Raw genomic sequence first — 57,671 nt, 5'->3', positions numbered from 1 at the left:
GGGAGCGTGGGATGGCCGACTCATCGATGGCGCGGTTCTACCGGGACCGCGGTTACCTGCTGGTCAAAGGGCTGATCGACAAGGAGGAGGCGCGGGCGTTCCGCGAGGAGTGCCATGCGGTGCTGGCGCGCTCGCGCCCGTCCGACCCCACCTGGGACAGCGCCAGGCAGTTGACGGACAGCGTCACCGAGTTGCGGCACTGCCACGACGTCCAGTTCCACTCGGCCGCGTTCGCCCGCCTGATCGTCGACCCGCGTTTCACCGACGTGGCGGCGGCCGTGATGGGGTCGGAGAACGTCCAGCTCCACCACACCAAGATCTTCGTCAAGCCCGCGGAGCGGGGCTCGCCGTTCCCTCTGCACCAGGACGCCGCGCACTTCCCGCACACCCGCCACACCGTTGGCGCGGCCATCTTCCACTTCGACGACGCGCCCGAGGAGAAGGGCTGCGTGCGGGTCGTGCCGGGCAGCCACCAGCGGGGGCCGCTGCCGCACGTCGAGGAGGGCGGCTGGCACCTGCCGCTCTCGCAGTGGCCGCTGGAGCAGGCGGTGCCGGTCGAGGCGGAGGCCGGGGACGTGCTGTTCCTCAGCTATCTCACCGTGCACGGGTCCGGGGTCAACCGGGCGGGCGAGGCCCGTACGACGCTGCTCGTCCAGTTCCGCGACCCCGAGGACCGGCCGGCCGACGACGTGCACCGGTCCAGGGGGCAGGGGATGATGTTGCGCGGCGTCGACCCGCTGGGCGGCGCCTGAGCGTCACTTCCAGGCGACGTTGATCGTCGAGGCCGAGGAGCCGGTCGTGTAGGCGCGGTTGGCGCCGCTCTCCCACGTGACGTTCCCCGAGCCGTCCTTCTTGATGAACTTGTACTCGAACGAGGTGTTCGCCGGGAGACTCACGGTCGCGCTCCACACCGGGTACGCGGCCGAGGACAGGGGGATGGCCTCCGCGGTGTTCCAGTTCTTCAGCGCGGCGATCGAGCCGACGAGGTAGACGTTCGTGCCCCAGGTGGTGCTCGCGTTGACGTTGAAGGTGACCGGCGCCTGGGAGGACGTGGCGCCGGCGACGATCGCGATCGAACCCTTGGCGGGGACGCTCACGGCGGCCTGGCCGGAGGCGTTCACGGTGACCGTGCCGCCGCCGGTCACGTTCGTGTAGGTGCCCGCGGGCAGGCCCGTGGCGAACGTGCCCGCGTACGAGCCGGTGCCGTTGTTGATCGTGATCCAGCCCTTGGCGCCGCGGCTGAAGGCGATCACGTTCGCGTTCGGGGCGCTCCAGTTGGCGACCGCGCTGCCCTTGACCGCGTTGTGGAAGCCCACCATGCCGGTGATCGCCGCGTCACGGTGCAGGCACTCCCAGCCGCTTCCGCAGACCGCGTCGGTGACGAAGCCGCCCGAGTGGGGCGGTCCCGCCTCCCTGTCGCTCCAGGTGAAGCCGTCGTACACCTGCGGTGTGCCATAGTTCCAGGCGAGCTGGAAGAGGTTGGCCAGCCGGTAGGCGGCGCCGTCCTTGTAGCTCAGCGCGGTGGTGCCGCGCTCGGTGTCGTGGTTGGCGACGAAGGTGACCGACTTGCCGCCCGGCTGCATGCCGCCCCAGGTCTCGCCGAACGTGCGCAGGTCCGCGATGTTGCCGTAGAACTTCTCGCGCAGGTAGCGGCCGTACTGGAACTCCAGCACGTCGCCGATCCCGGTGTACTGGCCCGGCTGCACCGCCTCGCCGCCGCCGTAGATCACTTCCTGGTAGATGTACGGCGAGCCGCTCACCCGGCCGTAGATGTTGCCCAGGTCGCCCGGGTTCGTGTGCTTGGCCGCGTCGATCCTGAAGCCGTCCACGCCGAGCGCGACGAGCCTGTTCAGGTAGCCGGCGATGGCGCCGCGGACGTACTCCTCCTCGGTCTCCAGGTCGGACAGGCCCACCAGCTCGCAGTTCTGCACGTTGCGCGCGCTGCCGCCGTAGTCGCCGTCGTGGATGAGGTTGTCGGAGTTGCCGCAGTCCTCGGAGTAGTAGTGGAAGTCGTTGGCGGAGTAGAGGCCGGGGTAGTTGTACTTGCCGAAACTCCTGCCGCCGTAGCTGGTGCTGCCCTGGCCGGTCATGTGGTTGATGACCGCGTCCGCGTACACCTTGAGCCCGGCGTCGTGGCAGGTCCTGACCATGGCCGCGAACTGGCTCTCGTTGCCGAACTTGCTGGTCAGGGTGTAGTCGGCGGGCTGGTAGACGTCCCACCAGACGGCTCCGCCGCGGGTGAGGGAGTCCTGGGGCGGCGAGACCTGCACGCCGCCGTAGCCGGCCGGGCCGAGGTGGCCTGAGCACTCCCTGGCCACGGAGTTCCAGTTCCAGCTCCAGAGGTTGGCGATCACGTCCTTGTCGCCGGGAGGGGCGGCCTGCGCCGCGCTGACGTTCACGAGAACCGTCGCCACCGATAACAGGGCGACCAGACCTGCCTTGCAGCGCTTCATGGGGCACTCTCTTCGGGGGTTTCGAGGGCGTTGCCCGGAAGTTACCCACACACGTCAGGCTTTGCAATGACTTTGCAGAAAGTTTCTGCAAGCATTCAGGGCCCTGAGGATCGTGACGATTCCGTTATCAAGCCGTTCGTATCGCCGCCCCCGATCCGCTCTCGTAGGCCACAGAGGGAAGAACGGAGACGGTGCCATGACCATCGACTACATCCCCGAGCCACCGGCCAAGGGGGTTGAGAGCGAGAAATTCGGCCCGCCCTGGCGGGGCATCACCCTTTCCCGCGAGATCCTGGACCGGCACGGGGCCAAGCTCCTCGATCCGTGGGCCGTCGGACTGGACCCCGGCGAGACCCGGCCCGACTCCACGGTCTACCGGGCCGACGTGCTGCTGATCCCCGGGCAGGTGATGATCTCCCGGGACGCGACGAACTGGATCGACTCGGCGCTGTCCGGCGTCGGGCTGAAACTCTCACCCGAGAGCATCGAACGCGCCCGCCGCCGCGACTACGGCGAGGAGACCGTCTGGATGCCCGCGGTCCTGGAGGTCGGCGACGACCATCGGGACGTCAAAGCGGACGCCTGGCCCGCCCTGAGGGCCGTGCGCAGGGCATTGCTCGCGGAGTCCGACACCCTGGCGTTCAGGGACGGGATCGCCGACATCTCGCTCGACCACCTGTTCGTCGGCTCCGCCACCAGCGGGATCGGCTCGCTCACCTTCGGTGGCGAGCCCGCCACCAGCGGCCACGCCGTCATCGACGAGCCCGGCGTGCAGACCCGCCCCGGGTACGGCCGCATCCCCCTGACCGTCGTCGCCGGGCCGCCGCGCCGCCGTACGCTCGCCGAACTCGGCGGGCCCAGGATCACCGTCGTCACCCTGGACACCGGCGTGGCCACGCATCCCTGGTTCAAGCCGGTCACCGACCCCGACGCGTTCCTCACCGTCGATCCGGCCGGGCAGCAGCTCATCGAGGACACCCACCCCGCCTACGAAGGCCGCGACATCGCCAGGCTCGTCGGCTACGAGGACCTCGGCCAGATGCCCAACCCCCTGGTCGGCACGCTCAACTCGCACACCGGCCACGGCCTCATGCTGGCCGGTCTCATCGCGCAGATCGCCCCCGACGCCCGCGTCCTGATGTACAAGGTCATGCACAGCGACGGCGTCGTCCCCGGCGAGGCCGTGCACGCCGCGCTCGACCGCCTCCTCGCGCTGATGGACGCCGGCCGGCAGGTGGACGTGCTGTGCTGCTCCTTCGGCGGCTTCGCGGAGACCGGCGACCCGGCCATGAACGCGTTGTTCGGCAAGGTCAACCAGTTGCGGGCGCGCGGCGTCATCGTGGTCAACGCGGCCGGCAACTACGCCACGACCAGGCCGTTCTACCTCGCCGCCCTGTCCGAGACGGCCGTTCCAGGGCCGCCGCTGGCGCCCATGCTCGGCGTCGCCGCCAAGAACCCCGACGGCACGATCGCGATCTTCTCCAACGAACATCCCGCCGTACGGTGGCGCGCTCCCGGGGCCATGGTCGTCAGCACCTTCCCGCCCGAGTTCCGTGGCGCCCAGAACGCCATGCTCACCACCGGCGAGCGGGCCTCGCTGGACAGCGACGCCATGGGGCCGTTCTGCGGCTGGAGTGGCACCTCGTTCGCGGCGCCGATCATCGCGGGGGCCGTCGCGGCCGAACTGACCAAGACCATCGGGCAGGTGGGCGTCGATCCCGTCGTACGTGCCAGGACGGTCATCGACACGATGATCAACGACAAGGTGGCGCGGCCGGAAATCGTACAGATCTGATGACCGGCGACCCCGCACTCGAACGCGCCCCCACCCCCCGCGCCCAGCGCCGGGACCGGCTGGCCGGGCTGCTGCTGGAAGCCCGGCAGGGCAACAGCGACGCCCTCGACGCCATCGTCGCCGAGCTCACGCCCGTGCTCTGGCACACCGCCAGGAACCAGGGCCTGAGCCAGCAGGCCGCCGAGGACGTGATCCAGACGACCTGGCTCATCCTGCTGCGCCACCTGCACGCCATCTCCGCGCCCGGCGCGCTGATCGAATGGCTCGTCACCACCACCCGCCGCGAGGCGTGGCGGGTGAGCGCCGCCTCCCGCAAGGACGACCTGCCCGGGGACGACACGTTCGACGAGCTGCCCGACGGCCTGCTCACCCCCGACGAACTGCTCGTGGACGACGAGCGGCGCCGCGCCCTCTGGCACGCGGTCGAGAGCCTGCCCAAGAGATGCGCCGAGCTGCTCAGGATCATCGCCTTCGTGCCGCGCCCGCACTACGACGCGGTTGCTACCGCGCTGGACATGCCGATGGGCAGCATCGGGCCCACGCGCGGCCGATGCTTCGCGAAGCTCCGCCTCCTGCTCGCGAAGGATCCGGATTGGAGTTCCTGATGAACACGGCCCAGGGGAGCAGCGGTTCTCCCCATTTCACCCCCGAGGACCAGCTCCTCGCCGAGGAGATCGCGGACGTCTACCGCCTCATCGATCCCGTTCCCGCGACACTGGTCGAACGCCTGCAGTTCGCGCTGGCCCTGGAATCGCCGGAGTTCGCCGTCCTGCGGCCGTACGAGGACGCCGTGCTCCCCGCGGGCGTCCGTGGCGGCGAGGACAGCCGCACGATCACCTTCGACAGCGAGATCCTCACCATCATGATCAGCGTCAGCGCCCGCGACGACCACGCCGTACGCGTGGACGGCTGGCTCGCCCCGCCCGGCGACCATCTCGTGGAACTGCGCACCGGCCAGGGAGCCCACACCGTCAGGGCCGACGACCAGGGCAGATTCGTCCTGGACGTGGTGCCAAGGGGGCTGTCGCAACTCGTGGTGCGGCAGGGACTCGACGATCCGGGGGTTGATGATCCGGCGCAGGCGGCGATACTGGCGGTGACGCCCTCACTCATCCTCTGACCATCGCGAGGCGGTATTGCACGACAGCGGGCGTGCGGCGCCCCTCCGTGAGCAGGTCGAGCGACTGCACAAGCTCAGCGTCCAGGCGACCGACAACGGCCGCCCGGCGCTGGCCGTCCGCAGGCTGCGGCAGGGCCTCCACCTGCTCGGCTGGACCTCCGCGCCCACTCACCAGAGGTACGCCGATCGCGACGGCGAGGACGCCGGCCATCGCGAAGGCGGGTATGACGACCTCCTCGCCCGCCTGCTGACCAGCCTCGCGCACGCCGAGGCCGAGCAGAGCCACACCGGGCTCGGGATGGAACTGCTCGACGAGGCCGCCCGCCGCGCGCCCCGGGCCGAGATGGCGCTCGTGCACGCCCAGCGCGGCCTGCTGCACCTGCGCATGGGCTCCAGCGCCGAAGCCCTGCGCGAGCTCGACATCGCCGCCCCCATGCTCCTCGACGGCGACCGCGTCGAGCTGTCCAGGGTGCTGCTCAACCGGTCCGTCATCCACCTCATGACCGGGCGCATCCGGCAGGCCAGGGACGACGCCCGCAGGAGCGCGCAACTCGCGCAGGCCAACGGCCACGGGGTGCTCGCCGCCAAGGCCCTGCACAACGACGGCTACTGTGACCTGCTGCTGGGCGACGTACCGGCGTCGCTGAGCGTGTTCGCCCGGGTGGAGGAGCTCTACCAGGACCTCAACCCCGGCTTCCTGCCCGTGCTCGCCCTCGACCGGGCCCGCGCGCTGCTCGCCGTCGGCCTGACCGACGAGGCCGGCCGCACGCTCGACCGGGCCATCGACGGCTTCCGCAAGCAACGCCTCATGCAGGACTACGCCGAGGCCGAACTGGCCCGTGCCCAGTGCGCGCTCGACGCCGGCCGGCACGACGAGGCCCGCGCCTGGGCCAGACGCGCGGAGGCCCACTTCCGGCGCCGGGGCAGCACGTCCTGGGCGCTGCGCGCGGTCCTCATGCGGCTCCGCTCCGACCTGGCACAAGGCGCGGCGCCGGGGTCCGTGGCCCGGCGCGCCGGCGACCTGGCGGAGCGGTTCGCCGAGCTGGACATGCGCGACGACGGGGAGATGGCCCGCCTCGTCGCCACCCGCGCCCTGATAGCGGCAGGCCGCCTCACCGCCGCCACGACCACCGCGACCTCCATGCCACCGGTCGGCGCCCCGCCGGACACACTGCCGGGGATCTTGGGGGCCGCACGTGGGAAGTCGCGGGGTGCGCCGCTGGACGTGCGGTTGATGCGGCACCTGGCCGAGGCGGAGCTGGCGGGCGCGCACGGCCGGCGCGGGCTGGCGCTGCGCAAGGTGCGCTCCGGGCTGGCGCTCATCCACTCCCACCGGGGCCGCCTGGGCAGCCTCGACATGCTCACCGGCGTGGCCGCCCTGGGCGCCGACCTGGCCGCGCACGGTCTGCGGGCGGCACTGAGCGGAGGGTCCGCGCGGCAGGTGTTCGCCTGGTCGGAGCGGTGCAGGGCGCAGGCGTTCAGGTTCAGGCCGCCGCAGGCGCCCGAGGACGCCCAGACCGCCGAGGCGCTGGCGGAGCTGCGCCAGCTCGCCCAGCAGATGCACGCCGACGAGGCCGCCGGCCACCGCCGCCCCGCCCTGCGCAGGCGCTGCCTCGAACTGGAGCAGGTGATCAGGGAACGCGGCTGGCAACTCCCGGGGGTGGGCGAACGGCTGGCCCCCGCCTCGGCCGCGGCCGTGGAGGCGGCGCTGGCCGACGACGACGTGGCCCTGGTCAGCCTGCTGAACGTGGACGGCGGGCTGCTGGCGCTGGTGCTCGTGGGCGGAAGGTGCCGCCTGCACAGGCTGAGCGCGTACGAACCGGTGGCCGAGGCGGCCAGACGGCTGGCCGGGGACCTCAACGCCCAGGCGGGACGCATCCTGCGGCCCGCGCTGAAGGCGGTGATCGAGGCGTCCGTCCAGCGGCAGCTCGGCATCATCACCGACGCGCTGACGGCCCCCCTGAGGCAGGCGCTGAGCGGCGCCCGCGGCATCGTGCTCATCCCGACCATGGGCCTGTCCGCCGTGCCGTGGGGCCTGCTGCCCGACCTGCGCGGCCGGCCGCTGGTGGTGGCCCCGTCCGCGCTGGTGTGGCTGGGGGGCAGGCGGGCCGCGGAGCCGTACGTGAGCGACGGCAGCTCTTCGGTCCTGGTCGCGGGGCCGGACCTGGAGCACGCCGAGCGGGAGGTCGAGCGGCTCGGCGACGTGCATCCCAAGGCGCGCCGGCTCATGGGCGGCCAGGCCACCGTGTCGGCCACGCTGGACGCCCTCGACGGCGCTTCGTTCGCGCACTTCGCCGCCCACGGCCACCACGAGCGCGAGAACGTGCTCTTCTCCCGCCTCGACCTCGCCGACGGCCCTCTCATGGCCTACGACCTGCAGCGGCTGGGCAAGGCGCCGGGGCAGGTCGTGCTGTCGGCGTGCGACGTGGGCCAGGCGGTGGTCAGGTCGGGCGACGAACTGCTCGGTTTCACCGCCGCCCTGCTCTACCTCGGCACGTCCACGGTGATCTCCAGCCTCACCCGCGTACCGGACCAGGTGGCCGAGCGCGTCATGATGGCCTACCACCGGGGCGTGGCCGACGGCGCGCGTCCGGCCGACGCGCTCGCCGCGGCCTCCGAGGGGGAGCCGGCGTCGACGTTCGTCTGCTTCGGCAGCGGATGAGCGGTAACGGCCGGCTCCCGTGGGGCTATGAAGAGAGCGTGGGTTCCCGTCGTCTCAGGATGTGGAACGAGGCAGGATGAAGGAAACGGCGTCTGTCAGGTCCTCCGTCATGGCCGGGTTCGGGGTGCTGGCGCTGGTGTCCCTGGTGCTGGGGTTCGCGGGGATGCGTACGTATCTGGCGGGCGACCCCAGGTTCACCCTCCTCGACCTGGTCTACTACGACATCCAGCTCTTCGTGGTCGGCAGCACTCCGCTCGACGCGGGCGGCTCGCTGCCGTGGCCGCTGGAGATCGCCAGGTTCACCGCCCCCGCGGTGACGATCTACGCGCTGGTCGAGACCGTACGGCTGCTGGTCGGCAACGAGTTCCGCCGGCTCAGGGCGCGTGAGTCCAGCCGGCACGCCATCGTCTGCGGGACAGGACCGCTGGGACAGGCCGTCACCCAGCGGCTGCGGGAGGCCGGCCGCAGGGTCGTCGTCATCGGCGGCGGCGTCGGCGACCCGCTGCGCGCCCCCGGCGTCTTCCACGTCACCGGCGACGCCAGGAACCCGGCGGTGCTGCGCGCGGCCGGCGCCCAGAAGGCCCAGGTCGTCTACGCCTGCGAGGACGACGCCACCGTCAACGTGGCCATCGCCGCCACCGTGCACGGCCTGAGCCCGGCCTCGCCGGTGGCCGCGTACGCGCACGTCTCCGACCCCCGCCTGTGCTCCGCGCTGCGGGCCCGCAGGCTGGGCCTGAACGAGCGCAGGGAGCACCGGCTCGACTTCTTCAACCTGGAGGAGCTGGCCGTACGCGTGCTGCTGGCCGGCGACCCGGTCACCGAGGCGCGCCCGGTGCTGCTGCTGGGGCTCAAGCACTTCGGCGACGCCCTGCTCGTCGAGCTGGCCAGGCGCTGGCGCCTGCGTACCCCGCCGGCGGGCACCCGCCTGCCGGTACGCGTGATCGCCCCCGACGCGGAGGCCGAGGTCGCGGCCCTGTGCCGCACCTACCCCTTCGTGGCCGAAGCCTGCGACATCACCCCGGAGAACGCCGGCTTCGACGAGGTGCGCGCGCTCCTCGCCGACACCAAGGAGCCACCCCAGCGGGTCTACGTCTGCTACAACGACGAACGCCTGGCCCTGACCGCCACGCTGACCATGGCCCCCCTGTGGACCGGCGCTCCCGTGGTGGTCAGGGTGGGCCAGCGCGGGACGTTCGGCGACGCGTTCGGCGACGCCCGGCTGCTGGAGGACCTGGCCGGGACACTGCGGATCTTCGCCGTCACCGAGGAAGCGGGGAAACCGGACTTGATCGACGAGGACGTGATCGAGCGCCTGGCGCGGGCGATCCACGACAGGTACGTGTTCGAGTGCATCCTGCGCGGCGAGACCCCCGAGCAGAACGCCTCCATGGTCGCCTACGAGAGCCTCAGCGAGGTGAAGAAGGGCCAGAACCGCGACCAGGCCGCCCATCTCGGCGGCAAGCTCGGGGCGATGAGGTGCGTGCTGGCGCCCAGCACCGAGGCGCCGCACACGTTCTCGTTCACCTCCGACGAGGTGGACAGGCTGGCCAGGATGGAGCACAGGCGCTGGATGGAGTACCTCAGCGGGCGGGGATGGACGCAGGGTCCCGAGCGCGACGACGCGAAGAAGCAGCACCCCGACCTGTGCGACTGGGAGTATCTGTCCGACAAGGCCCGCGAGAAGGACCGCACGGCCGTCACGCAGTTGCCCGACATCCTGCAGGACGCGGGCTTCCGCATCGTCCGGCTCCCCGGGACGTGACCCTGCGACCGGCCTGATCCCGACGTGGGGTCTCAAGACGCGATCAGCGCGCCCACCAGCATGGTCCGCAACGTCGCGAAAGCCTCGTCCAGGTCGATCCGGTCCGGCGTGAGCCGCCACTGCTGGTGGATGCCGATCGTGGCCCCCAGCACCGTCACGGCCAGCCCGCGCGGCGTGACCCCCTCGGCCAGGGGCAGGCCCTCGGCCCAGGTCTGGATGCGCGCCCGCATGCCGTCCTGGATGGCGACGTAGCGGTCGTGGATCGGCGAGTCGGGCTCGACCGCCTCGATGAGCAGCGTGACGAACAACCTCGACAGCGGCAGCCTGAGGAACCTCTCCGCCTCCTCCAGCACCTGCTCCACCCCGTCCGCGTCGGCCCGCGGCAGCCCGCCGGGCGGCTGGAGCAGCTCCTGCACGGAGTGCTCCAGCACCGCGACCAGCAGGCCCTCCTTGCCGCCGAAGTGCCAGGGGATGGAGCCCCTGCTGATGCCCGACCGCTCGGCGACGTCGGCGAACGTCGTCTGCCGGTATCCCTTCTCGGCGAACAGCTCCGCCGCCGCCCGCAGGATCAGTTCCCGGCTCTGCCGGCTCGTCTGCTCTCGTCTCATGACCATCCCGGATCTCCTATGCCAATCAGCATCTTATATGTTGGCCAACACAGAGCTTTCTTTTGGAGGTGCTCATGCGCTGGGTAACTTATGTACCGGACCGGGTCGGGCTGCTGGAGGGCGGGCTGATCCACGGGCTGCCGCCCGGCACCCGCCTGGTGGACCTGCTCGGCGATCTGCCGCGGGCCGGCCGGCAGGCGCTCGACCGGCCGTACGAGGTCGTCCCCCTGGCCGAGGCCACCCTGATGGCCCCCATCCCCGATCCGCCGTCGATCCGCGACTGCCTGTGCTTCCTCGACCACAAGCGCAACACGGATCGGGCCGGAGGCGTGACGGGCGACCTGCCCGACGTCTGGTACGAGATCCCCGCCTTCTACTTCGCCGCCCCCTCGGCCATCGGCCCGTACGACGACGTGCCCATCTCCCCCGGCAGCGCCTGGTTCGACTTCGAGCTGGAGATCGCCGCCATCCTCGGCGAGGGCGGGCGCGACCTGAGCCCGGAGGAGGCGGACAAACGCATCGCCGGTTACACGATCTTCTGCGACTGGAGCGCCCGCGACCTGCAACTCCTGGAGGGGCAGCTCGAGATCGGGCAGGCCAAGGGCAAGGACGGCGCCAACACGCTCGGCCCCTGGCTGGTCACCCCCGACGAGCTGGACGGGCTCCGCAGGGACGGCAAGCTCGCGCTGCGCGTGGAGGCGAGGGTCAACGGGCGGCTGATCGGCGGGGGCCGTACCGACGACATGGACTGGTCGTTCGGCGAGGTCATCTCCTACGCCTCCCGCGGCGTCGACCTCCGCCCCGGCGACGTCTTCGGCTCGGGCACCGTGCCCGGCTGCTGCCTGATCGAACACCTCGACTTCTACGGCGACCCGGCGGCCTTCCCCGGCTGGCTCCAGGACGGCGACGTCGTCACCCTCACCGCGGAGGGGCTCGGGGAGGTGCGGCAGACCGTGCGCGCGAGCGCCCCCGCCATCCGGATCGCCCCACGGCCGGGGCGGCGGCCCGAGCCCGAGCGGGTCAACCCGGCCAAGAGCGTGCTGCCGTACACGAAGGGGCTGCACCAGGTCGCCGACGGTGTGTGGGCTTGGCTGCTGCCCGACGGCGGGTACGGCCTGAGCAACGCCGGCCTCATCGCCGGCGACGGCGCCTCGCTCCTCGTGGACACCCTCTACGACCTGCCCCTAACGGCCGAGATGCTGAGCGCGATGCGCGCCGCCACCGACCGGCACCCGCTCACGCACGCCGTGTTCACCCACTCCAACGGCGACCACACCCACGGCGGGACACTCCTGGACGACTCCGTGCAGATCATCGCGGCCGAGGGGACCGCGCACGAGATGCGGACCGAGATCCCGCCCGACCTGACCACCGCCTTCCAGGTGGCCGACCTCGGGCCGGTGCTGACCCCCTACCTGCGGCCTCGCTTCAAGGGGTTCGACTTCGCCGGGGCGCGGCTGCGGCACCCCGACCGGCTGTTCGACCGGCGGCTCGCGCTCGACGTGGGCGGGCGCGAGGTGCACGTGCTCAACCTGGGCCCGGCCCACACCGAGGCGGACGCCGTGGTGCACGTCCCCGACGTGGGAGTGTTGTTCGCGGGGGACCTGCTGTTCACGGGATGCACCCCCATCGTGTGGAAGGGACCGATCAGCAACTGGATCACCGCCTGCGACACCATGATCGGCCTGGATCCGGCGGTGGTCGTCCCGGGGCACGGGCCGGTGACGGACGTCGAGGGCATCAGGGACGTACGCGGCTATCTGCGCCACGTCACCGAGCAGGCCGACGCCGCGCACGCCGCCGGGCTGGGGTTCAAGGAGGCGGCGTTCGGGATCGACCTGGGGGAGTACGGCGAATGGCTGGACGCGGAACGGGTCGTGGTCAACGTCTACCGGCGTTATCAGGAGCTCGACCCTGACCTGCCGGAGGTGGACAGGATCCCGCTGTTCGCCGTCATGGCGGAGTGGCACGCCGCCCGCATGGGCTAACCGTCGAGCAGGCGGCGCTGCTCCTCCTCGATCACCTGCCGCGCCAGCGACTGCTCCGACACGTCCACCGCGTCACCCGTGGACTCGGCCAGGTCACTGCGCCGGGCGTAGGCGTCGAACAGCTTCGACTTGCGGCGCAGGATGTCCAGCATGCGCTGGTCGACCGAGTCCACGGTGAGCATCCGGTGCACCTGCACCCTGCGCACCTGCCCCATCCGATGTGCCCGCCCCACCGCCTGCGTCTCCATGCTGGGCTTGACCTGCGGCTCGCAGAGGATCACCACGGAGGCGGCCTGCAGGTTGAGCCCCACCCCGCCCGCCTGCACCTGGCTGAGCAGCACCGCGTGCCCGGCGGCGGCCGAGAACTCATCCACCATCCGCTGCCGCCGCGCCGCCTCCACCTCCCCGGACAGCGGCCCGTGCGCCCGCCCGCCCAGCGCCGCCCCCACCGTGGCCAGCACCGAGCGGAAGTAGGAGAACACCACCACCTTCAGCCCGTTGGCCTCGGCGTCCTCCACCAGCTCCAGCAGCCGCTTGAGCTTGGCCGAGGTGTCCGGCTCGGCGTAGGCGGCGCGGCGCATGGCCATGAAGTTGCCCCCGGCCACGGCGAGCCGGTATGCCTCGAAGTCCGCCCCGCTGAACTCCACCCACTCATCGGCCTCCATCCGCTCCGGCAGCTCCGCCAGCACGTCCTGCTGGTTGCGCCGCAGGTAGACGGGCGCGACCGCCCGGCGGAACGCCCGCGCCCCCGCCACCACGTCGCTGCTCCGCAACCCGGTGGCCAGCTCCGGCCGCAGGTAGGACACCAGTGCCCTGAACTCCTCCACCCGGTTCTCCATCGGCGTCCCGGTCAGGAACAACACCCGCCGCGCCCGCCCGCACCAGGCCGCCACCGCCCTGGACCGCTTGGTCTCCGGATTCTTGACGTAGTGGGCCTCGTCCACGACCAGCATGCCCACGTCGGGGCCCTCCACCCGGTGCAGCCCGTCCAGCGTGGCCACCGCGACGCCGCCCCGCCGCGCCCACTCCTGCTGGGCGGCGAGCCGGTCGGGCCCGTGCAGCGGGTAAGGGGTCAGCGTGCTGCGCGAGCCGATCTCGCGTACCCAGTTGATCAGCACGCTCGCCGGGCAGGCCACCAGGAAGTGTGTCTCCCCGCCCGCCCGCAGGTGCGCCAGCGCCGCGATCGCCTCGATCGACTTGCCCAGCCCCATCTCGTCACCGATGATCACGCGTTCCTGCACGAGCGCGAACCGCGCCCCGAACGCCTGGTATCCGCGCAGCGACACCCGCCGGTGGGTGTCGTCGAGCGGCTGCGCGGCGACCTTGGCCGCCAGGTCGTCGGGCAGCAGACCGTGGCCGCCGCCCATCGGCTCCCCGGCCAGCTCCGCCAGCAGCCCGAAGTATTCGGGGGAGCGGGATTCGAAGTCCGCCCATGCCTCGAAGTCGCGGGCCGCCGGGCGCAGCAGGTCGGTGGTGACCTGGGCGAGCAGCAGCCGCGTCCGCGCGGCGCCGTCGAGCAGCTCCTCGATCGAGGCCACCGCCTCGCGCGCCAGCCGGCGCCGGGCGGGCAGCGTGAGCATCATCCGCAACCGGCTGCGCGCCGGCCGCGCCTCGGCCAGCAGCGGCTCCAGCCGCCCGGCCACCTCCCCGGCCGCGTCGAGGGCCCGGGGCAGCTCGGGGCCGACGGCCACCAGGCGGTGCAGGGCGATCACCAGCTCGGTGGTGTGCGGGTCGGGCCGGTCCACGTCGAGGCGCAGGCTCGCGGCCTCGGCGGCGGCGTCCTCGATCTGCCGGGCGGCCGCCAGGAGCTGCCCCGCCGTGTGCGCGCCGATGCCGGGCAGCAACTGCAACTCGTACGGGGTGGCCTCCAGCACCTGCCGGACCGTGGTGTATCCGGCCTTCTCCAGTGTCCCGATGCGCAGCCGCCCGTCGGTCACGTCTCTCAGCCGCGAGACGGGCACCGCCTCCAGCCCGGCCCTGGCCACGTCGCGGCGCAGCGTGCCGAGAGCGTGCGCGGCCCGCGCCCGCACGGAGGCGTGCTCGTCGAGCAGGGCGCGCGCGTCGGCCAGCAACCGGTCGGCGTCACGGAACTCCACCGGACCTAGGATGCCCCAGCCACCGGGACAACGGCGAATATCAGCTCAAGTGCACCCCGATGAGGCAGGTGTCGTCGTCGGTGTCGGAGTCGCAGTGCGTGAGCAGAGCGTCCAGGCGGTGGTCGAGCGTGGCCGCCCCGCGCCTGGCGATGCTCAGCAGCCGGTCCTGGGCGTGGCGCAGGTTGTGATCCCGCCGCTCGATCAGGCCGTCGGTGTACATCAGCAGCGTGTCCCCTGCCCGCAACTGCAGCCGCCCCTCCTCGTACTGGGCGTCCGTGAACGCCCCCAGCAACGGCCCCTTGACCAGCGGCAACTCCGCCCCAGAACCTTCGCGCAGCAGGATCGGCGGCAGGTGCCCCGCCCTGCTCCAGCGCAGGACGCGGGTCAGCGGGTCGTACAGGGCGCAGACCGCGGTGCCGGTCAGGCGGTCGGCGAGGTGGTGGGCGACCTGGTTGAGCCAGAGCATGAGCTGCGCCGGCCCCGCGCCGGTGGCGGCCAGGCCGCGCAGCGCGTTGCGCAGGACCACCATGCCGGTGGCCGCCTCCACGCCGTGCCCCGCCACGTCGCCCACCGACAGCAGCACCCGCTGCGACGGGAGCGCGACGGCGTCGTACCAGTCGCCGCCGACCAGGTGCTCCTTCTGCGCGGGCCGGTAGCGGACGGCGATGTGCAGGCCGAAGGACTCCATCGTGCCGTGCGAGGGCGGCATGATGGCCCGCTGGAGCTGCAGGGCCAGGCGGTTGCGCGCGGCCGACTGCTCCTCGGTGTGGGCGAGCTGGTCACGGGTGACCGACAGCGCGACCTCCGTCCAGTGCTGCGAGGAGATGTCCTGGTAGGTTCCCCGCACCGCCATCAGCCGCCCATCCGGCCCGAACACCGGCTCCGCCACCACCCGCATGTGCCGGGCCACCCCGTCAGGACGCCTGAGCCGGAACGCCGTGGCCGCGAAGCGCCGATGATGCAGCACGGTGCGCAGGAAGCGGCCGATCGGGACCTCGTCGTCGGGATGGGCGTGGTCGCGCAGCCGCTCCAGCGGGATCGGCTGGTCGCCGGGCGCCAGGCCGTACAGGGAGTACAGCTGGGCGTTCCAGGTGATCCGGCCGGTCACCGCGTTCTCCTCGAAGCCCCCGATGCGGCCCAGCCGCTGCGCGTGCTCCAGCAACCCCGCCAGCCGGGCGTTCTCGTCATGGTCGCGCCACACCAGCAGCACGCTGCCGCCGTGCCTGGTCACGCTGACGTCCGCCACGCCCGTCGTGCTCAGCCCGAACGGCATCCGCTCGGCCCTGAACGGCTCCCCGGTCGCCTGCACGTTCTCCAGCCGCCCGAACAGTCCCGCCGCCGCCCTCGGGAACGCCTCCAGCAACAACCTGCCCTCCGCCAGCGGGTACGCCTCCAGCACCCCGCCCCTGATCCTCTCGTTCACGTGCAGGACACGGAAGTCGGCCAGCCCGCCGCCGACGTCCATGTGGGCACGCAACACCAGCGCTGGGTCGGGCAGCGCGTCGGCCAGATCCACGATCTCCGACAGGACCGGTGAGGTGGGGGCCTGCGGGGTGTACGGGGAGTCCAGGGTGTGGGCGCACAGCTCGGCCATGGCGTCGAGCTGCCGCTCCATGCGCTGGGCGTGCGGGGGCAGAGTACGCGGCCAGCAGATCTCCAGCACCCCCTGCACCCGTCCGCCCGCCATCATGGGCACGGTGATCCGCCCGCCGCCGGTGACCCCGGGGGTGAGGCGGCCGATGGCCGGCAGGCCCGCGTCGGTGTGCCAGATCGTGCGGCGTTCGGTCAGTGCGCGCCCGGCCGGCGTGACGACGCCCGGCGGGACGTGCCGCCACCGCCTGGCCTCCTCGGCCGTGAACCCGGCGTACCCGGCCAGGGCGAGGGCGGCGCCAGGCTCGGCCGCCCACACCGCCACCGCCGTCGCGCCCAGGGGGGTCAGCGCGTGTTCCAGCAGCGAGGTGGCCACCGCCTGGGTGTCGCCGGTGCCCAGTGCGGCGCTCTCGGCCACGCGCAGCCGTACGGAGGCCTCGGGGCCGGCCTCGCCGATGCGATCGCGCACCACCTCGTTGACGACGTCGGCCGCCACCTCCAGCCGGGACACCCCTGCCTTGGCCGCGAGCGTGGAGAGCTGCTCGGCCGCCTGCGCGGGCCCGCAGTGCAGCCGTTCGACCAGCACCCCCTTGGCCAGCTCCACCACCGCGCGGTCGTCGGCGGTGCGCCGCTCCCGCTCCACCTCCCGCCGCAACCGCTCGACGGTCGCCACCAGCCTGACCAGCTCGGGCTCCCCGTCGGGGGATCTGTTCACGCCGCCCATCTCGTCGAGCTCCTCGCCCACTCCACCGGAGGGCGCGGCGGAGCCGTTGGGAGGGGGCGTGGGGTCGTTGGTGGGAGGATGCACGTGGCCGCTCCTAGCGAACGTCAGGACAGGTCCATCCAGTGCTGGATGCGTTCGATGAGATGGTCGGCGTCCACCGGCTTGGTCACGTAGTCGGTGGCCCCCGCCGCCAGGCTCTTCTCCTGGTCGCCTGGCATCGCCTTGGCCGTGACGGCGATGATCGGCAGGGAGGCGTACTGCGGCATGGCCCTGATCGTCTCGGTCGCGGTGTAACCATCCATCTCGGGCATCATGACGTCCATCAGGATCAGGTCGGTCTCGGTGTGGGCGGTGAGCGTGTCGATGCCCTTGCGGCCGTTCTCGGCGTGCAGCACGTTGATGCCGTGGAGCTCCAGCATGCTGGTGAGCGCGTACAGGTTGCGGGCGTCGTCGTCCACCACCAGGACCGTGCGACCGGCCAGCGTGTTGTCGATCTCCCGCGCCTGCGCCGCCCCCATGGTCTCGGCCCGGACCAGGGGCAGCACGTCGCCCGGCTGGTCGGCGGTGAGGTGCAGGGCGATGCGCTCGCGTAGCTCGTCGAGGCTGGTCAGCAGCTCCAGCGGCTGGTGGGCCAGGTGCACCTCCCGCTGCGGATGGGAGCGCCAGTTGTTGTACGCCAGCACGGGCACCCCGTTGAGGCGCGCGTCGCCGTCCATGGACTCCAGCAGCCGATATGCCGACATATCGGGCATGTCGAGGTCCAGGACCACGCAGTGGCACGGCCCCACCGCCAGCAGGCCGGTGGCCTCCTCGGCGCCCGCCGCCGTGACGACCTCCATGGACCCGCGCAGATCGCGCGCCCCGGTCAGATCGCCCACCACGCTCTCGGACACCAGCGACAGCAGCCCGTGCCGCCGCTCCTCGATCACCAGCAGCCGCCGCGCCTCCATCAGGGCGACGAGGCCGGGTTCCCCGTTCTCGTCCACGCCGGCGCTGTCGCCCGGCTCGAACCCGGGCCGCGCCACCGGCAGGTAGAGCGTGAACACGCTGCCCTGCCCCGGCGTGCTCTGCACGGTGATGGCGCCGCCCAGCAGGTAGGCGATCTCGCGGCAGATCGACAGGCCCAGCCCGGTGCCGCCGTACTTGCGGCTCGTGGTGCCGTCGGCCTGCTGGAACGCGCCGAAGATCACCTCAAGCTGCTGGTCGGGGATGCCGACCCCGGTGTCCACGACGCGCAGCGCGATCGCGGGGCCGTTGGGGCGTACGGAGGCGGGCGGCTCGTTCGGCGCGGCCGGTTCGATGCGCAGCTCGACGCTGCCCGTCTCGGTGAACTTGACCGCGTTCGACAGCAGGTTGCGCAGCACCTGGCGCAGCCGCGAGTCGTCGGTGAGCAGCTCGGCGGGCACCCCCGGCGCGGTGGTGACGCGGAAGTCGAGGCTCTTCTGCCCGGTCAGCGGCCGGAACGTGGCCTCCACGTAGTCCAGCAGCCGCCGCAGCCGTACCCATTCGGGGTTGATGTCCATCTTGCCCGCTTCGACCTTGGACAGGTCGAGGATGTCGTTGATGAGCTGCAGCAGGTCGGAGCCGGCCGAGTGGATGATCCCGGCGTACTCGACCTGCTTGGCCGTCAGGTTGCGCGTGTGGTTCTGGGCCAGGAGCTGCGCGAGGATGAGCAGGGAGTTGAGCGGGGTGCGCAGCTCGTGGCTCATGTTGGCCAGGAACTCGCTCTTGTAGGAGGAGGCCAGCGAGAGCTGGTGCGCCCGGTCCTCCAGCTCCTGCCTGGCCTGCTCGATCTCCAGGTTCTTGGTCTCGATGTCCTGGTTCTGCCGGACCAGCAGCGTGGCCTTCTCCTCCAGCTCGGCGTTGGAGCGCTGCAACTCCTCCTGCTGCTGCTGGAGCTCCTCCGAGCGGGCCTGCAGCTCCACGGCCAGCCGCTGCGACTCCTTGAGCAACTCATCGGTACGCGCGTTGGCCACGATCGTGTTCAGGTTGACCCCGATCGTCTCCATGAGCTGGTCGAGGAAGGCCCGGTGCACCGGCGTGAACATCTGCACCGAGGCCAGCTCGATCACCCCGAGCACCTGCTCCTCCACCACGATCGGCAGCACGATCACCGACGTCGGGTCGGTGCGGCCGAGCCCGGAGGAGATCGTGATGTAGCCGGCCGGCAGGTCGGTCATGGCGATGGTCCTGCGGCTGCGCGCCGCCTGCCCGATCAGCGCCTCGCCCAGCCTGAACCGGGCCGGCCGCTCCGGGTCCACCGGGTAGCCGTAGGCGCTGATGAGCTGCAGCTCGCTCTCCTCGGCCAGGAAGAAGGCGCCGTACTGGGCGGCGACCAGCGGCGCCAGCTCGTTCATGACCAGCTCGGCCACGGTGGCCAGGTCGCGGTGGCCCTGCATGAGGCCGGACATGCGGGCCAGGTTGGACTTGAGCCAGTCCTGCTGCTCGTTGGCGCTGGTCGTCTCGCGCAACGACTTCACCATCGAGTTGATGTTGTCCTTGAGGTCGGCCAGCTCGCCCTCGGCGTCCACGGTGATGGATCGGGTCAGGTCACCGGAGGTGACGGCGCTGGTCACCTCGGCGATGGCGCGGACCTGGCGGGTGAGGTTGCCGGCCAGCTCGTTGACGTTCTCGGTCAGCTGCTTCCAGGTGCCGGACACGCCCTCGACGTCGGCCTGGCCGCCCAGCACCCCGTCGGTGCCGACCTCCCGTGCCACCCGGGTCACCTCGGAGGTGAACAGGGACAACTGGTCCACCATGCCGTTGAAGACCGAGGCGATCTCCCCGAGCAGCCCGTCGGCGTCGTAGGGGAGCCTGGTGCGGAAGTCGCCGTCCCTGACCGCCGTCAGCCCGGCCAGCAGCCGCCGCAGCTCCGGCTCCTCATCCGGAGCCGACGGGGCTCGGGTGCGCTTGCCACGCGCGGACGAACGGGACGTGCCGACGGTGGGGTCGCTCATGACCTGTCCTCCGTACTCGCCCTGTCTTTGCTCAGGTAGCGCAGAGATTATCCGGGCACGCCCACCGCGCGCGCTAGCCGCAAGTTGTCATCTATCTATCACGCCACGTACACGGCGTTGTGAGAGAAAGTTTCATGTATTGCGCATGAGGCTGGAGCGCCCTCTGGGAACGGAGTGGCGCGAGGCGCCGTTGTTTCGGATCCTCCGCCGCTGGATGGAGCGTTCCTAGGAGTTGAGCGCGGCGGAGACGGCGGCATCGACCGTGTCGTACACCGGCAGGTGCGCCACCACGCCCGTCACCTCGAAGAGGCGGGCGGGCAGGGGCTGCACGGCCGCCAGGTGGACGGCGCCGCCGTTCCTCAGGCAGTCGGTGGCGCACATCAGCAGGACGTGCAGACCCGAGCTGTCCATGAACGGCACCCTCGAAAGGTCGAACACCAGACCTTCCGAGGGATGAGTGCGGGCACGGCGGAGATAACTCTCGAGTTGGCCTCGATTGGTGGCGTCCATCTCGCCGGTCACGGCGATCACGCTCACCCCGGGCAGGCGCTGGTGCGCCAGCGTCAATTGCGGCATCTACGGCTTCACCGCTTTCGCCGGCGGAACTTGACCATCAATGAAGAATAGACCGCCAGAGTCGTCGGCGATATCCCGCTTTTCGCGTTCCCGGCCGAGCTGTCTCAGTCCCCCGCGCCCGCCACGTCAGTGGCCGTGGCCGTGACCGACGAACGTCCCCGCCGGCTTGCCCGGCGGCACCAGCCCCAGCGCGACCACCCCCGCGACCGCCGCCACCACGGCACACAACGTGAACCCGGACACGAACCCACCGGCGTCCGCCCCGGGCACGAGACTCGCCGCCGCCACGGTGGACACGACGGCTACACCGATGGAGCCGCCCAGTTCATGGAAGGTGTTGATGACCCCGGAGGCGACCCCGTTCTCACCTGGAGGAATGTTCGCCATGGTCGTCGTGGTGGCCGTCACGAAGGCGGGGCCGATGCCCAGCGAGGCGAGCACGAAGCCGGGCAGCAGCGTGGTGTAGGCGCTGGCGTCGGGCGAGATCCGCGTCATCAGCCCCGCCCCCGCCGCCGTCACCACGAACGCCGCCACCGCCACCGGTCGCCCGCCGAGCCTGCCGATGAGGTGCCCGCCGGCCTGCGCGCCGATCGTGATGGCCACCGCCGCGGGCAGGAAGAGCAGCCCGGTCTCCAGAGCGCTGAACCTGAGCACGTGCTGCAGGTAGAGCGAGCTGAGGAAGAACAGGCCCAGCATCAGCCCGGTGGCCACCAGCATGACGAACGTCCCGGAGATCACCGGCCGCCGGGCGAGCGTCTCGGCACGCATGAGCGGCGAGCGTGCCGAGCGTTCGATCACCACGAAGAGCACGTACAGGAGCACCGCTCCGAGCAGCGGCAGCACCGTCCCAGAAGCCGTCCAGCCGCCGTCGCCCGCCGTCACCAGGCCGTAGATCAGCAGCGCCGTCGCCAGCGTGACGACCAGGGCGCCGGGCACGTCGAGCCGCTCCCGCCGTCCGGCCGCACTCCGCACCCCGGCCGGCACCACACTCGGCACGGCGGCCAGCACCGCCAGCCCGATCGGCACGTTGACGAAGAACACCCAGGCCCACCCGGGCCCGGCGGTCAGCACGCCGCCGAGGAGTACGCCGAGCGCCGCACCCGTACCGCCGATGGCGGCCCACACGCCGAGCGCCCGCCCGCGCCGTTCGCCGTGGAAGACGGTGGTGATGACGGACAGCGCCGCGGGTGAGAGCAGTGCCGCGCCGACCCCCTGCAGCGCCCGTCCCGCGATGAGCACGCCCCCGCTCCCGGCCAGCCCGCACACCAGCGAGGCCGCCGTGAACAGCCCGAGCCCGGCCAGCAGCGTCCGGCGGGCGCCGAGCGCGTCGGCCAGCCGGCCGCCGAGCACCATCAGCCCGCCGAAACAGAGCGTGTACGTGGTCACCACCCAGGTCAGCGACTCCCGGTCGAGCGCCAGGTCGGTGCCGATGGTGGGCAGCGCGACCTGGACGACGGTGATGTCGACGATCAGCATGAACTGCGCCAGGCAGAGCAGCACCAGCACTGTCCATCCGCCGGTGCGCGCCTCGGTATGAGTCATCCGAAAGCTCCTTAACTCGAACATTGCTGTTCAAGTTAACACGCATGAACGGTACCGGGGTACGGTTTTTAAGGAGGCCGGCTTGTCGGCCTACGGCATGCGGTTCCGGATCGGGCGCCGCCCTCTTAGGCGCCGCGGTTCGCCGGAGGCGGCGTGGACGGGCCTCCGTCGGGCGACAGGAGCGACAACATCGTCCTGACCAGCACCTGCTCGACCTGCTCCGGCGCCAGCCGGCCCGCCTCCCGCTCCTGCGCCGCACTGTGGATGATCGAGAAGAACGTGGTCACCAGCCACGGCAGCGGCAGATCCCTCCGGAAGTCGCCCTCCCGCTGCCCCCGCGCGATCAGCCGCTCCACCCGCCGCAACGGCCGCTCGTGGTGCTCTCTGATCCGCTCCGTGGCCAGCACCCGGTCGGCGGCCAGGAACAGGCGGCGGTGCCGATCGAGCACCTCCCAGGCGGACCGCAACAGCCCGGCCATGGCCTCGGGCGCGGGCGCCGTGTCGATCGAGTCGTCCTCCAGCACGGCGTCCGCGATGTCCACCGCGTGATCGAGCACCGCGTCGACCAGCGCCTCCCGCGACGGGAAGTGCCCGTAAAGAGTGACGCGGCCCACCCCGGCGGCCTTCGCGATGTCCGCCACGCTCGCGGCGGGATCGGCGCTGAGCAGCCTGGTCCCGGCCTCCAGGATCGAGGCGATGTTGCGCTCGGCGTCCGCACGCCGCGCGGGTACGGGCTGACGTGCCACGGCCTTCACCATATGACCACCCTACGACGCCTGCCCGCCACTGCCCTCGTCAGGCGGTGACGACGTGTTCGGCCTGGTCGCGGCTGGTGTGCAGGTCCCAGTAGATCCGGGCGAGGTCGTCCGGGGCCGCGTACGGGACGCCCGCGGGCGGGTTCGTGCCGATGAAGACGTTGGGGTATCTTGTTGCTCAACCCGCCCCGAGGGTCGGCCGAGTTCATGATCGGCGGCCTCGGTGTCAATCTCGCCGGGTTTCTCCTTTATCTCTGCCCTTCGGGCATCTTCCTGCGCTCGGGCGTTCGTGGCGTACCGCCCAGGTGATCACGACCCGACGGATCAGTCGCGTGTGATGCGGCGGGGCCTCCATGTTCCACGACCACGATCGTTCCTGCGTTCGATCAGAAAGGCGACCAGACGACGATGAAGCGCTACATCCTCACCGGCACTCCTGGATCCGGCAAGACCACGATCCTGCGAAGCCTGGCGGCCCTCGGATACGCGACGGTCGAGGAGGCCGCCACGGCGGTGATCGCCGACGAGCAGGCTCGCGGCGTAGCCGAGCCCTGGGCGCGGCCTTCCTTCATCGACAAGATCGTCACCTTGCAACGACAGCGTCAGATGCGGCCCGTCACCACTGCGCCGCCACACGTACAGTTCTTCGACCGATCGCCCGTTTGCACCCACGCGCTCAGCGTCTATGTCGGACACCCGATTCCCACCGCTCTGTCCGCCGAGATCGAACGGATCGCCCGAGAACAGGTCTATGACCAGCACGTGTTCTTCGTACGCAATCTCGGCTTCTGCGAACCGACCGAAGCACGCCGGATCAGTTTCGAGGACTCGCTGACGTTCGAACGCCTCCACGAGGAGACCTACCGGACATTCGGCTTCCACCTCATCGACATCCCCGCCGGACCACTGCCAGAACGAGTGACCGTGATCCGAAGGGCGATCTCTGAGCTCGCGGACGTCTGAGTACATCCTGTCAGCGGCCGAGAAGGAAGCGGGGTGCGGGCGTCAGAGCTGGAGGGCGTGGTCGAGCAGGGACTGGAGCGTGACGGCGCCGATCAGGCGGCCCTCGTCCACCACCGCCACCAGCGGGCTCCGCGTACGGGCCATCAGCGCCGCCAGTTCCAGCACCGTCGCCTTCTGGTCGGTCACCGGCAGTTCGCGCGGCTGCTCCGGCAGGCACTCCCGTACGGTCTTGCCGCCGAGCCGGTGCAGAAACTGGTCCGCGTGGGCCTCGTCCACCACCCGGGCCAGCGCCGGATCATCCTGGCAGTATGCGGGCACGGCCAGCCGCAAGACCTGCGTGCCGGGCAGGATGCTGAGCGGACGCCCGCTCCCGTCGACCAGGATGAGCCCCGGCAGATCCCCTTCGGCCAGCAGCCTGGCCGCCTCCAGCGCCGGGGTGTCCAGGGTGACCGTCGGGAACTCGACGGCGAGATCGCGTGCGCGCATCAATGGCCTCCGCGCCCAAGCCTAGCCAACTCCCATCCCGGCTGACGCACTCGCCGAGCGTGGCCCGGAGAGGGGGTCAATGCTGGGGATTGCTCCGTCCAAATGCTGGCATTCCCGCTATGGTGCTGAAGATCCATATTTTGCCGTCACGGGAGAGTCATGCCGCAGGCCGAACCGCTCCGGGAGGGCGACCCCTCCGCCGTGGGGCCCTACCGGCTGCTCGGCCGCCTTGGCGCGGGTGGTCAAGGCGTCGTCTACCTGGGGCAACGATCTGACTTCGGGCCGGTCGCGGTCAAGGTCTTCCGTGATGGGCGGGCCGACGAGCGGTTCGCCAAGGAGATCGAGGCGGCGCGGCGGGTGGAGCCGTTCTGTATCGCGCAGGTGCTCGACGCCTCGGTGAGCGGCCGGCCGTACATCGTGACCGAGTACGTCGAAGGGCCCTCGCTGCAGCAGGCGGGCCGCCACGCCGGGGCCGACCTGCAGCGGCTGGCGGTCGCGACGGCGACGGCGCTGGCGGCCATCCACCAGGCGGGCATCGTGCACCGCGACTTCAAGCCCGCGAACGTGCTGCTCGGGCAGGGCGGGCCGCGGGTCATCGACTTCGGCATCGCACGCTCGGCCGACGCGGGGCCTTCAGGGGCCAGCGGGATCATGGGGACACCTGCGTACATGGCGCCGGAGCAACTCGCCGGAGCGCCGGTCGGGCCGGCGGTGGACGTGTTCGCGTGGGGCTCGGTGATGGCGTTCGCGGCGACCGGGAGCCCGCCGTTCGGTGAGGACACCCTGCCGGCCGTGATCAACCGGATCCTGCACAACGAGCCGCAGCTCGGCGACCTGCCACAGCCGTTGCGCACGGTCGTCCTGCACTGCCTGGCCAAGGAGCCGGCGAACCGCCCGAGCATGCAGGACGTACTGCTGCGCCTGCTCGGCGGCCCGCAGCAGGCCGGCCACCCGGCATCCGGGTACGGCGGCCCGCAACAGAGCGGCCACCCGGCAGCTGCGCACGGCGGCCAGGACTTCGGCCAAGCGCCCCATGCCTCCCACTCGGAACCGTCAGGTTACGGCGGTCAGCCCTCTCCCTCGGCTGCGTCCGGCTACGGTGGTCAGCCTCCTCCCTTGGGGCCGTCCAGCTATGGCGGACAAGCGCCCCATTCCTCTCACCCGGGGCCGTCCGGTTACGGGGGTCAGCGCTCTCACTCGGGGGCGCCCGGTTACGGTGGCGGTGCTGGGTCCTGGCATGGGCACGATGGGCCGCCCACGGCTCCCCGGCACGGTGCGGGGCGTGGTGGTGCGGGACGGACCTGGCTGGTCGCGGGTGTCGCCAGCGCTGTGACGCTGGTGGTCGCGAGCGGTGTCGCCTGGGGCGTCTCGAACGTCTGGGGCAGCCAGGCCCCGGCCCCGTCCTCGCAGTCCCTCGTCGTCACCACGACGAAGGAGCCCAGCCCGACGCCCACGCGCAAGCGCGCGAAACGTACCCGCACACCGTCCCCCACCCCGAGCAGGAAGCAGACCACGCGACCGCCCGAGGAACCGACGGCCTCGCCGAAGAAGGAGCCCACCACCGCCGCCCCCAAGCGGACGGTGAAGCCCACCAGGACCGCCTCCTCGGGCGGCGGTACGCTCCGGATCGTCTCGCTACGGGCCCAGGGTGCGCGGAAGGCCAACACCGAGGACTGCCAGATCGGCATGTCCAACATCTTCGGGCTGGTCGAGGGCACCAAGCTGCGCACCACGTTCAACTACGAGTGGATCCTGGACGGCAAGGTCGTCGAGCGTTCGCAGTCCGTCATCGCCGAGAGCCACACCCAGCAGGTCGTCGGCCCGCTGGTCAAGCCGAACGGCTCCCACCGGGTCACGCTCCGCCTGACCTCGCCCAGCACGGTCTCGCGGACGCTGGCCTTCAGGATCTGCCCGGTCGGGACCGAGTGATGGACCCGCTCCAGCCCGAGGATCCGCCCGCCGTCGGCCCGTACCGGCTGCTCGGGCGGCTGGGCGAGGGCGGCCAGGGCGTGGTGTATCTGGGGGAGGCGCCCGGCGGGCAGCAGGTGGCCGTCAAGGTGCTGCTGGACGGCTACACCGGTGATCACCGTTTCGCCAAGGAGGTCGAGGCGGCGCGGCGGGTGGAGCCGTTCTGTATCGCGCAGGTGCTCGACGCCTCGCTGGGCGGACGGCCGTACATCGTGACCGAGTACGTCGAGGGGCCCGCGCTCAACCAGGCGGGCCGCCACGCCGGAGCCGACCTGCAGCGGCTGGCGGTCGCGACGGCGACGGCGCTGGCCGCGATCCACCGGGCCGGGGTGGTGCACCGCGACTTCAAACCGGCCAACGTGCTGTTGGGCCGCGACGGCCCGCGCGTCATCGACTTCGGCATCGCCCGCGCGATGGGGCACTCGCTGACCGTGACGAGCAGCATCGTCGGCACGCCTTCGTACATGGCTCCTGAGCAGCTCGCGGGCGAGCCGGTGGGCTCGGCCACCGACGTCTTCGCCTGGGCCGCGGTGATGGTGTTCGCCGCGACCGGTACGCCGCCGTTCGGCAACGACTCACTGCCCGCCGTGATCCGCCGCATCCTGCACGACGAGCCGTACCTCGGCGACCTGCCCGGCGCGCTCTGCCCGATCGTGCTGGCCTGCCTGGCCAAGAACCCGGCGGCCCGCCCCAGCATGCAGGACGTCCTGCTCTGGCTGATCGGCGCCCGCCCGGCCCCACCGCCCCCGCCGCCCAGCCCGCCCCCGCAGTCCGGTCCGTTCCCGCAGTCAGGTCCGCCTCCGCAGTCTGGCCCGTTCCCGCAGTCAGGTCCGCCTCTGCAGTCGGGTCCGTTCCCACAGTCCGGCCCGGCCATGCCGTCCGCGCAGCCCATGGCGTCCTCGCCGTTCCCGCAGTCTGGTCCCGCTCCGTCGCCTGTCGCGACGCGTCCACCGCGCCGCGGGAAGGGGACAGCGGCGCTGATGGGAGTCGGGGCGCTGGCGGTGTCAGGTGCTCTGGTCGCGGGCGCGATCACGCTGATGCCGCAGACCACCACCAGCGCGGCCCCGCCCCCCGTCCGGACGCCGGAACCCACCACCCCGGGGACGGCCGGGAAGAAGCCGTCGTCCACCGCGACCAGCCACCCCAAGAAGACCACGACCCCGCGCAGGCAGCCCACCCCGAAGGCCACCACCCCGAAGCAGACCCCGACGCAGACCGCCGCGCCGACGACCGCCGCGCCGAAGGCGACGAAGACCTCGGGCGGCGCGAACGTGCGCCTGGTGTCGGTGACGCTCGACGGGATGAAGACGGGGGATTGCTATCAGCCCAGCACCTTCCCCGTAGCCCGGCTGGCCGGCTCCTCCGGCAAGCAGATCGAGTACGGCTACCGCTGGATCGTGGACGGCCAGGACGAGGGCTGGCTGACCGGCTTCCTGACCAACGGATCGGACCTGTTGCGGCGCAACCCGATGGGCGCGTTCCCTGCGGGCAAGCACACGATCGTTTTCCGCCTGCTGACGCACGCCAAGGCCACCAGGACCCTGTCGTTCACGATCTGCGAGCTGTGATCACTCGCCCGTCATGCCAGTGATCCGCCTCCGCATTCGTCATGGCGTCGCGCGCTCGGTCGAACCTTCACCGGGCTTCTGCAGTCGATCCAGGCCGATATGTCTCGCCGGGGGCGGGGTGCCGTCGGTGGCGAGCTCCCCGTCGCTCGCCGTACCCTCCGGCCGCAGCCAGGACGATTCCGCCAGGATCCGCGGGCGGTGGTGAAGCAGGCTTGGAACCGTTCGGCGGCGGGGCGGCCGGCGCTCGTCGCGACGCGCGGGCGAAGCCGTATCAGCCTTCCTTCGTCAGCGGGACGGGCGCGGAGAGGGCGCGCAGGTCGTCGAAGGCTCGGGAGAGATGTGCGTCCAAACTCTGTGAGGGGTCGTCGATCCAGGCTTGGGCCGCTTGGTGGAAGGCGGCCCAGCCGGCCTGAGCAGCCAGGCCGGCCAGCCGGTCGGGGACACCGCGCTGCTCTAGCGCCTCGGCTGCGGCGTCGGTGAGTGACGCGGCCTTGGCCAGCTCGCGTTCGCGCAGCGCCGGCGTCACGGCGATGACCGCGAGTCGTGGCTCGGAGAACGGGCGGTTGTCCTCAAGGATCCGCCCGGCTTTCCTGAAGGCGCGGAGCAGCATGTCGAGCGGCTGCAGACCATCGGGCGCTTCGGCCACCGCCTGTACCAGGGCGGCGCGCAGGGCGGCTTCGCCATCGAAGAGCACCTCGCGCTTGTCGGGGAAGTGCCGGAAGAACGTGCGCTCGTTGACGCCGGCCCTGGCGGCGATCTCGGCCGTGGTGGTCTGGTCGAACCCGCGTTCCCGGTACAGCTCCAGGGCCGCCTGCTGAAGGCGGCGGCGCGCTTCTGCTCCGCTCCGTGGCACCCCACGAGGCTACCGCACGCGCCAGTCGCTGGCCTTACGGTAGCGTCAGTTACTGGCGCTAAGTAGCACCAGTAACTGACGTTGAATGAGAGACCGTCAGCATGTCTTCGTTGCCGGTGGTTCCGGCCTGACCGGCCCAGACATCGTCGCGGCCGATCACACCGTCATCGGTCTGGCATGCGCCGATCACACCGTCATCGGTCTGGCATGCGCCGACCACACCGTCAGTGGTCTCGCGTGCGCGGACAGCGCCGTCATCGGTCTGGCACGCGCGGACAGCGCCGTCACCGGTCTGGCGTGCGCGGACAGGCGCCGGCACACCCGGGCAAGCCGTTCGTCAGCACCTCCGGCACGCTGGTCATGCTCGTCACGTCGGCGAGGGCGGCAATCGGTGGCCCGCGGTGCGACTGCTCGCCGCGCCGACCTTCTGACCACCTCGCGCCGGCGCCAGCAGGACGCCGATCCGGCCGGCCTATGGGAGTTCGGCGAAGCGTTCGACTTGTTCGGTGCGGCCCGAGACCAGGACGATGTCGCCGTAGGAGAGTTCCGTCTCCGCCGTGGCGTACGTGAACTCCTCGCCCGGCGGCTTGACGGCCACGATGGTGACGCCGTACTTGCGGCGCAGGTTGGAGCGGCCGAGAGGGACGCCCACGTAGTCCTTGGGCGGGCTGGTCTTGGCGAGGGCGAAGTTCTCGTCCACCTGCATGTAGTCGAGCATGCGGCCGCTCACCAGGTGGGCCACGCGCTCGCCCATGTCGTGCTCGGGGAAGACGACGTGGTGGGCGCCGATGCGGCTCAGGATGCGGCCGTGCTGGATGCTGATGGCCTTGGCCCAGATGTCGTTGATCTCCAGCTCGGCCAGCAGGGACGTGGCCAGGATGCTGGCCTCGATGTCGCCGCCGACGGCCACCACGGCCTGGTAGAAGTCGGGTACGCCGAGTTGGCGCAGCGCCTCCATGTCCGTGGCGTCGGCGGTCGCGATCTGGGTGATGCGGCCCGCCAGGCTCTGGGTGATCTTGGCCCGGTGGTCGATGGCCAGCACCTCGGTGCCGCGCCGGGTGAGTTCCAGGGCCAGCGACGTGCCGAACCGGCCCATGCCGATGACGACCACCGGGTCGCGCTTGTACTCAACCAACGATGACTCGCTCCTCGGGTAGCTCATAGTGCCGGGTACGCCTGTTGAGGGCCAGGGCGGAACCCAGGGTGAGGGGGCCGATCCGGCCGATGAACATGAGCACGACCAGCAGGAGGTGTCCGGCCGTGCCGAGGTTCGCGGTGATGCCGGTGCTCAGGCCGGCCGTGCCGAACGCCGCGACGACCTCGAACAGCACCTGGTCGAGACTGTACGGCGTGAGGGCGAGCAACGCGTAGGTGGCCAGGCCCACGATCGCGACCCCCAGAGCCGTGATCGTGACCGCCTGCCGCTGCGCGGTGTCCGGCAGACTGCGGTGACCGATGTGCACCCGGCTCTCGCCGCGCAGCTCGGCCCACACGACGAAGGCCAGCAGCCCGACCGTGGTCACCTTGATGCCGCCGGCCGTGCCCGCGCTCCCGCCGCCGATGAACATCAGCAGGTCGGTCGTGAGCCAGCTCGACGGATACATCTGGGAGATGTCGACGGTGTTGAACCCGGCCGAGCGCGGCATGACCGCGGCGAAGAAGGCGGCCAGCAGCTTGCCGGAATCGTCGAGCGGCCCGAACGTCCTGGGGTTGCGCCACTCGATCGTCAGGAAGGCCAGGGTGCCGAGCAGCAGCAGGGTCGCCGTCACACCCACGGTGATCTTCGTCAGTATCGTCCACCTGCGCGGGTGCCGCCAGGAGCGGGCCAGCTCGAACACCACGGGGAAGCCGAGCCCGCTCAGGATGCTGGCGAGGGCGACGGTCACGCAGATCCAGCCGTCGGACACGAACCGCATGAGGCTGTCCGGCCAGAGCGCGAACCCGGCGTCGTTGAAGGCGCTGATCGCGTGGAAGACGCCCAGGTAGAGGGCGCCGGCGAACGACTCGCCGTACCCGATCATGAAGCGGGCGGTGAGGACGGTGGCGGCGACCGCCTCGCAGAACAGGCTGAACAGGACGACCTTGCGGATGACCTGGCGTACGTCGCTCATGCTCAGCGTCTTGGTCTCCGCCTGCACCACGATCCTGGCGCGCAGGCCTAACCGGCGCGAGACGAGCAGCGTGAACACGGTCGCCATCGTCATGATCCCCAGGCCGCCCACCTGGACCAGCCCGGCGATCACCATCTCGCCGAACATCGACCAGTGCGACTCGGTGTCCACGATCGCCAGCCCCGTCACGCACACGGCGGACGTCGAGGTGAACAGCGCGGCCGCCCAGCCGGCGGACTCGCCTGTGGCGGTGGAGATCGGCAGGGCGAGCAGCGCCGTGCCGACGGCGACGGCCAGGCTGAATCCGGCCACCACGACCTGGGCGGGATGCTGGAAGCGGGCCGAGAGCGACGACAGGACGCCCATCACCGCACCTCGCGACAGGGGCCCCCGGCCGGGGCCCCAGAAAGACTGTCACAACGGTGACAGCAACGGCCACACACTGTGAACGCCTCCCCCGAGCAGCCAACCAGCAGTCCTCATGCCGACCAGACTTCCCGGCGCACCGCGCACTACCGTAACAGGCCCCGTGGGCGCCAGCGCACCTACGCCTCCTTGACGCGAAAAGCACGCTTTCCTGACGGCCGGGGGAGTGCGGGCTCATTTGAGCGGGTCGTGGCCCCAGTTCATGAGCGAGTAGCGCCACCGGCTCTCCGTCACGTCGCCGGAGGGGCGTTGTGCCAGGTGGCGGTGGATGTAGCCGATCACCTTGGCCATGTGGGCGTAGTCGCCGTCCGACCGGTCCGCCTTCCCGCCGCGCAGCAGCGCGATGATCTTCCGGCCGGACTCGTGGCCCACCGACTCGCCGCCGTCGCTCTTCTGGCCGACGGACTTCGACTCGTCGGTGGCCAGCCAGTGCTCCAGTTCCTTCGCGGTCATGTTCACGGCCTTGCCGAACTCGTCCGCGACCGTCTTCCTGTCCTCGCTCACTTGCCGCCCCTTCGCAGCGCCGACGCCTTGTGCACGGCCTTCTTCCCGCTGCGGCCACGTGCGGCCACGTGCGGCCACGTGCGGCCACGTGCGGCCACGGCGCGTCCGGCCTCCCGCCGCAGCTACCCGCAGCCAGGAACGGTCAGCCCCAGGCGCCGCAAGCGTTTCTTTACCGGAGCGGACGCCGCCGGCCCCGACCCGAGGTGCCGGTGCCGGTGCGGGTGCGGGTGCTGGGCGAGGTCTCCGGGAGGGCGTCCGGGAATGTGGCACGGTAGGGGACATGTCGGATGAGCTTCCCCTGCCCATGACCGTCGACGAGGCCATCGCCGCCGAGCAGGCCGGCCGGCGCCTGAAGTACCTGTTCTTCTGGGGTCACCAGCCCGCCCGCGACGGCGGCCCGGGATCGGGTTGCCTGAGCCAGTGGTGGCCGGTGACCTTCACCGAGGACGGGCACACCTACGCCTCGGCCGAGCACTACATGATGGCGCACAAGGCGTGGTCGTTCGGGGACGACGAGCGCGCGGCCAAGATCCTCGCGGCGTCGCACCCGGGGGAGGCCAAGAAGCTCGGCCGCACCGTACGCGGCTTCGACGAGGCCACCTGGGGCGCCCACCGCTTCGACATCGTGGTACGCGGCAACGCCGCCAAGTTCGGGCAGACCCCGCAACTCGCCGACTACCTGCTCGGCACCGCGGGCCGGGTCCTGGTGGAGGCGAGCCCGCAGGACCGGGTGTGGGGCATCGGCCTGACCGCCCACAACGAGCGCGCCGCCTCCCCGGCGACCTGGAAGGGTCTCAACCTGCTCGGTTTCGCCCTGATGGCCGCCCGCGCCCGCCTCGCCCGCCGATAACCTCTGGGCGCCGGAACGTATCTGCTACGTTACGTTCGGTAGCCAAGTCCAAGGAGGTGTGACGATGGGAATACTGCCGCCCCTGCTTGACGCGGCCAAGTCGGAGACGCTCGACCTGCCCAAGCAGACGCTGACCGAAGCCGAGCAGCAGCAGCTCGACCAGCTGCCTTCCGACGGTGACACCACGTGAGCCGTCCCCAACAGGCTTTCCGATCGCCGAGGGGGTGGGAGCAAGCCGGCCCCCACACCCTCGACGGCGGTGAGCGCACCGTCCCCCTCGCCGAAGCCGAGCGCCGCGCATACCAGGCGCTGACCCATCTGGGGCTGTCGGCGCACCTGACCGATCTGGGCGCCGGGGGCGATCCGACCGCCTGGATGTGCGAGCTGCGCCATACCGGCGGCCACCCGGCCGCGCCGGCCGCCCGCGTCGGCGGCAAGGGCGACGGCGAGGCCGCCCGGGGCTGCGGCAAGGGTGACGGTACGGCCGCCCGGGGCTGCGGCAAGGGCGACGGCGAGGCCGCCCGCGTCGGCGCGCTGTACGAAGCCCTGGAACACCACCTGACCGGCCCGGCCCGCTTCGACCCCGCCCACGTCCACCTGATCAGGGCCGCCGACCTGCTGGCCGGGCCGGTGGCCGGCGAGGCCGCCGCCACCGTGCTCGCCGGCCTGGGCGACACACCCGTCGCCTGCCACGCCTACCGGCCACTGCGCCCGGCACCGGGCGGGGCCGAGACCCTGATGGTGCCGCTGGCCCTGTCGGCCCCGCACTACGTCGACGACCCAGCGCTGCGCCACGCCGCCGGCGACGGCTGCGACTACGCGGGCCTGGCCCGCTACAGCTGCAACAGCGGCTCCGCGATCGGTGTCGGCAGGGCCGAGGCGCTGGTCCACGCGCTGAACGAGAGCATCGAACGCGACGCCTTCTCACTGCTGCTGGCCCGCGCCTTCCTGGCCCCGCCCCGCCGCCACCGCCTGGCCGTCGTCGATCCCGCCACCCTGCCCGCCTCGCTGGCCGCCGCCCACGCCCGCGCCGAGGAGGTGCTGGCCGCACGGGTCCACCTGCTGGACATCACCACCGACCTGGGCGTGCCCGCGTACCTGGCCTACAGCCCGCCCACCGCCGAGCGCGATCACCGGCGCGGCGCGGGCGCGTCCCTGTTCGCCCCGTACGCCGCCTGGCGGGCCCTGGCCGAACTGGTGCAGTCAGCCCTGGCCACGGCCGCCCACGCCGGCCCTGTGCCAAGGGTGGACCTGCGCGGGCTGGCCCCGCATCCGGCCCTGTACGCCTGCGGCCACTTCGACCTCACCCCGCACCTGGCCCACGCCCGCCAGGCCCCGCCGCTCCCCGCGGAAGGCCCGGCCCCCGACGGCCCGGCCACCCACCTTGACCACCTGACCAGGCTGCTGACCGCCACCGGCCATCGGCCCTACCACCGGATAGCGGCCGAACTACCAGGTGACATCGTGGCCGTGCACACCTATGTGCCGGGCCTGGAGCGCTTCATGCTCATCACCCAGGGCAACCTCATCCTGCCCGGCGCCCGTGCCCGCGCCGCCGCGGCCTGCGGATCCCCTCAGGACGGGTAGCGCAGATAGCCGGGCGGCACGTGATCCACCAGCCAGACGCCGTTGTCGCTGCGCAGGAACGTGTGCCCGTCGGCATGCATCACCCCGGCCGCCACCACCAGCACCACGGGCACGCCCCGCCGCGCCCCCACCCGCGTGGCCGTCTGCCGGTCGGGCGACAGGTGCACGTGGTGCCGGCTCATCGGCCGCAGCCCCTCCTGCCTGATCGCCGCCATGAACCGCCCCACCGTGCCGTGATAGAGCATCTCGGGCGGCTCCACCACGGCCAGGCCGAGGTCCACCGGCACCGAATGCCCCTGACTGGCCCGGATGCGGCCGTCGTCGATCGTGTAGCGCCGCTTGTCGTTGGCCGCCACGACCTCCCGCAGCTCCTCCGCGGTGATCGCGAACCCGTGCTCGCCCGCGGCCCGCAACAACTCCTCCACCCGCACCCAGCCACCGGGGTCGAGGGTGAGACCGATGCGCTGCGGATCGTGCCGCAGGTGCCGGGCGAGGTATTTCGAAATGCGCGTCATGCGCCGCTCATCCATCACGACCCATGGTGCCGTGCCGGGCCCGCGCCGCCAACCGGATCAGGGACGGGGCTTGGTGTGTCGTTGGGGCTCGGGCGGAACGGGGCGGGTAAGGGCCGGGCATGGAGAGCCTGGTCAGAGCGCCCGAAGCCACCCAGCCCCCGCGGCGGGAGGTCGACGTCGAAGCGTTGCGCGTGCTGCTGGAAGAGGCAGTGGACGGTGAGGTGCGGTTCGACGCGGGCAGCCGGGCCGCCTACGCCACCGATGCCTCCAACTACCGGCAGGTGCCGATCGGCGTGGTGGTGCCGCGGAGCCTCGACGCGGGGGTGGCGGCGGTCGCGGTGTGCCGGGGGAGGGACGTGCCGGTTCTGTCGCGGGGTGGCGGGACCAGCCTGGCGGGGCAGTGTTGCAACGCGGCGGTGGTGATCGACTGGTCGAAGCACTGCGGGCGGGTCGAGGCCGTGGAGGTGGCGCGGCGGCGGATCACCGTGCAGGCCGGGGCCGTGCTGGACGCGGTGAACCATGTGCTGGCGCCGGACGGGCTCATGGTCGGGCCCAGGCCGTCCAGCCATCCGACGTGCACGATCGGCGGCATGATCGGCAACGACTCGTGCGGGGCGTCGGCGCAGGCGTACGGGAAGATGGCGGACTCCGTACTGAGGCTGGAGATCCTCACCTACGACGGCGTGCGCGCGTGGGTGGGGCCGACCAGCGAGGAGGAGTTCGCGCGTATCCAGGCCGGGGGCGGGCGGCTCGCCGAGATCTACCGGCAGGTGCGCGACCTGCGCGACGACACCCTGGAGCTGGTACGCACCCGCTTCCCCCGGCTGGAACGGCGGGTCTCCGGCTACAACCTGGACCAGCTCCTGCCCGAGAACGGGTTCAACCTGGCCCGCGCCCTCGTCGGCAGCGAGGGCACCCTGGTGACCGTGCTCCGCGCCGAACTGGCCGTGGTGCCGGCACCGGCCACGCGGTCGCTGGCCGTGCTCGGCTTCCTCGACATCTTCACCGCCGCCGACGCCGTGCCCGCCGTGGCCGCGCACCGGCCGCTGGCGCTGGAGGCCATGGACGAGACGATGTACCGGCTCGCCCGCGCGGAACACCCGGACGACCCCGCGCTGCGCGACCTGCCCGCGGGGGCCGGGTGGCTGCTGGTGCAGTTCGGAGGGGACACGGCCGAGGAGGCGCGGGAGAAGGCCGAGACGATGATGCGCGACGTGTGCAGGAGCGACGGCAGGCCCGCGCCGACGCACGCGTTCCTGGGCGACCCGGCCAGGGAGGACCAGCTGTGGCGGCTGCGGGAGTCGGGGCTGGGCGTGGAGGCGTACCCGCCGACGGGGCGGCAGACGTACGAGGGCTGGTCGGACGCGGCCGTCCCGCCCGAGCGGCTCGGCGCGTACCTGCGGGACTACGACCGGCTGCGGCGCCGCCACGGCTACCGCGACTCCGCCCTGTACGGCCACTTCGGGCAGGGCTGCGTGCACGGCAGGCTGCCCCTCGACCTGCACACCGACGACGGGATCGCCACGTACCGGCGCTTCGCCGAGGAGGCCGCCGACCTGGTCGCCTCCTACGGCGGGTCGTTGTCCGGGGAGCACGGCGACGGGCAGGCGCTGGCCGAACTGCTGCCACGCATGTTCGGCTCGGCCGTGGTCGAGGCGTTCGGCCGCTTCAAGGCCATCTTCGACCCCCGCGACCGGATGAACCCCGGCAAGCTCGTCCACCCCCACCGCCTGGACCAGAACCTGACCCAGCGGCACTTCTACCCCCTCGAACCCCGGCACACGTTCTTCGACTACCCGGACGACCACGGCCGTTTCGGGCACGCCGCCACTCGCTGCGTGGGGATCGGCAAGTGCCGGAAGCAGACGTTCGAGGGCGGGGTGATGTGCCCGAGCTACCGGGTGACGCGGGAGGAGGAGCACTCCACGCGCGGGCGGGCGCGGTTGCTGGAGGAGATGGCACGCGGTGAGGTGATCACCGACGGCTGGCGGTCCAAGGCCGTCCGGGACGCGCTCGACCTGTGCCTGGCGTGCAAGGGCTGCCGGGCCGAGTGCCCGGTGAACGTGGACATGGCCACCTACAAGGCGGAGTTCCTTGCCCACCACTACCGGCGCCGGCTCAGGCCCGCCGCGCACTACTCGATGGGCTGGCTGCCTCTGTGGGCGGCGCTCGCCTCTGGCGCGCCCGAGGCGGTGAACGCCGTCACCCACCTGCCGGTGCTGTCGCGGCTGATCAAGGCCGCCGCCGGGGTCGCCGCGCGGCGGGAGCTGCCGAGGTTCGCGGAGGAGCGGTTCACCGACTGGTTCAAACGGCGCGGGCCTTCCCCGTCCGGCACACGGGGGCACGTGGTGGTGTGGGCGGACACCTTCACCAACAACTTCGACCCGCGCGTGGGGCGGGCGGCGGTGAGCGTGCTGGAGGCGGCCGGGTTCGAGGTGCACGTCCCGCCGGTGGCCCTGTGCTGCGGGCTGACGTGGATCTCGACGGGGCAGCTCGGGGTCGCGCGGCGGGTGCTGGGGCGCAGCGTGCGGGCTCTGACGCCGTGGGCCGAGGCGGGGGTGCCGGTGGTGGCTCTCGAACCGAGCTGCGCCGCCGTCTTCCGGTCCGACGGGCCCGAACTGCTCAACACCCCGCAGACGCAGCTCCTGTCCTCACGCACGCTCACGCTGGCCGAGCTCCTGGAGCGACGCGCGCCCGACTGGCGGCCCCCGTCGACCGGCGGATCGGCGGTGGCGCAGGTGCACTGCCACCAGAGCGCCATCATGGGGTACGACGCCGACCGGGCCGTGCTGGAGCGCTTCGGGATCCGCACGAAGGTGCTCGATTCCGGGTGTTGCGGGCAGGCCGGGAATTTCGGGTTCGAGCGGGAGCACTACGACGTGTCCGTGGCCTGCGCCGAGGAAGGGCTGTGGCCTGCGGTACGGACCGCGAGGGAGGAGGACGCTCTCCTGGCGGACGGCTTCTCCTGCCGCACCCAGATCGCCGCCTCCGGCACCGGCCGCCGGGGCCGCCACCTCGCCGAACTCCTGGCCACCGCCATCTCCCGCCCAGGCGCCACCGCATAACCGCACCGCCTCATGAGATCGGCGTCTCCGGAAGAGGACGCTCAGCGAGGAAAGCGGCGCGGTCAGGCGTCGAGGCTGAGGGACAGTCGTCTGGCCAGCCCCGTGTTGCGGCGGTGGCCGAGCCGGTGGACCGCCAGCTCCAGCGCCTCGCGCTGCCCCACCAGCACCACCCACGCCTTCGCCCGGGTCACCAGCGTGTACAACAACTTCCGCCGCAACATGATCCCCCCGGACTCGGCCACGACGGGCGCCACCACGAAGGGATATTCGCTGCCCTGCGACCGATGCACGCTGATCGCGTAGGAGTGCGTGAGATCGTCCAGCTCGTCGAACCCGTATCGCACGCTCTCCCCGTCATCGGTCCTGATCTCGACCATCCGCTCCTCCCGCACCACCGCCGTCACCGTCCCCGTCTCCCCGTTGAAGACCCCTTTGTCGTAGTTGTTGCGGATCGGCATCACCCGGTCGCCCACCCGGAACACCGTGGCCCCCGACCAGTGCTCGGCCTTGTCGTCGGCGGCCGGGTTGAGCTGGTCCTGGATGAGCCGCCCGAGCGCCGTGGCGCCGGTGTCGCCCTTGCGCATCGGGCAGAGCACCTGCACCTGCCCGGGCTCGACGTTCTGCTTGCGCGGGATCGCCACCATCGCCAGGTGCGCCACCCGCCGCGCCACCTGCTCGGGATCGTCGAGCTCCTCGAACCAGAACCCGCCCCCGCCCGGCGTGGCCGGGATGCGGCCGGCCCGGATGCGGTGGGCGGCGTCGATGATGCCGCCGCCGCCACCCGCCTGGCGGAAGACATGGGTGAGCTGGACCCGTGGGATCGCGGTGGCGCGCAGCAGGTCGGCCAGGACGTCGCCGGCGCCGATGCTGGGGAGCTGGTCGCTGTCGCCGATGAGGAGCAGGTGGCTGCCGGGCTGGACCGCCGCGGTGAGCCGGGTGGCCAGGTGCAGGTCGAGCATGGACGCCTCGTCCACCACGATCAGGTCGGCCTGCGAGGGCCGCTCGTCGAACAACGTCTCCGGGTCGGGGTCGGGCTGCTGGGCGAGCATGCGGTGCACGGTCATCGCGGGCAGCCCGGTCAGCTCCGACAGCCGCTTGGCGGCCTTGCCGGTGGGGGCGGTGAGCGTCACCGAGCCGCCCGCCGCCCGGACCGTGGTGGCGATGGACCTGACCGTGTGACTCTTGCCGCACCCGGGACCGCCGGTGATGATCGAGAGAGTGCTGGTCAGGGCCATGGTGACGGCGGCGCGCTGGTCGTCGTGCAGGTCCGGGTCCTCGCGGAAGGCACGCAGCGGCAACGTCGAGCGGGCCTCCATGAGCCGCGTGAGCTGGGCGGTGAGCGCCACCTCGCGGCTGTGCACGTGCTTGAGGAAGGCCACGGTCTGTCCACCTGGCTGCCCACTCGGCTGCCCTCCCGGCTGCTCCGGCGCCGCCTCCACGACCACCCGCCGCTCGGCCGCCAGCGCGTCGACCATCGGCCGCACCAGCTCCTGCTCCTGCTCGATCAGCTCGGCCGCCTCCCTGACCAGGGTGGACACCGGCACGAAGCAGTGCCCGTCACGGCTGCCGGCCGCCTCCAGCCGGTCGAGCAGCGCCGCCTTGACCCGCTGCGGGCTGCGCTCCGGCACCCCGGACTGCAGCGCGATCTTGTCGGCGATCCGGAACGCGATGCCCCTGACCTGCCCGATGAGCCGGTAGGGGTCGGTGGCCAGCACCTCGTCGGCGTCCCGCCCGAACACCTGGTAGATCTTGGCGGCCAGCAGCGGGCTGACCCCGAGCCCCTGCAACGTCACCATCAGCGCGGCGATCGCCTTCTGCTCCAGCCACGCCTGGACGATCTGCCCCTGCCGTTGCGGCCCGATGTTGACGACCTCGGTGAGCCGCTCGGGCTCGCCGTCGATGACCTTGAGCGTGGCCTCGCCGAAGTGCTCCACGATCGCCTGCGCCAGCCGCGGCCCGATCCCCCTGATCAGCCCCGACCCCAGATAGACGCGGATCGCCCGCACCGACGACGGCGCCACCCGCTCGCACGCGGTGACCGCGAACCGGCGCCCGTAACGCGCGTGCCGCCCCCAGTCGCCGAACAGCCGCAGCGTCTCGCCCGGCTGCACCGCGGCCAGCGCCCGCCCGGTGGCCACGAAATCGGGCTCGCCGTCGGCGCTCATGCGCGCGACGGTGTATTCGTCCTCCCGGACGTAGACGAGCTGCTCGACGGACGCCTCCACAGGAGAGATCCAACCATCCGTCACCGACAAACGGTTCACATGGCCGTCGGATACGTCTCCGGTTCCGTGTCGCCCCAGGGCTCGCCGTGCAGGGGATGTACGGCCCTGGTCTCGTCCAGCCAGAGGAAGGCGTCGTAGCGGCGGCCCACGACCGTGGGCACGTAGTTGCCCCAGCGTTCCTGCTCCGGGTGGTACACGACGCCGATCGCCCGGTGCCCCATCGGCTCGTCGTACCAGTCGGCCCGCAGGCCGGGCGGCGGCACCAGGAACAACGCGTCCTGCTCTGGCAGGGCCTCGTGCAGGAACGCCTCCAGCGAGGCCGGCCGCGCGGGCGGCACCCGCATGACGTGGTGCTGCCCGCCCCACCGGTCGCCGGCCACCACCGTGCCCCGGTGGCTGCCGAACCCCACCAGCACCACGTCCTCGTGGTGCCGCTCGCGGGCGAGCTGCCCGAGGCTGGTCATCCCGGCGGCGGCCATGTCGGTGGCGCGGGCGTCGCCGATGTGCGTGTTGTGGGCCCACACCACGCCCTTGGCCTCGTGGTGGTCGGCCAGCCGGTCGAGGGTGTCGGCCATGTGGACGTCCCTGATGTTCCAGGAGTCGGGGCCGCCGCGCACCATGGCCCGGTAGTAGCGCTCGGCCCCGGCCACGACCTCGGCGTTCTGCCGCACACCGAAGCCGCCCGTGCCGGACACCGCGGCCAGCAGGCTCACCACCTCCTCCTCGCAGCTCTCGGGGACCAGGCGGGCGGCCAGGCCGTACTGGCGCGGGTCGTGGCCGTGGGACTCGAAGCAGTACAGGGCCTCCATCACGGCCTCCATCCGCTCCGGCAGGTGGGCGGCGGCGTAGTGGCGGACGGCGCGCAGGGAGTCCCAGAGGCTGTAGACGTCCAGGCCGTGGAAGCCGCAGCGTTCGCCGGGCGGGCGTTCGGCGTTCCAGTCGCGCAGCCAGCGGCAGAAGTCCACGACCTCCTCGTTGGCCCACATGAACGTGGGCCAGCGCTGGAAGGAGTACAGGGCGTCGAAGGGGTCGGTGCCGGCGGTGACGGACTGGTTGACCCGCTCGCAGTCGGGCCAGTCGCCTTCGACGCCGACGAAGCCGAAGCCCTTCTCGGCGATCAGGCGGCGGGTCAGCTCGGCCCGCCAGGCGTAGAAGTCGTGCGTGCCGTGGCTGGCCTCGCCGATCAGCACGAACCTGGCCTCACCGACGCGTTCGAGCAGCGGGCCCAGGTCGCCGGGGCCGGTGAGCGGCAGCGCCGCGCGGCGCACCTCGTCGGCGTTGGTCATGAGTCCTCCTCGGCGAGGGTGCTCAGGCATTCGCGGGCGAGCTGGAGCTCCTCGCGTACCTGGACCACCAGGACGGGTACGGCGGCGTCGTTCGCGCTCACATGCCCGTCGTCGTGCCGGTTCCCCAGGACCGGCGGCCGGACGCCGAGCAGGCCGAGGCGGCGGCAGACGGCCTCGCGCACCTCGGGCTGGTCCCAGCCGATCTCCCCGGTGAACACCAGCGCGTCGATCCGCCGCAAGGAGGTGGCCGCGGCGGCGATCTCGCGGCTCACCCGGTGGGCGAACACGCGCAGCGCCAGCCCGGCAGCCTCGTCGCCGTTCCGCTCGGCCGCCACCAGCTCCCGCGTGTCCCCGGAGCGGCCCTGCGACAGGCCCAGCAGCCCGGAGCGGCGTTCGAGCCCCTCGCCCAGCTCCTCGACCGACAGATGGCCCTGCGACAGCAGCCACAAGAGCATCCCCGGATCCACGCTGCCCGAGCGCTTGCTCATGGGCAGCCCGTCCAGCGGCGTGAACCCCATCGAGGTGTCCAGGCTGCGGCCGCCCGACACCGCGCACACCGAGCAGCCGCCGCCCAGGTGCGTCAGCACGAGGTCCAGCTCGGTCAGCGGCCGGCCGAGCAGATCGGCCACCCGGTCGGCGGCCCAGGCGTAGGACAGGCCGTGGAAGCCGTAGCGGCGCAGGCCGTACCGCTCGCGCCACTCGTGCGGCAGGGCGTAGACGGCGGAGGTGTCCGGCAGATCGGCGTGGAAGGCCGTGTCGGGGCAGAGCACGTGCGGCACGGCGGGCAACTCCTCGCGGGCCGCCTCCAGCAGTGCCAGCGCGGGGGGCAGGTGCAGCGGCGCCAGGCTGGTGAGGCCGCGCAGCGCCGCGACGGTCTCGTCGTCGGCCACCGTGGGCGCGCGCACCACGTCGCCGCCGTGCACCAGCCGGTGCGCCACCGCCCTGACGTCGCGGTCGAAGTGCCCGCCGAGGAAGGCCGACAGCTCCTCCCCGGCCGAGCCGGGGTCGATCGCACGTTCGGAGCGCACGCTGTCCAGCACGCTGCCCCCCTGTACGAGGTCCAGGCGCAGGCTCGAAGACCCGGCGTTGACGGTGAGTATCGCCGCCTGCTCCGCCGTCTGCTCGTCCATGGCCCGGCCCATGCCCGCCCGGCTACCCCCCAAGATGCCCACAAAACAGACACCGCAAAACGGACGCCACGGCACGAACGTCTCGGCCCTTTACCGCGCTCAGAGGTTGTCTCTCCTGCACGTCGGGTAGTCGAGCGAAATGGAAATCACCCTGCAGGTGAACGGCGTGCCGCGCACGGTGGACGTGGATCCGCGGATGTCGCTGCTCGACCTGCTCCGCGAACGACTAGGCCTCATCGGTGCCAAGAAGGGCTGCGACCACGGCCAGTGCGGCGCGTGCACGGTGCTGATCGACGGGCGGCGGGCCAACTCCTGCCTGGCGCTGGCGGTGGCGGTGGACGGCTCGGAGGTCACCAGCGTCGAAGGGCTGGCGGACGGGGAGGACCTGCATCCGCTGCAGGCCGCGTTCATCGAGCACGACGCCTTCCAGTGCGGCTACTGCACGCCGGGCCAGCTCTGCGCGGCGGCCGGGATGCTGGGGGAGCCGGGCCCGAGCGCCGTCACCGAGGACATCCTCGTCGACCCCGACCTGACACCCGAGGAGATCAGCGAGCGCATGAGCGGCAACCTGTGCCGATGCGGCGCCTACGTCAACATCGTCAGCGCGATCGGCGAGGTGGCGCCGTGAAACCCTTCGAGTACGCCCGCGCGGCCAGCTCCTCCGAGGCCGTGCGCGGCTTCGGCCCCGGCACCATGTACCTGGGCGGCGGCACGAACCTGGTGGACCTCATGCGGCTGGGCGTGGCCGAGCCCGAACGCCTGGTGGACGTCAGCCGCCTGCCGCTCGACGCGATCGAGTCCGTGGGCGACCGCGTCCGCGTCGGCGCCACCGTGCGCAACAGCGACCTGGCCGCCGACCCCCTCATCCGCTCCCGCTACCCCATGCTGGCCAGGGCGGTGCTGACCGGCGCCTCCGGCCAGGTGCGCAACGTCGCCACGGTCGGCGGCAACCTGCTCCAGCGCACCCGCTGCACCTACTTCCAGGACGTCACCAGGCCCTGCAACAAACGCCGCCCGGGCTCCGGCTGCCCCGCCATCGCCGGCGACCACGCCAACCTGGCCATCCTCGGCGCCTCCGACGCCTGCGTGGCCACCCACCCCTCCGACATGGCCGTCGCCCTGGCCGCCCTGGAGGCCGAGGTGCACGTCACCGGCCCAGGCGGCGACCGCATCATCCCACTGCCCGGCCTGCACCGCCTGCCGGGCGAGGAGCCGGAGCGCGACACCGTGCTGCGGCCCGGCGACCTGATCACCTCCGTGGAGCTGCCGCCACCGCCCGCGGGCGCCACGCTCTACCGGAAGGTACGCGAGCGGGCGTCGTTCGCGTTCGCGCTGGTGTCCATCGCCGCCGTGCTCGACGTGGGCCCAGACGAGGGCGGTGGCGGCGTCGTCGCCGGCTGCCGCATCGCGCTCGGCGGCGTGGCCCACGTGCCGTGGCGGGCAGAGCGCGCGGAGCAGGCCCTGATCGGCGGGCCCGCGACCGGGGAGGCGTTCCTGGCGGCGGCCGAGGCCGAGCTCGAACAGGCCCGCCCGCTGCCGCGCAACGCCTTCAAGGTGCCGCTGGCCCGCAACCTGATCGTCGCCACGCTGGAGGAGCTCGCACCGTGAACCGCATCGAAGGCCGCGTCAAGGTCACGGGGCTGGCCACGTACGCGGCCGAATACCCGGCAGAGGGCCTCACCTACGCCTACGCCGTGCAGTCGCACATCGCCAAGGGCCGCGTCAAGCGCGTGGACGGCGGTCCCGCGCTCGAGATGCCCGGCGTGCTGGCCGTGTTGTCCTGCGAGGACCCGCCCCGGCTGGGCGAGAACGCCGAGGGCGAGCTGGCCCTGTTCCAGAGCCGCGAGGTCGCCTACCGCGGCCAGTTCGTCGCCGCCGTCGTCGCCGACACCTACGAGAACGCCCGCGCCGCCGCCGCGGCCGTCCGCGTCGACTACGACCCCGACGACCACGACGTCGGCCTGCGCGCCGACCACCCCGGCCTCTACCGGCCCGAGGTCGTCAACCCGAACTTCCCCTCCGACACGGGGAAGGGCGACATCGAGGCGGGCCTGGCGCTGGCCGCGACCACCATCGACGTCACCTACGAGACGCCCGTCCTGCACAACAACCCGATGGAGCCGCACGCGGCGCTGGCCTACTGGGATGAGGAGGGCAGGCTGCTGGTGTACGACACCGCGCAGGGCACCTCCCCGTCCCGCGACCTGATCGCCAGGACTCTGGGCCTGCCGCGGGAAGCGGTGCGGGTGGTGTCCAGGCACGTGGGCGGCGGCTTCGGCTGCAAGGGCAGCACCAGGCCGCAGGCGATCCTGGCCGCGCTGGCCGCCAGGGCCGTCGGCCGCCCGGTCAAGATCGCGCTGACCCGGCAGCAGATGTTCGACGTCACCGGCTACCGCACGCCCACGATCCAGCGGCTGCGGCTCGGCGCCGACTCCGACGGGCGGCTCACGGCGCTGGAGCACGTGGCGTACGAGCAGAGCTCCACGCTGGTCGAGTTCGCCGAGCAGACCACGACCCCGACCCGCATCATGTACGCCAGCCCCGCCCTGAGCACCGCCCACCGGCTCGTCCGGCTGGACGTGGCCACCCCGTCCTGGATGCGCGCCCCGGGCGAGTGCCCCGGCATGTACGCGCTGGAGTCCGCGATGGACGAGCTGGCCTACGCCGCCGGCCTGGACCCCGTCGAGCTGCGCGTGGTCAACGACCCGCGGACCGAGCCGGACAGCGGCCTGCCGTTCAGCTCCCGCAACCTGGTGGGCTGCCTGCGCGAGGGCGCCCACCGCTTCGGCTGGCAGCACCGCGACCCGGCGCCGGGGATCAGGCGCGACGGGGAGTGGCTGATCGGCACCGGCGTGGCGGCCTCCACCTACCCGGCCAGGCGGCGGCCGTCGAAGGCCGTGGCCACCGTGCGGGACGGCGACTTCCTGGTCCAGGTGGCCGCCGCCGACATCGGCACCGGCGCGCGTACCGTGCTGACCAGGATCGCGGCGAGCACGCTCGGCGTCGCGCCGGAGCGCGTGCACGTGGAGCTGGGCGACAGCGACCTGCCCGACGCGCCCGTCGCGGGCGGCTCCATGGGGACGGCCTCGTGGGGCACGGCGGTCGTGCGCGCCTGCGAGGAGCTCCAGCGCGACGGCAAGGAGGGCCGCGCCGACACCGCCGAGGAGATCGACGGCGACGCCGAGCTGTCCAGGCACGCCTTCGGCGCCCAGTTCGCCGAGGTGCGCGTCAGCTCCGTGACCGGCGAGGTCCGCGTCTCGCGGCTGCTGGGCGTCTTCGCCGCCGGGCACATCATGGACGCCAAGCTCGCCAGGTCGCAGTTTCTCGGCGGCATGACGATGGGCCTGGGCATGGCGCTGATGGAGGAGACGCTCACCGACGAGGAGTTCGGCGGCTTCCTCCACCGCGACCTGGCCCAGTACCACGTGCCCGCCAGCGCCGACGCGCAGGGCGTGGAGGCGGTCTGGCTGGACGAGCAGGACGGCGAGCTCAACCCGATGGGCAGCAAGGGCATCGGCGAGATCGGCATCGTCGGCACGGCCGCCGCGATCGGCAACGCCGTCTACCACGCCACCGGCCACCGCGTGCGTGAACTGCCCATCACCCCGGCGAAGATCCTCATGCCGAGGTTTTAACGCCCCTTGGCAAGGAAGAGGAGTTTCTCGTCAATGGCGGGAGGCCGCGTGAGGAACGAGTCGGACCAGGAACGCGCGGATCGCAACTTCATCGAGTTGCTGCAGGGCGCGCGCGTGGCGGTCACCGGGGTGCAGGTGTTGTTCGCGTTCCTGCTCACCGTGCCCTTCTCCTCCGGGTTCGCCCGGCTGGACTCGGGCGACCGCTGGTTGTACTACACGGCGCTGGTCAGCGCCGCCGTCGCGTCGATCTGCTACATCGCGCCGACCGCGCAGCACCGCGTGTTGTTCCGGCAGGGCCGCAAGGAGACCCTGGTACGCCGCTCCAACCTCTACGGCATCCTCGGCGCGCTCGCCCTGGCGGCGTCGATGACCACGGCCACCATGTTCGTGATCGACTACCTGTTCGACGCGACGCTGGCCCTGGTCACCGCGGGCCTGCTGGCCGCGCTGGCCCTGTGGACCTGGTTCGGCCAGCTGGCGCTCAACCGCTCGGATCAGTCCCCGGAGGAGGAGTCCTCTGACGGCAGCCCCGTGTCGTCGTCGGAGGAGCGGCGCCCGTAGGCGGCCCGCGCCACCATGTACGCCGCCACCGACACCGTGACCACCTGCGAGATGCCCACCAGCAGCAACGGCCCCGCGTTCGACCAGGTGGGCCGGTGCAGCCACATCGCCAGCAGCACCAGCAGCACCCCCAGCACCTGTGGTTTCGTGCCCGCGTGCATGCGGTCCAGCGTGGTACGGAAGCGCACCAGCCCCGCCCCAGCCGACAACCCCAGCAGCGCCCCCGTCAGCAGGCAGACCGCCCCCGCCACGTCCAGCACGCTCACCGCGGCCCCTCTCCCGTCTGGCCGGAGAAGAACCGGGCCAGCGACACCGACCCGACGAACCCCAGCAGTGACAGCACCAGCAGGATCGGCAGGTCCGAATAGTCGTCCCTGGCCACGGCGAACGCCCCGACCCCGCACATCGACAACGACGTGAACACATCCAGCGCCACCGCCCGGTCCAGCATCGACGGCCCCCGCCCCGCCCGGTAGAGCGAGGCCGCCGCCCCGCAGCCCAGCAGGGCGAGCGTCACCAGGTACACCACGCTCACGGCAACTCCTCCCGATCCCGGCGGGTGCCGAAGGCCGCCACGATGCGCGACTCCAGCCCCGCCACGTCCGCCCGCGTCGCCTCGGAGACGTCGCCGGACAGACCCAGCACGTGCAGCAGCAGCTCCCCCGGATAGCGCTCCACGACCAGGCTGCCCGGCATGGTGGACAGCGTGATCATGATCATCACGGTCATGGCCTCGGAGGACGTGCGCAGCGGCACCCGTACGAGCTGGGCCGGCGGCTGTCCAGGATGCGCCACCCAGAACACCACCCGCACGGTCGAGATCACCATGTCCCACCCGAAGCACAGCAGGAACCTGACCAGCGCGGCCGGATGCACGCGGACGCCCGGGTCGAGGGCGGGCAGCGGCAGCAGCCACGTCACCACCAGCCCGGTCGCCAGGCCGCCCAGCACGTTGCCCACAGACAGGTCGCCCCACAACGTCACCCACACCAGCGCCAGCCAGGCCACCAGCGGCAGCGGTACGGGCCGCCCGAGCAGCCGCGGCGCCAGCATCCTCACGGGTGCCTCCCCAGGACGGCCGACACGTACGGCTCGCGCGCCAGCAGCTCAGCGGCTGCCCGCTCGGCCAGCGCCGACAGCGGCCCGGCCAGCACCGTGAACGCCAGCCCGAGCGCCACCAGCGCCGACACCGACACCGCCAGCGCCACCGGCAGCGCGGTCGTGGTCACGGTCGGGTCCTCGCCGGTGTACTCCTCGCTCTCCACGACCCGGCCCACCCGATCGGCCCGCGGTCCCCGCCAGAACGCCTTGCCCCAGGTCTTCGCGATCGCGTACAACGTGAGCAGACTCGTCACCAGCCCCCCGGCCACCAGCGTCACCGGCAGCCACCCCCCGTGCGCCAGCCCCGCCTGCACCAGCATCAGCTTGCCCAGGAACCCCGACATGGGCGGAATGCCGGAAAGGTTCATCGCGGGGATGAAGAACAGCACCGCGATCAGCGGCGTCGCCGTCATCAGCCCGCCCAGCCGGTTCACCGACGTCGTCCCGGTACGCCGCTCCACCATCCCGGTCACCAGGAACAGGCTCGTCTGCACGGTGATGTGGTGCACCACGTAGAAGATCGCCCCCGCCATCCCCGCCACCGTGGACAGGGCCACCCCGAACACCATGTACCCGATGTGGCTGACCAGCGTGAAGGAGAGCATCCGTTTCATGTCGGTCTGCGCGACCGCGCCCAGCACCCCGGCCAGCATCGTGGCCAGCGCCACCCACATCAGCAACGTCGAGACCGGCCCGCCGGGGAACAGCAGCGCCTCCAGCCGGATGATCGAGTACACGCCGACCTTGGTGAGCAGCCCGGCGAACACCGCCGTGGCCGGGGCGGGCGCGGTCGGGTAGGAGTCGGGCAGCCACGCCGACATGGGGAAGATCGCCGCCTTGATCGCGAACGCCAGCAGCAGCGTCAGCTCCACCAGCACCTTCACCTGCTCGGGCAGCGTGGCGAACCGCTCGGTGAGCTGCGCCATCGACAACGTCCCCGTGGCGCCGTAGGTGATGGCCAGCGCGATCAGGAACAACATCGACGAGGCCAGCGCCATCAGCGTGTACGTGGCCCCCGCCCGGATCCTGGCCTCCGTGCCGCCGAACGTGAGCAGCACGTACGAGCCGCTCAGCAGCAGCTCGAACGCCACGAACAGGTTGAACAGGTCCCCCGACAGGAACGCGTCCGCCACCCCTGCCACCATCACCAGGAACGCCGGATGGAAGATCGCCATCGGCGCGTCGTGCTCCTGCTCGTCGTAGGCGTTGACGACCGAGTACACCATCACGCACAACGTCACCGCGGACGACACCACCAGCACCAGCGTCGAGAGCCGGTCGGCGACCAGGCAGATGCCGATCGGCGCGGGCCAGCCGCCCAGCTCCGTCACCAGCGGGCCGCGCGAGTCGGCCGCGACCAGCAGCACCGCCGACACGACCAGCGAGAGACTCAGCGTGACCAGGCTGATGAGCGACTGCAGGCGGCGCAGCCGCCCGCCGATCGCCAGCTTCACCCCCGCGGCCAGCAGCGGCAGCAGCACGGGCACGCAGACCAGGCTCTCCAGCGGGATCGGGACGTCCATGGGTCAGTCGTCGCCCTCCAGCTCGGGATCCCGCGCGAGGGCCTGCCGCTCGCGCCCCCTCCTGATGGCCGACCGCAGCTGCTTGCGCGCTTCCCGCTGGCGGGCCTTGAGCTGCTTGCGCAGCGCCTTCTTCCTGGCCGCCTGCTCCGCCCGCCCGCGTTCGTGCTCCTCGCGCAACTGCTCGATGCGCTCGACGTTGGACACCGCGCCGACGTCCGCGCGCAGTCCCGCCTCCTCCAGGCGGCCCTGCAACTCCTCCTCCGACACGCCCTCGCTCCTCAGCCCACGCATCCACTGGTCGAGCTCGGTGTGCACGCGGGCGATGCGCTGCTCCAGGTCGGCCTCCTCCAGCCGCTCCCGCTCGGCCTGCTCGGCCTCCATGTTCGCCAGCTCCGCCCGCTGCTCCACGACCAGCCGCCGGTAGTCCTCCCGCCTGGCGCGTACGGCGTCGCCCAGCTCACCGCGCCGGGCGCGCAGCCGGATCCGGCGGTCCTCGGTGTCGTCCTGGACCTCGTCGCTGCCGGTGAGCTGCCACGAGCGGTGCACCAGGGCCAGCAGGAACGCCGTCACGCCCAGCGTGATCACGATGGCGGTCAGCACCATGGCCTGCGGCAGCGGATCGGCCATCCCCGGCAGGTCGGTGAAGGGCGGGCCGCCCGCGTCGCCTCCGGCGGTGACGATCAGCAGGTTCACGCCGTTGCCGAGCACGATGACGCCCGCCAGCACCCGCACGAGGCTGCGCTCCAGCAGCAGCGTCACCCCGACGGTGATCATCACGCCGCAGGCCGCGAACGGCACCAGGGAGACGCTGCTCACGCGCTCTCCCCGGTGTCGACCTCTTCTGTGTCGATCTGCCGGTCCAGCTCGGCCCCCAGGCCACGCAGCACGTCCTGGACCATGCCGATCACCGACACGTACACGCCCAGGTCGAACACCAGCCCCGTGGACAGGTGCACGTGCCCCACCAGCGGCACGCTCACCTCCGTGTCCAGCATGTCCAGCGCCGCCCGCCCGAACAGCAGCCCGATCAGCGCCGTGCCCGCCGACAACGTCAGCCCCGCGCCCATCAGCACGCCCGCGTGCACCGGCACCGCCGTGGCCAGCTCGTTCCTGCCGCCCGCCAGATACCGCACCGTGATCGCCAGCCCGGCAACGATCCCGCCCGCGAACCCGCCGCCCACCCCGCTGTGCCCGATGAACAGCAGGAACACCGACAACGCCAGCACCGTGTGGAACGTCAGCCGCGCCGCCACCTCGAACGCCAGCGCCCGCTGCCCGCGCGGCAGCGTCGCCGCCAGCCAGTGCGTGCGCCCCTCGGCCCGGTGCCCGGCCTGACTCCGCTCGATGCTGAACGACCTGCGCCGCAGGAACACCAGGCTCGTCACGCCCAGCGTCAGCACGATGAGCACCGCGCTCTCGCCCAGGGTGTCCCAGGCGCGGATGTCGAGGATGAGGGCGCTGACGATGTTGCGGGCGCCCGCCTCCTCGGCCGCGGGGCCCATCAGCAGGCCGACGGGCTCGGTGCCCCGCGCGGCCATGGCCAGCATGCCCCCGCCCGTGGCCACCACGCCCACCGCCAGCCCCAGCCCCAGCCGGAACGCCATCGGCAGCCGCCCCTTGACCGGATCGATCGGCAGCCGCCGCAGCACCAGCGCGAACACCACCAGGCTCAGCGTCTCGGCCAGGAACTGGGTCAGCGCCAGGTCGGGGGAGCCGTGGGCGAGGAACAGCAACGCGGTGCCGTACCCCGTGAGGCCGATGAGGAGGGCCAGCAGGATGTACGCCCGCGCGAACAACGTCAGGACGGCCGCCGCCACCAGCAGGACGGCGACCACGGGCTGCTCGGGGCGCTGCCAGGGCACGACGGGAACGTCCAGGTGGGGGTGGCCGCCGTACACGATGGAGAACAGGCCCACGCCGACCGTCGCCAGCAGCGTCAGCATCAGGTAGTCGGGGACGGAACCCCGCTGGATGAAACCGGTGAGCTGGATCGCGAACCGGTCCAGCCGCCGCACGGCCGCCCAGAACACCTGGCCCGAGTCCACCACGTGCAGCGCCGCGCCCGCCCGCGCCACCGGCGCCGCGGCCAGGAACAACACCACCCCGGCCGCCAGCGCCGCCGCGGACAGCAGCAGCGGCAGGGAGGGGCCGCTCCAGGCCGCCAGGTGGGAATGGTGGCCCGGGTCGCGGAACGTGCCGGTGTAGCCGGACATCGTGCCCGCGTACCAGGAGGCCAGGGGCGTGAACACCAGCCCCAGCACCGACAGCAGCGCGGCCGGCGCGAACATGGCCACCGGCACCCGGTGCACGTCTCCGGCCGGCCCGCCGGAGAACCCGCCCCACAGGAACCGCAGCGTGTACGCCGCCGTCAGCGCCGACCCCGCCACCACCACCGCCAGCACCGGCGGCGTGTCCAGCAGCGCCTCCAGCGCCGCCTCCTTCCCGGCGAACCCCGCCAGCGGCGGCAGACCCGCCATCGACGACCCCGCCAGCACCGCCGCCGCGCACACCCACGGCATGGCCCGGCCCACCCCGCTCAGCTCGCGCAGGTCCCGGCTGCCCGCCGCGTGGTCCACGATGCCCACCACCAGGAACAACGCCGCCTTGAACAATGCGTGCGCCAGCAACATGCCCACGCCCGCCAGCGCCGCCCCCTCGGTCCCCGAGCCGAACAACACCACCAAGAACCCGAGCTGACTCACCGTGCCGTAGGCCAGCAGCCGCTTCAGATCGTTCTCCCGCAACGCCCGCCACCCGCCCAGCAGCATCGTCACCAGCCCCAGCGGCACCGCCAGCGCCCGCCACAACGTCACGTCGCCGAAGGCGGTGCCGAGCCTGGCCAGCAGGTACACCCCGGCCTTCACCATGGCCGCCGCGTGCAGGTACGCCGAGACGGGCGTGGGCGCGGCCATCGCGGCCGGCAGCCACAGGCTGAACGGGAAGACGGCCGACTTCGACAGCGCGCCCGTCAGGATCAGCACCACGGCGACCGGCGCGAGGTCCGGGGGATGGGCGAGGATCTGCGAGATCTGGTACGTGCCCGCCGCCTGGCCCAGCAGCACGAAACCGGCCAGCATGGCCAGGCCGCCGAACGTGGTGACCCCCAGCGCCTTCATCGCGGCCTGCCTGCTGACGCGGCTGCGCGGGTCGTACCCGATGAGCAGGTAGGAGAAGACGGTGGTGAGCTCCCAGAACACGTACAGCAGGAGCAGGTCGTCGGCCGTGACCAGGCCCAGCATCGACCCGGCGAAGGCCACCATCACGCCGCCGTAGCGGCCGAGGGCCTCATCGCCCTCGGGGAAGTAGCGGGCGCTGTAACACAACACGAGCACGCCGACCCCGGTGACCAGCGCCATCATCAGCAGGGTCAGGGGGTCGGCGCGGAAGGACAACTCCAGGCCCATCGCCGGGGCCCAGGGGGTGCTCTCCCGCGCGGGCAGCCCGCGCACCCCCAGCCAGATCGCGTAGCCGAACGCGGCGGCCGGGGGGAGCGCCAGGAGGGCGAAGGAGGCCCGGCCCAGGCGGGCGACCAGCCAGGGAGCGCAGGCCGCCGCGACCGCGTGCAGGATCAGCAGCGACTCCATGGGCTCCTCGGGCGGGAATTTCCGGCTACGTCAGCCCAATCTCTCCCACCGCGCGACCCTGACCGCGCAGGCGCGGCCAGGGTTGACCAGTCCGAGGTGCGGGACTGGCTCAGGCCTTGTCGTCGCAGCTGCCCGCTTGTGGCGCCTTGGCCGTGATCAGGTAGCGGTCCACCTTGCGGTCCAGGCAGGCCGAACCCCTGCCGTACCCGGTGTGGCCGTCGGCGTCGTTGGTGAGCAGCACGCCCTTCGACAACTGCGCCGCCAGCGCCTTGGCCTCCTTGTACGGCGTCGCCGGGTCACGCGTCGTGCCCACGACCACGATCGGCGGCGAGCCCTTGGCGTGCACCTTCTTCGGGTAGCGGGTGCCCTTGACCGGCCAGTTCGAGCAGGGGCTCTCCGGGTGGTCGACACAGTTGATGGCCATGAGGGCCTCGAAGCTGTTGTCGTACCTGCCGGTCGGCAGCCGCCCGTTGCTCTCGTCGGACAGCAGCAACATCCTGGTGCCGTCGCCCTTGTACGCGTGCGTCAGCGCCTGGCGCAGCCGGGGCCAGTTCGCCGTCATGTACATCGAGTAGTCCACCGCGCTGCGCACGACGGCCTCGGTGACCTGCCTGCCGTCGTACTCGTTGCGCAGCGGCGCCTCGTCCGCCCTGGCGTACAGCTTGTCGAGCTGCTTCAGCGCCGCCTTGACCGTGTGGCCGCGGAACGGGCAGTCCTTCTGCTTGAAACAGTCCCGCAGGAACGACGCCGTCGCCACCTCGAACCCGTGGTCCTGGTCACGCTGGAAGTCCGCGGCCTGCTGCGAGGGGTCCTCGGCGCCGTCCAGCGTCATCGCCCTGATCCGCTTCGGGAACAGCTCGGCGTAGATCGAGCCGAGGTAGGTGCCGTAGGAGAAGCCCAGGTACGTCAGGCGCTCGTCGCCCAGTGCGGCCCGCAGCACATCCATGTCCCGGGCCGAGTCCACCGTGCTCACGTGGGCCAGCAACTGCTTGCCGGAATTCGCCGTGCAATTCTTGGCGAATGCTTTGTCCCAGCTTTCCGCCCGCTTGACCTCAGTTCGCGTGTCCGGAGTGGGGTCGAGCGCGAAATAGGCGTCGAGACCGAGAGTGCCCATGCAACGGACCGGTGAGGACCCGCCAACGCCGCGCGGATCGAAGCTGACGACGTCGAACCGCTCCCTGATGGCCGGGGAGACCACGTTTTTGCTCGCCTTCAGCGAATCCACGCCAGAGGCGCCGGGACCGCCGAAGTTGAGCACGATCGAACCGACCTTCTTGCCGGTGGCCGGCAGGCGCGCCATGCTGATCGCAATCTGCTTGCCCGCGGGCTTCGAATAGTCCAGTGGCACCGCCGCTTTCGCGCACTCGTAACCGTTGCCGCACCCGGACCAGGTGGGACGCTGACTGTAATAACCGTCAAGCCTGTCCGGCGCAGCCGCCCGCGCCGTGCCGGTCAAACCCGTCACGGCGATCAGGCCTGCGATCACAGGCGTAATGACTTTGCTTGGACGTCGCATACTCATAAGGTGATTGGCGAACCTTGCGCCGCCCTTTATAGGCGCTCATGGAGATCCATAGCAAGTCGGAGCCGATCCTTTACCATTAGCGATTCCCCGCAACAATGAGACCCATGGGCTTTGCGGGGCCCCCGGGAAATCGAGGCGGCGCCTCGATTCCCCAGGTTCCCGCCCGTTGCCCGGTTACCGGCTGGGCCGTTGGGAGCCCGCCCCAAGCGGGCCTCGCTGTCGCTCGGGCGCCCTCATCACGTCGCGGCCCGGCTGAGAGGCGGGCGGTGCGCCCAGGTGGCCCAGCGCCAGAGCCACTCAAGGGGGCCTTGGCGGTAGCGGCGCAGCCAGAGGGTGGACACCAGCCACTGGGCCGCGAGGATGGCTCCCGCGGCCAGGAACGCCGTTCGCGCGGACTGGCCGATCGGCAGGCCGAGGATGTGACCGGCCGCCAGGACGAGGAGTGTGGCGGTCAGATAGTTGGTCAGCGCCATCCGGCCCAGTGGCGCGAAGACGGCCTGCAGGGCCGGGCGCAGCGGCGTTCGGAGCAGGACGAGCAGGGCGCACACGTACACGCCGGTGAGCAGCAGATCGGCCAGGCTGGAGGTGAAGGACGGCTGCGTCGTGTCCGCCCCGGTGCCGGCCGCTGCCCACAGGGCGCAGGCCGCGCCCGCCGCGAAGGCCAGGCCCAGCAGGAGCGGCCCTCGGGCGGAGCGCTCGATCTTTTCGACGACCCCGTAACGGACCAGTGCCGAGCCCAGCAGGAACAACCCGGCGATCAGCAGGGGCCCGCCCCCGCCGATCAGCGCTGCCGGGATGAGCGCGGCGGCGAGGCCGGCCACGGCCCACCGCGGCAGCCAGGACGAGGGCAGCAGCACCAGCATGCCGACGATGGCGTACTTGGTCAGGATTTCGCCCGGCCACAGCAGCATGTGCACGAGGCCGATCGCGAGCAGCGCCACCAGCCGGCGCAGCAGGACCAGCCGTGGGCGGGGGACGCGGTTGGCGGCGGAGCCCAGCAGCAGCGAGAACCCGATACCGAACAGCAGGGAGAAGGTCGGGAGCCCGAGCCAGGGGTCCCAGTCGCCCATGGGCTTCGTCACGACCGCGGTGCCGTGGTTGGCGATCAGCTGGATGTTGGCGAGCAGGATCTCGCACAGGGTGAGCCCGCGCAGCACGTCGAGCGCGATGATCCGGGATCGATCGGAGGGGTGCGATGGCGGGGGGAGAGCTTCGCGTGGCATGGGCCTCACCCTGCAGGGCCGCCCGGGGGGAGGGCATCGGTTGAAAGCAGGGGTGCACGGCGTCCGAGATCGTACTTTCGGCCGGTCTTGGCAAAGAAGTAGGTTCATCCTCGGGCCGGTGATCGCCATTACGCATGAAGGGCTCCGACCTTAGCGCCCGTGTACAAACTGGTCGTCAGGTCGATTGGGGAGATGAGGATCGTGCGAGTCGTCGTCCCATGAGGATGATCATCGCCCACAGCACCATGGCCTCGTGATGTTCCGATAACCGTTCATAGTCTCGTAAGCACCGCCTGCGCTGGGAGATCCACGACAGCGTCCTCTCGCTTGGTGCCCTGCACCTTCTTGGCCGCGTCATATCCGCGCGAGCCGGCCGCGACGGTCTCGGCGGCCCGCAGCGATTGTGAGTCGATGATCCCCGCGCTGGGTTCTCGCTCCTGCGCCACGGCGCCGGCCACCGCTGGCCGGTCGTCGCGTTCGGCTGGCCATGTACGACCTCGGCTGGTGGATCCCCTTTCGGGCTGAGAAGCGGGCCGCCCAGCACCAAGCTGCATAGTGCACCATGGACGCGCAATCCTGAAGGGCACCGGGCCAACCGGTAATTGTGCGTGGCTCATGCGAGGCGGCGGGGCGACCCTGCCAGGACAGGAGCCGTGCTCTCCGCAGATCGGGGAGGTCCCCACGCGCCCAATACTCAGAGAAGGCACCTTTGCCTATCGCGACAAGACGCACCTGGGCCACCGTCATCTCGCTAGTCCTCGCGCTGTCCACCGTCACCGTGACGGTGCCGGCCAGTGCCTCATCCGCCGATATCCCCGACTACGACGTCGTATTCGACACCAGCGACAACACCTCCAGCAACAAGGGCGAAGATGTGACCTGCCCCACGGGCACACGCGTGCTCGGCACGGGAGCCCAGATCCTGGGCCCGAGCGGCAAGGTCGTCATCGACGAGGTGATACCCACGACATACACGGTCAGCGCGTTCGGGGTCGAGACCGAAGCGGGCACCTCGTCCGCCTGGATGATCCGCGTGTGGGCCGTCTGCGGCGACCCGGACGAAGCGACCAGGATCGTCAGCCGGGAAGCCCCACGCAACGGGCTCCTCCCCCTGACCGTCACCTGTGACCACCCCGGTGAGTTCATGCTCGGCACCGGCTACCAACTCGACGGAGCTGCAGGCAAGGCCGTCGTCGACTACGTAAAGCCGCAGCTCAACTCGGTTAACGGCCATGCAACGTGGATTTCCTCGTCGGCGGCACCGTCCTGGACGCTGCGGATGTATGCGATATGCGCGGAAGACGCACCACCGGGGCTGTGGGTCTACCACAAGTCCACTGTGAACACCCCGGACTCCACTCTGCCCAGCAAGGAGATCGAGGTGGGCTGCGGCGCTGCCGGTGACAGGCAGGTGGTCCTGGGGACCGGGTTCTCCGTCGAGGACAGCATCGGGACCGTTCCGACCACCGACATCACCCTCGACTATCTGATCCCGACCAGCGAGAAGGTCGAGGCCCGGGCGGCGGAGGTAGTGCCCGACGGCAGGTACTGGAACCTCGTGGTCTACGCGATCTGCGCCTTCGAGGATTAACACCGCAAAGACCAGGAGGCCGGCCACGGGCAACGCGGGAACCCCGCTGCCCGTGGCCGTCGCAGCGCACAAAGGATCGATTTACCAGTGGAGCCGATCTTTGAGCTGTTGATCGCCAATCGATCAGGCTGCCTCTCGGATCAGTGATCAAGCAGTGAGGGCCAAAGCCTAAGTGCCCGTGTACAAGACTGATCCCTGCGCTTGCTGCGTAGGGCCGATATCGGGCGAACTGTGACATAGAGCGAATATCCTGCGACATAAAGTGACCTTCCGGTAGCAATGGTGGTATTCAGCCCCATCACCAACCGGAAGGTCTGCCGCCGTTGTACGCCACTGCTCCCATCGCTGTCTCCTGTAACGAAGAAACTTCCTGCTCATGCGTGGCCTGCCGGTACGGCCGCGGAGCCGACCACCACACCTCGCTACACCACCGACATGGGTGACGGGGAATGGCAGGCCATCAGGCCGTTGATGCCCTGGCCGGCCTGGTTGCACGGCAACGGCGGACGACCCGAGAAGTACTGCCGCCGCCTGATCATGGACGCCATCCGGTACGTGGTCGACAACGGGATCAAGTGGCGCAATCTGCCCGCCGACTTCCTGGCGCACCATTCACTCGATCTTCACGCGCTGGTGGCAGGACGGTGATCTCTACGCACTCCACAATGACCTGCGCGAACAGGTCCGGATAGCCGACGGACGCGAGCGAGAACCCAGCGCGGGGATCATCGACTCACAATCGCTGCGGGCCGCCGAGACCGTC

Annotated in this window: 44 protein-coding genes and 1 pseudogene; 20 read left to right on the top strand and 25 right to left on the bottom strand. The window is 71.5% G+C overall.

Annotation, left to right across the window (positions count from 1 at the left end; genetic code table 11):
• Window positions 1-11 precede the first annotated feature (11 nt).
• Window positions 12-752 (top strand): phytanoyl-CoA dioxygenase family protein, encoded by a 741-nt coding sequence (locus tag ACFPZ3_RS21305; RefSeq protein WP_379515927.1) that lies wholly within the window; start codon window positions 12-14, stop codon window positions 750-752.
• Window positions 753-755: 3 nt separating this feature from the next.
• Here ACFPZ3_RS21305 and ACFPZ3_RS21300 read toward each other — a convergent pair whose 3' ends face one another.
• Window positions 756-2,453, bottom strand: coding sequence for a carbohydrate-binding module family 20 domain-containing protein (locus tag ACFPZ3_RS21300; protein WP_379515926.1), 1,698 nt, complete (start codon window positions 2,451-2,453; stop codon window positions 756-758).
• A 196-nt stretch (window positions 2,454-2,649) separates the two neighbouring features.
• Between ACFPZ3_RS21300 and ACFPZ3_RS21295 the strand changes: the two genes are divergently transcribed.
• From ACFPZ3_RS21295 to ACFPZ3_RS21275, 5 genes are all read left to right on the top strand, one after another.
• Complete coding sequence (locus ACFPZ3_RS21295; protein ID WP_379515925.1) at window positions 2,650-4,248, top strand: S8 family peptidase; 1,599 nt, start codon at window positions 2,650-2,652, stop codon at window positions 4,246-4,248.
• The gene (locus ACFPZ3_RS21290) at window positions 4,248-4,853 is read left to right on the top strand and encodes an RNA polymerase sigma factor (RefSeq protein WP_379515924.1); all 606 of its coding nucleotides are present in this window, start codon (window positions 4,248-4,250) and stop codon (window positions 4,851-4,853) included. Before ACFPZ3_RS21295 ends, ACFPZ3_RS21290 begins: the two co-directional genes overlap by 1 nt.
• A complete protein-coding gene (locus tag ACFPZ3_RS21285; protein WP_379515923.1) occupies window positions 4,853-5,368 on the top strand; it encodes a hypothetical protein in 516 nt (171 codons plus the stop codon). Before ACFPZ3_RS21290 ends, ACFPZ3_RS21285 begins: the two co-directional genes overlap by 1 nt.
• Window positions 5,369-5,384: 16 nt before the next feature.
• Window positions 5,385-8,030, top strand: coding sequence for a CHAT domain-containing protein (locus ACFPZ3_RS21280; protein ID WP_379515922.1), 2,646 nt, complete (start codon window positions 5,385-5,387; stop codon window positions 8,028-8,030).
• A 76-nt stretch (window positions 8,031-8,106) separates the two neighbouring features.
• Window positions 8,107-9,792 carry an NAD-binding protein gene (locus ACFPZ3_RS21275; protein WP_379515921.1) on the top strand — a complete coding sequence of 562 codons (1,686 nt, stop codon included), beginning with the start codon at window positions 8,107-8,109 and terminating at the stop codon, window positions 9,790-9,792.
• Window positions 9,793-9,824: 32 nt separating this feature from the next.
• Here the strand turns inward: ACFPZ3_RS21275 and ACFPZ3_RS21270 are convergent, their stop codons facing one another.
• Window positions 9,825-10,400: a TetR family transcriptional regulator gene (locus ACFPZ3_RS21270; RefSeq protein ID WP_379515920.1), complete on the bottom strand. Its 576-nt coding sequence runs from the start codon at window positions 10,398-10,400 to the stop codon at window positions 9,825-9,827.
• A 74-nt stretch (window positions 10,401-10,474) separates the two neighbouring features.
• Here ACFPZ3_RS21270 and ACFPZ3_RS21265 point away from each other — a divergent pair, with 74 nt between their 5' ends.
• Complete coding sequence (locus tag ACFPZ3_RS21265) at window positions 10,475-12,388, top strand: fumarylacetoacetate hydrolase family protein (RefSeq protein ID WP_379515919.1); 1,914 nt, start codon at window positions 10,475-10,477, stop codon at window positions 12,386-12,388.
• On the opposite strand, the gene ACFPZ3_RS21260 is transcribed toward ACFPZ3_RS21265, so the two are convergent.
• The 6 genes and pseudogenes from ACFPZ3_RS21260 to ACFPZ3_RS21235 all read right to left on the bottom strand — a co-directional run bounded on the left by ACFPZ3_RS21260 (window position 12,385) and on the right by ACFPZ3_RS21235 (window position 22,619).
• Window positions 12,385-14,484: a DEAD/DEAH box helicase gene (locus ACFPZ3_RS21260; RefSeq protein WP_379515918.1), complete on the bottom strand. Its 2,100-nt coding sequence runs from the start codon at window positions 14,482-14,484 to the stop codon at window positions 12,385-12,387. The genes ACFPZ3_RS21265 and ACFPZ3_RS21260 overlap by 4 nt on opposite strands.
• A 40-nt stretch (window positions 14,485-14,524) precedes the next feature.
• On the bottom strand, window positions 14,525-16,882 hold the full coding sequence (locus ACFPZ3_RS21255; RefSeq protein ID WP_379515917.1) for a SpoIIE family protein phosphatase: 2,358 nt from the start codon (window positions 16,880-16,882) through the stop codon (window positions 14,525-14,527).
• Window positions 16,883-16,902: 20 nt separating this feature from the next.
• A pseudogene (locus tag ACFPZ3_RS21250) lies at window positions 16,903-19,671 on the bottom strand (response regulator); the annotation flags it as partial.
• Window positions 19,672-19,980: 309 nt separating this feature from the next.
• Window positions 19,981-20,331, bottom strand: coding sequence for an STAS domain-containing protein (locus ACFPZ3_RS21245; RefSeq protein ID WP_379515915.1), 351 nt, complete (start codon window positions 20,329-20,331; stop codon window positions 19,981-19,983).
• A gap of 126 nt (window positions 20,332-20,457) precedes the next feature.
• Window positions 20,458-21,873 (bottom strand): DHA2 family efflux MFS transporter permease subunit, encoded by a 1,416-nt coding sequence (locus ACFPZ3_RS21240; RefSeq protein WP_379515914.1) that lies wholly within the window; start codon window positions 21,871-21,873, stop codon window positions 20,458-20,460.
• Between the two features lie 125 nt (window positions 21,874-21,998).
• Window positions 21,999-22,619: a TetR/AcrR family transcriptional regulator gene (locus tag ACFPZ3_RS21235; RefSeq protein WP_379515913.1), complete on the bottom strand. Its 621-nt coding sequence runs from the start codon at window positions 22,617-22,619 to the stop codon at window positions 21,999-22,001.
• Window positions 22,620-23,036: 417 nt separating this feature from the next.
• Here ACFPZ3_RS21235 and ACFPZ3_RS21230 point away from each other — a divergent pair, with 417 nt between their 5' ends.
• Window positions 23,037-23,591, top strand: coding sequence for an AAA family ATPase (locus ACFPZ3_RS21230; protein WP_379515912.1), 555 nt, complete (start codon window positions 23,037-23,039; stop codon window positions 23,589-23,591).
• Window positions 23,592-23,633: 42 nt separating this feature from the next.
• On the opposite strand, the gene ACFPZ3_RS21225 is transcribed toward ACFPZ3_RS21230, so the two are convergent.
• Window positions 23,634-24,077, bottom strand: a complete 444-nt coding sequence (locus ACFPZ3_RS21225; protein WP_379515911.1) for a CBS domain-containing protein — start codon at window positions 24,075-24,077, stop codon at window positions 23,634-23,636.
• Window positions 24,078-24,236: 159 nt separating this feature from the next.
• On the opposite strand from ACFPZ3_RS21225, the gene ACFPZ3_RS21220 reads away from it, so the two are divergent.
• Together ACFPZ3_RS21220 and ACFPZ3_RS21215 are read left to right on the top strand one after the other, a co-directional pair.
• Window positions 24,237-26,006: a protein kinase domain-containing protein gene (locus ACFPZ3_RS21220; RefSeq protein WP_379515910.1), complete on the top strand. Its 1,770-nt coding sequence runs from the start codon at window positions 24,237-24,239 to the stop codon at window positions 26,004-26,006.
• Complete coding sequence (locus tag ACFPZ3_RS21215; RefSeq protein WP_379515909.1) at window positions 26,006-27,613, top strand: serine/threonine-protein kinase; 1,608 nt, start codon at window positions 26,006-26,008, stop codon at window positions 27,611-27,613. Before ACFPZ3_RS21220 ends, ACFPZ3_RS21215 begins: the two co-directional genes overlap by 1 nt.
• A 271-nt stretch (window positions 27,614-27,884) precedes the next feature.
• Here ACFPZ3_RS21215 and ACFPZ3_RS21210 read toward each other — a convergent pair whose 3' ends face one another.
• The 4 genes from ACFPZ3_RS21210 to ACFPZ3_RS21195 all read right to left on the bottom strand — a co-directional run bounded on the left by ACFPZ3_RS21210 (window position 27,885) and on the right by ACFPZ3_RS21195 (window position 31,507).
• Entirely contained in the window at window positions 27,885-28,466 is a 582-nt protein-coding gene (locus ACFPZ3_RS21210) for a TetR family transcriptional regulator (protein ID WP_379515908.1), read from the bottom strand.
• Between the two features lie 472 nt (window positions 28,467-28,938).
• Entirely contained in the window at window positions 28,939-29,628 is a 690-nt protein-coding gene (locus ACFPZ3_RS21205) for a potassium channel family protein (protein WP_379515907.1), read from the bottom strand.
• Window positions 29,594-30,943, bottom strand: coding sequence for a TrkH family potassium uptake protein (locus ACFPZ3_RS21200; protein WP_379515906.1), 1,350 nt, complete (start codon window positions 30,941-30,943; stop codon window positions 29,594-29,596). Before ACFPZ3_RS21200 ends, ACFPZ3_RS21205 begins: the two co-directional genes overlap by 35 nt.
• 234 nt (window positions 30,944-31,177) lie before the next feature.
• Window positions 31,178-31,507, bottom strand: a complete 330-nt coding sequence (locus ACFPZ3_RS21195; protein WP_379515905.1) for a DUF3140 domain-containing protein — start codon at window positions 31,505-31,507, stop codon at window positions 31,178-31,180.
• 280 nt (window positions 31,508-31,787) lie between these two features.
• On the opposite strand from ACFPZ3_RS21195, the gene ACFPZ3_RS21190 reads away from it, so the two are divergent.
• The 3 genes from ACFPZ3_RS21190 (at window position 31,788) to ACFPZ3_RS21180 (ending at window position 33,944) form a co-directional block, all read left to right on the top strand.
• Entirely contained in the window at window positions 31,788-32,357 is a 570-nt protein-coding gene (locus ACFPZ3_RS21190; protein ID WP_379515904.1) for an NADAR family protein, read from the top strand.
• A 64-nt stretch (window positions 32,358-32,421) separates the two neighbouring features.
• Window positions 32,422-32,547 carry a hypothetical protein gene (locus ACFPZ3_RS21185; protein ID WP_379515903.1) on the top strand — a complete coding sequence of 42 codons (126 nt, stop codon included), beginning with the start codon at window positions 32,422-32,424 and terminating at the stop codon, window positions 32,545-32,547.
• Complete coding sequence (locus ACFPZ3_RS21180; protein ID WP_379515902.1) at window positions 32,544-33,944, top strand: YcaO-like family protein; 1,401 nt, start codon at window positions 32,544-32,546, stop codon at window positions 33,942-33,944. The genes ACFPZ3_RS21185 and ACFPZ3_RS21180 overlap by 4 nt, the downstream gene beginning before the upstream one ends.
• On the opposite strand, the gene ACFPZ3_RS21175 is transcribed toward ACFPZ3_RS21180, so the two are convergent.
• Entirely contained in the window at window positions 33,932-34,459 is a 528-nt protein-coding gene (locus ACFPZ3_RS21175) for an RNA 2'-phosphotransferase (RefSeq protein WP_379515901.1), read from the bottom strand. The two genes, ACFPZ3_RS21180 and ACFPZ3_RS21175, sit on opposite strands and share 13 nt — an antisense overlap.
• A gap of 119 nt (window positions 34,460-34,578) precedes the next feature.
• Here ACFPZ3_RS21175 and ACFPZ3_RS21170 point away from each other — a divergent pair, with 119 nt between their 5' ends.
• On the top strand, window positions 34,579-37,524 hold the full coding sequence (locus tag ACFPZ3_RS21170; RefSeq protein WP_379515900.1) for an FAD-binding and (Fe-S)-binding domain-containing protein: 2,946 nt from the start codon (window positions 34,579-34,581) through the stop codon (window positions 37,522-37,524).
• A gap of 62 nt (window positions 37,525-37,586) precedes the next feature.
• Here the strand turns inward: ACFPZ3_RS21170 and recD2 are convergent, their stop codons facing one another.
• From recD2 to ACFPZ3_RS21155, 3 genes are read right to left on the bottom strand one after another with little or no spacing between them, the layout of a single operon-like run.
• Complete coding sequence (gene recD2 / locus ACFPZ3_RS21165) at window positions 37,587-39,773, bottom strand: SF1B family DNA helicase RecD2 (RefSeq protein WP_379515899.1); 2,187 nt, start codon at window positions 39,771-39,773, stop codon at window positions 37,587-37,589.
• 11 nt (window positions 39,774-39,784) lie between these two features.
• Window positions 39,785-41,035 carry an erythromycin esterase family protein gene (locus ACFPZ3_RS21160; RefSeq protein ID WP_379515898.1) on the bottom strand — a complete coding sequence of 417 codons (1,251 nt, stop codon included), beginning with the start codon at window positions 41,033-41,035 and terminating at the stop codon, window positions 39,785-39,787.
• Complete coding sequence (locus ACFPZ3_RS21155) at window positions 41,032-42,165, bottom strand: acetate/propionate family kinase (RefSeq protein ID WP_379515897.1); 1,134 nt, start codon at window positions 42,163-42,165, stop codon at window positions 41,032-41,034. Before ACFPZ3_RS21155 ends, ACFPZ3_RS21160 begins: the two co-directional genes overlap by 4 nt.
• A gap of 139 nt (window positions 42,166-42,304) precedes the next feature.
• On the opposite strand from ACFPZ3_RS21155, the gene ACFPZ3_RS21150 reads away from it, so the two are divergent.
• From ACFPZ3_RS21150 to ACFPZ3_RS21135, 4 genes are read left to right on the top strand one after another with little or no spacing between them, the layout of a single operon-like run.
• Complete coding sequence (locus tag ACFPZ3_RS21150) at window positions 42,305-42,793, top strand: (2Fe-2S)-binding protein (RefSeq protein WP_379515896.1); 489 nt, start codon at window positions 42,305-42,307, stop codon at window positions 42,791-42,793.
• Window positions 42,790-43,773: an FAD binding domain-containing protein gene (locus tag ACFPZ3_RS21145; protein WP_379515895.1), complete on the top strand. Its 984-nt coding sequence runs from the start codon at window positions 42,790-42,792 to the stop codon at window positions 43,771-43,773. The genes ACFPZ3_RS21150 and ACFPZ3_RS21145 overlap by 4 nt, the downstream gene beginning before the upstream one ends.
• A complete protein-coding gene (locus ACFPZ3_RS21140) occupies window positions 43,770-45,800 on the top strand; it encodes a xanthine dehydrogenase family protein molybdopterin-binding subunit (RefSeq protein ID WP_379515894.1) in 2,031 nt (676 codons plus the stop codon). Before ACFPZ3_RS21145 ends, ACFPZ3_RS21140 begins: the two co-directional genes overlap by 4 nt.
• 48 nt (window positions 45,801-45,848) lie before the next feature.
• On the top strand, window positions 45,849-46,361 hold the full coding sequence (locus ACFPZ3_RS21135) for a DUF6328 family protein (RefSeq protein ID WP_379515893.1): 513 nt from the start codon (window positions 45,849-45,851) through the stop codon (window positions 46,359-46,361).
• Here ACFPZ3_RS21135 and ACFPZ3_RS21130 read toward each other — a convergent pair.
• From ACFPZ3_RS21130 to ACFPZ3_RS21095, 8 genes are all read right to left on the bottom strand, one after another.
• Window positions 46,295-46,627 (bottom strand): cation:proton antiporter, encoded by a 333-nt coding sequence (locus ACFPZ3_RS21130; protein ID WP_379515892.1) that lies wholly within the window; start codon window positions 46,625-46,627, stop codon window positions 46,295-46,297. The two genes, ACFPZ3_RS21135 and ACFPZ3_RS21130, sit on opposite strands and share 67 nt — an antisense overlap.
• A complete protein-coding gene (locus tag ACFPZ3_RS21125) occupies window positions 46,624-46,896 on the bottom strand; it encodes an MrpF/PhaF family protein (protein ID WP_379515891.1) in 273 nt (90 codons plus the stop codon). The genes ACFPZ3_RS21130 and ACFPZ3_RS21125 overlap by 4 nt, the downstream gene beginning before the upstream one ends.
• Window positions 46,893-47,414 (bottom strand): Na+/H+ antiporter subunit E, encoded by a 522-nt coding sequence (locus ACFPZ3_RS21120; protein WP_379516057.1) that lies wholly within the window; start codon window positions 47,412-47,414, stop codon window positions 46,893-46,895. The genes ACFPZ3_RS21125 and ACFPZ3_RS21120 overlap by 4 nt, the downstream gene beginning before the upstream one ends.
• A gap of 2 nt (window positions 47,415-47,416) precedes the next feature.
• Window positions 47,417-48,985 (bottom strand): Na+/H+ antiporter subunit D, encoded by a 1,569-nt coding sequence (locus ACFPZ3_RS21115; RefSeq protein WP_379515890.1) that lies wholly within the window; start codon window positions 48,983-48,985, stop codon window positions 47,417-47,419.
• Between the two features lie 3 nt (window positions 48,986-48,988).
• Window positions 48,989-49,801 carry a Na(+)/H(+) antiporter subunit C gene (locus tag ACFPZ3_RS21110; protein ID WP_379515889.1) on the bottom strand — a complete coding sequence of 271 codons (813 nt, stop codon included), beginning with the start codon at window positions 49,799-49,801 and terminating at the stop codon, window positions 48,989-48,991.
• Entirely contained in the window at window positions 49,798-52,569 is a 2,772-nt protein-coding gene (locus tag ACFPZ3_RS21105; protein ID WP_379515888.1) for a Na+/H+ antiporter subunit A, read from the bottom strand. Before ACFPZ3_RS21105 ends, ACFPZ3_RS21110 begins: the two co-directional genes overlap by 4 nt.
• Before the next feature lie 109 nt (window positions 52,570-52,678).
• Window positions 52,679-54,055: an alpha/beta hydrolase gene (locus ACFPZ3_RS21100; protein WP_379515887.1), complete on the bottom strand. Its 1,377-nt coding sequence runs from the start codon at window positions 54,053-54,055 to the stop codon at window positions 52,679-52,681.
• A 275-nt stretch (window positions 54,056-54,330) separates the two neighbouring features.
• A complete protein-coding gene (locus ACFPZ3_RS21095; protein WP_379515886.1) occupies window positions 54,331-55,317 on the bottom strand; it encodes a DUF418 domain-containing protein in 987 nt (328 codons plus the stop codon).
• A gap of 709 nt (window positions 55,318-56,026) precedes the next feature.
• On the opposite strand from ACFPZ3_RS21095, the gene ACFPZ3_RS21090 reads away from it, so the two are divergent.
• On the top strand, window positions 56,027-56,908 hold the full coding sequence (locus ACFPZ3_RS21090; RefSeq protein ID WP_379515885.1) for a hypothetical protein: 882 nt from the start codon (window positions 56,027-56,029) through the stop codon (window positions 56,906-56,908).
• A 435-nt stretch (window positions 56,909-57,343) separates the two neighbouring features.
• Window positions 57,344-57,556, top strand: a complete 213-nt coding sequence (locus ACFPZ3_RS21085) for a transposase (protein WP_379515884.1) — start codon at window positions 57,344-57,346, stop codon at window positions 57,554-57,556.
• Window positions 57,557-57,671 lie beyond the last annotated feature (115 nt).

The organism is Nonomuraea insulae, from assembly GCF_042656245.1.
The sequence above is the reverse complement of the archived record's forward strand: the minus strand, read 5'-3'. Positions and strand labels throughout refer to the sequence as shown.

Coding starts and splice junctions, on each gene's coding strand:
- ACFPZ3_RS21305 (WP_379515927.1), top strand. CDS start 12: ATGGCCGACTCATCGATGGCGCGGTTCTACCGGGACCGCGGTTACCTG.
- ACFPZ3_RS21300 (WP_379515926.1), bottom strand. CDS start 2,453: ATGAAGCGCTGCAAGGCAGGTCTGGTCGCCCTGTTATCGGTGGCGACG.
- ACFPZ3_RS21295 (WP_379515925.1), top strand. CDS start 2,650: ATGACCATCGACTACATCCCCGAGCCACCGGCCAAGGGGGTTGAGAGC.
- ACFPZ3_RS21290 (WP_379515924.1), top strand. CDS start 4,248: ATGACCGGCGACCCCGCACTCGAACGCGCCCCCACCCCCCGCGCCCAG.
- ACFPZ3_RS21285 (WP_379515923.1), top strand. CDS start 4,853: ATGAACACGGCCCAGGGGAGCAGCGGTTCTCCCCATTTCACCCCCGAG.
- ACFPZ3_RS21275 (WP_379515921.1), top strand. CDS start 8,107: ATGAAGGAAACGGCGTCTGTCAGGTCCTCCGTCATGGCCGGGTTCGGG.
- ACFPZ3_RS21270 (WP_379515920.1), bottom strand. CDS start 10,400: ATGAGACGAGAGCAGACGAGCCGGCAGAGCCGGGAACTGATCCTGCGG.
- ACFPZ3_RS21265 (WP_379515919.1), top strand. CDS start 10,475: ATGCGCTGGGTAACTTATGTACCGGACCGGGTCGGGCTGCTGGAGGGC.
- ACFPZ3_RS21245 (WP_379515915.1), bottom strand. CDS start 20,331: ATGCCGCAATTGACGCTGGCGCACCAGCGCCTGCCCGGGGTGAGCGTG.
- ACFPZ3_RS21240 (WP_379515914.1), bottom strand. CDS start 21,873: ATGACTCATACCGAGGCGCGCACCGGCGGATGGACAGTGCTGGTGCTG.
- ACFPZ3_RS21230 (WP_379515912.1), top strand. CDS start 23,037: ATGAAGCGCTACATCCTCACCGGCACTCCTGGATCCGGCAAGACCACG.
- ACFPZ3_RS21225 (WP_379515911.1), bottom strand. CDS start 24,077: ATGCGCGCACGCGATCTCGCCGTCGAGTTCCCGACGGTCACCCTGGAC.
- ACFPZ3_RS21220 (WP_379515910.1), top strand. CDS start 24,237: ATGCCGCAGGCCGAACCGCTCCGGGAGGGCGACCCCTCCGCCGTGGGG.
- ACFPZ3_RS21215 (WP_379515909.1), top strand. CDS start 26,006: ATGGACCCGCTCCAGCCCGAGGATCCGCCCGCCGTCGGCCCGTACCGG.
- ACFPZ3_RS21205 (WP_379515907.1), bottom strand. CDS start 29,628: ATGAGCTACCCGAGGAGCGAGTCATCGTTGGTTGAGTACAAGCGCGAC.
- ACFPZ3_RS21200 (WP_379515906.1), bottom strand. CDS start 30,943: ATGGGCGTCCTGTCGTCGCTCTCGGCCCGCTTCCAGCATCCCGCCCAG.
- ACFPZ3_RS21190 (WP_379515904.1), top strand. CDS start 31,788: ATGTCGGATGAGCTTCCCCTGCCCATGACCGTCGACGAGGCCATCGCC.
- ACFPZ3_RS21185 (WP_379515903.1), top strand. CDS start 32,422: ATGGGAATACTGCCGCCCCTGCTTGACGCGGCCAAGTCGGAGACGCTC.
- ACFPZ3_RS21175 (WP_379515901.1), bottom strand. CDS start 34,459: ATGACGCGCATTTCGAAATACCTCGCCCGGCACCTGCGGCACGATCCG.
- ACFPZ3_RS21170 (WP_379515900.1), top strand. CDS start 34,579: ATGGAGAGCCTGGTCAGAGCGCCCGAAGCCACCCAGCCCCCGCGGCGG.
- ACFPZ3_RS21160 (WP_379515898.1), bottom strand. CDS start 41,035: ATGACCAACGCCGACGAGGTGCGCCGCGCGGCGCTGCCGCTCACCGGC.
- ACFPZ3_RS21155 (WP_379515897.1), bottom strand. CDS start 42,165: ATGGACGAGCAGACGGCGGAGCAGGCGGCGATACTCACCGTCAACGCC.
- ACFPZ3_RS21150 (WP_379515896.1), top strand. CDS start 42,305: ATGGAAATCACCCTGCAGGTGAACGGCGTGCCGCGCACGGTGGACGTG.
- ACFPZ3_RS21120 (WP_379516057.1), bottom strand. CDS start 47,414: ATGCTGGCGCCGCGGCTGCTCGGGCGGCCCGTACCGCTGCCGCTGGTG.
- ACFPZ3_RS21115 (WP_379515890.1), bottom strand. CDS start 48,985: ATGGACGTCCCGATCCCGCTGGAGAGCCTGGTCTGCGTGCCCGTGCTG.
- ACFPZ3_RS21105 (WP_379515888.1), bottom strand. CDS start 52,569: ATGGAGTCGCTGCTGATCCTGCACGCGGTCGCGGCGGCCTGCGCTCCC.
- ACFPZ3_RS21095 (WP_379515886.1), bottom strand. CDS start 55,317: ATGCCACGCGAAGCTCTCCCCCCGCCATCGCACCCCTCCGATCGATCC.
- ACFPZ3_RS21085 (WP_379515884.1), top strand. CDS start 57,344: ATGGGTGACGGGGAATGGCAGGCCATCAGGCCGTTGATGCCCTGGCCG.